This is a genomic window from Pannonibacter sp. SL95, assembly GCF_026672425.1.
Taxonomy (GTDB): Bacteria; Pseudomonadota; Alphaproteobacteria; order Rhizobiales; family Stappiaceae; genus Pannonibacter.
In genome coordinates, this window is the sequence record NZ_JAPPRC010000006.1 from 1,368,088 (window position 1) to 1,424,535 (window position 56,448).

A 56,448-nucleotide genomic window follows, 5' to 3' on the forward strand; every position below is an offset into this window, starting at 1 on the left:
GGCAAAGTCGATCGGCGTCGCCCCGCGCGGCAGCGCGATCAGCCGGCCCTTTGGCGTGAAGCAGAACACCTGATCGTGGAACAGTTCGAGCTTGGTGTTTTCCAGGAACTCTTCCGGCGTGTCGCCCTGCGACAGCATGTCGATGGTGCGCCTGAGCCAGTCATAGGCGCGGCTTTCCTCGGTGTGCCGGGCGATGTTGCGTCCACCCGTCTCGCCGTCCTTGTAGAGCGCATGGGCGGCAATGCCGTATTCGGCAACGCGGTCCATGATCTGGGTGCGGATCTGCAGCTCCACGCGCTGGCGGCGGGGGCCGACGATGGTGGTGTGGATCGAGCGGTAGTCGTTCTGCTTCGGCGTCGAGATGTAGTCCTTGAACCGCCCGGGCACGGTGGACCAGGTGGTGTGGATGACGCCCAGCACCCGGTAACAGGCCTCGGTGGTGCCGACGATGACGCGGAAGCCGTAGATGTCGGAGAGCTGCTCGAAGCCGAGCGACTTCTGCTGCATCTTGCGGAAGATCGAGTAGGGGCGCTTCTCGCGGCCCTTGACCTGCGCCGCGATGCCGCGTTCGGCGATGCGGGCCGTCAGCATTTCCTCGATGTCGGAAATCAGCCCGTCGTTTCGCTCGCGCAGGTTCGTCAGCCGTTCGGCCAGCGTTGCATAGGCATCCGGGTTGAGGGTGCGGAAGGCAAGGTCTTCCAGCTCCTCGCGCATGTCCTGCATGCCCATGCGCCCGGCGAGCGGGGCATAGATTTCCATCGTCTCTTCGGCAATGCGCGCCCGCTTGTGCTCGGGCATGTGCTCGAGGGTGCGCATGTTGTGGAGACGGTCCGCCAGCTTGACCAGCAGAACGCGCACGTCATCGACGATGGCGAGCAGCAGCTTGCGGAAATTCTCCGCCTGCTTGGCCTTCTGCGTCTGCAGGTCGAGCCGCTTGATCTTGGTGAGGCCCTCGACAAGCTTGCCGATCTCCTCGCCGAAGATCGTGTCGATCTCGGCCCGGGTGGCGTCGGTGTCCTCGATGGTGTCGTGCAGCAGGGCAACGGCGATGGTCGCATCGTCGAGGCGCAGATCGGTAAGGATCGCGGCGACTTCGAGGGGATGCGAGAAATAGGGATCGCCCGAGGCACGGGTCTGCGACCCGTGCTTGCGCATGGCGTAGACATAGGCCTTGTTGAGCAAGGCCTCGTCCGCATTGGGGTTGTAACGGGTGACCCGCTCGACAAGTTCGTATTGGCGCATCATGGCCGGAGTTGCATCATGCCGACAAAACACAAGGCGGCATGGCGCACCCGTCTAACGGCTTTCGCCTGCCACCAACCTCAAATGTCGTCCGAACGCTCCGGCGGGACAAGCCCTTCCAGACCGCGCAGCAGATCTTCTTCCGACATGCGGTCGAATTCGACGCTGGAATCGTCCACGGCGTTGATCTGGGTGCCGCCGGACTGGCTGGAGGGAACCATCGGCACGGCTTCCGGCTCCGGCTCGTCCACTTCCACGTACTTCTGCAGCGAGTGGATCAGGTCTTCCTTGAGATCTTCCGGGCTGACCATCTCGTCAGCGATCTCGCGCAGGGCGACGACCGGGTTCTTGTCGTTGTCGCGGTCGACGGTCAGCGGCGAGCCACTGGAAATCATCCGGGCGCGATGGGCTGCCAGCAGCACGAGCTCGAACCGGTTATCGACCTTGTCGATGCAATCCTCGACGGTCACGCGCGCCATAGGATGTCTCCATGTTGATTGGAACTTGAGTCACCAGCGTATACGGCCAACCGCAACGTCGTGCAAGCCTTCGCGGCGCAACATGGTTCATCCACTGAATAATCAGTGAAGAAAACGATTTCAGGCGCGGGCCCAGTCAATCTTTACGATTGCGGCAACTGCATTCGATGTAGTACCTCAAGCAGTGCAGGCGTGGAAATTGGGGCATTTTCATGGCTGGTCTGGCTGAAACCGCAAATCAGGCATATCAAAAAGCGGCAACCAACAGTAGAGTGTACACGGCATGACGTGGTTGCCGACCCGGCGAGCCAGATTGTTGCGAGCACCGCTGCTAAACAACAACGCCGAACGCAAGGGCAGGGTTTCATATGTTCGATTCACGCGAAAAAATTGCTTTGTTTATTGATGGAGCTAATCTGTATTCGACTGCCAAGGCAATCGGCTTCGACATTGACTACAAGATGCTCCTCAAGGAATTCCAGGGCAAAGGTTACTTGCTCCGCGCCTATTACTATACGGCAATCATCGAGGATCAGGAATATTCCTCGATTCGTCCGCTGATCGATTGGCTTGACTACAACGGCTACAAGGTGGTTACGAAGCCCGTGAAGGAATTCGTCGACAGCACCGGCCGTCGCAAGGTCAAGGGCAACATGGACATCGAGCTGGCGATCGACGCCATGCAGCTCGTCGACCATGTCGACCACATCGTCCTGTTCTCCGGCGACGGGGATTTCCGCTCGCTGGTCGAGGCGCTGCAGCGCAAGGGCCGCAAGGTTTCCGTCGTCTCGACGCTGCAGACCCAGCCGCCGATGATCGCCGACGATCTGCGCCGCCAGGCTGACCACTTCATCGACCTGGCCCATCTGGCCTCGCGCGTTGGCCGCGAACCGGTGGAACGCCCGGCCCGCATGACCGACCGTGACCGGGACCGCGAGCGCGAGATCGACGAGGACGACGACTACTGATGGCATCGGCAGGCTGCATGCCGCTGGATCCGGGCAGGGACTGCCCGGACTGCCCGCGTCTGGTTGCTTTCCGCCTGGAGCACCGGGCGCGGTTTCCCGACTGGTTCAACGCCCCGGTCCCCACCTTCAACAGTGAAAACCCACAACTGATGGTGGTCGGACTTGCGCCCGGACTGCGCGGGGCCAATCGAACCGGCCGGCCTTTTACTGGTGATTATGCCGGTGATTTACTTTACGAGACCCTGATCGACTATGGTTTCGCGCGGGGAACCTATCAGGCCCGCCCCGACGACGGGCTGCAGCTAACCGGTGCGATGATCACCAATGCGGTCCGCTGCGTGCCACCGGAGAACAAGCCGACCGGTCCGGAAATCAACACCTGCCGCCCTTACCTGGTCGCGACGCTTGAGGCTACGACAAGCGTGCGCGCCGTTCTGGCGCTTGGCCGCATCGCCCATGACACGTTCCTGTCGACGCTGGGCCTGCCCCGCAGCCGCCATGCCTTTGCCCATGGCGCGAGGCATGACCTGACCTACAACGGCCGCGCCCTGATGCTGTTCGACAGCTACCACTGCTCCCGTTACAACACCAACACGGGCCGCCTGACACGCGAGATGTTCCGCGATGTCTTCACCTCCATGCAGGCCGCGCTGGGGTAGGGAATAGGCAGGCCGACCGGCTGTTCCCCTTTCCTTTTTCGTCATGCCATGGCTCGACCATGGCATCCATGCCGTTGCCTTTCCGTGTGGGGACAGCTTTTCGATGGCGTATGTCTGTGAGGCTGGCCGGGTGGTTAGGTCACGGCGTGGATGCCATGATCAAGTCATGGCATGACGAAGGAGAGGGGAGGCGCGGCACTTCGCTTTGGGCCTCGCCAGTCCCTTCAGCAGCAGCCAACACACGCGTTTCCCTTCCATCGTCGTCATGCCATGGCTCGACAATGGCATCCATGCCGATGCCTGTCCGAGTGGGGACAGCCTTTCGAGGGTGTGTGTCTGTGAGGCTGGTCGGGTGGTGAGGGCACGGCGTGGATGCCATGGTCAAGTCATGGCATGACGAAGACCGTGAGCGTTCAGGGTGTGGCAACCGGCTCTGCCAGGGACCAGCCGTCCGGACCCAGGTGTTCCTGCGGCTGGAAGCGGGCCTTGTAGGCCATCTTGTCGGAGCCATCGACCCAGTAGCCGAGATAGACATAGGGCAAGCCCAGCTTGCGGGCGCGTTCGATGTGATCCAGGATCATGAAAGTGCCGATGCTGAGGTCCTGCCGGTCCGGATCGTAGAACGAATAGACCATCGAAAGTCCGTCGGCGAGGCGGTCACTGAGGGCGACCGCGACGAGCGGGCCAGTGCCGCGGCGGGTCAGGAAGCTGTCCGGCCCCCGGCGGCGATACTCCACCACCATCGTGTCGACATGGGTGTCCTCGATCATCATGGCATAGTCGAGCACGGTCATCTCGGACATGCCGCCATTCTCGTGCCGGGCCTGAAGATAGGTGCGGAACAGATCGTATTGTTCGGATGACGGGGAGGGCGGCATCTCGGCGCCGATCAGGTCGCTGCCCGTCTTCCAGGTGCGCCGGAACGAGCGGGTCCAGGTAAAATCGGCAACACGCACGCGAACGGATACGCAGGCGCGGCACATTTCGCAGGCCGGCCGGTAGGCGATGTTCTGGCTGCGGCGGAAACCGCCCTGGGTAAGGACATCGTTGAGCGAGGACGCTTGATGACCGACGAGGTGGGTGAATACCTTCCTCTCCTGGCGCCCGGGCAGATATGGGCAAGGCGCGGGGGCGGTCAGATAGAACTGCGGATGGTCAATCGGGTGACGGGTCACGACCGCTATTCAGCTCCTGCTGCGTCCTTTCGTCCCTCTAATACGAGGCCGTCGCTGCAAGGACGTCAACAAAAGAATGCGGCATCCATGCCAGTGAGCTGGCAAAGCTGGGGAGCAATTGTAACCGAGTGGCGTCAGATGCCCGGCGCAGGCGCGCCGGGTCAAGGATCGGAGCTGGTGTCGTGAGGTGTTGAGCCGGGCGTCCGCGTCAGACGCGGTGGAGGGCCGAGCTGTTCATGACGACGGTGCCGAGAACAATGTCGTGCAACAGACGCTTGCGGTCACTGAAGAGGCTGATCAGCACCACGAGGGGCGTCAGCAGGGTAAAGGACAGCCAGAACAAGAGAACGTGCATGGCTGCGAGCAGCGCATAGGGCTTGGCGCCGTACCACAGCCGCATCTCGATCCCCATGGCGCGCATGCCGGGCGTTGCCGCGTTGGGACCGCCAAGGGTTACGGCTGTGTAGATGAGTGCCACCGCCTGCCACAGGAAGGCGTAGAAGAACCACGCCAGACCCAACGTGAAGATGCCGAGAAAGAACACCAGAACCCCGGCAACGAACGTGAAGAACGCGACCAGCAGAACGTCGATCAGAAACGCGAACACCCGCTTGCTGCGAATGCCGTCAAACAGCGCGGGGTTGGCCATCGGATCGAACAGATCACGCTTTGGCTGGTCATAACTGGCATCGTAGGTCATCGGCGTCTCCTTGCGAGACTGATGTGGGAGACTTGCGCCGCGAATGCAAGCGCACGCGCCCTTGAGACAATCGGTAAGGCTGCGCAAGTGCAGTGTCTTGATCCCCGCACTGGTCGGGGAGGGCTGGTTGAAGACTGCCATTGGCGGACGTTCAGGCGAGGATGGCGCCGTCGGAGCCGAGCCAGATGCCGTTGGAAATGGCTGCGCCAACCAGTGCCTTGTTCTCCGCGCTTTCCGAAAAGCCGATCAGCACCGTCGACCGGTCCCAGGACCCGTCCGACAGGCGCTGCTGCCAGCCGGCAAGACCGGCCGCATCGGCGCCCCGGCCGAGCACGTTGAGATAGAGCGCGTTGATGTAAGTCGTATCGGAGACATTGCTGCCATAGCGCTGGCGGAACTCCTGCGAGGCGATGAAGGCACTCGACATGGTGGTGAGCCCCATCCCGCCGTCGACCAGACCGACATTATGCGCAAGCCCCAAGGTGTCCGGCGTACGGGCAAAGGCGGCCTGATAGAGGCGGTAGACCTGTCCGGCATTGCCATCCAGATCGAGCGCGAGCACGCCGTCGGTAAAGGCTAGGCGTTCGATCTGCTGCATCTGCCAGGTCTCGAACGTGGTGCGCACGGTGCTGCCGGTCACCGCGAAGGCGCCGCGGGGGGCAAACATCGCCAGCGTGTCGAGACCGGCGCCGCCGTTGAGCGTGCCCCCTTCGGCCGGACGCACAAGCTGATCATTGAGCGTGGTCGGCACGCCGATGTCGGACAGGACCGCGAAATCGACGGCGCTGATCGTCAGCACCTGGCCGTTCGGGGCGGCCGGCGCCATCAGGTCTTCGGAGTTCTGGTTGATGTGCGGACCGGATTCCAGCTTGAGCACGCCGCCATTGGCCGCGACAGTGTTCTTGCCGGTGAACACGCCCTGACCATTCTGCTTGGCGATGAAACGGTCAAAGGTCGAGATCGCGGTGAGCCCGGTAAAGTCGTAGTTCTGCGCGGCCCAGCCGTTGAAACCGAGGCCGTGGCCAATCTCGTGCAGGGCGACGGAGATGTAGTCGACCTTGTCGCGGGGCACGACCGTGGCGGTGCCGTTCGACGGATCGAAATGGAACACATTGGCGCGGATGTCGTCGAGATCAACGCTGACGATGATGTCCGCAGCCCCGCCATTGGGATCAACACCGGTGAGCATTTCCGCCGCCGTGCCGTCGAGGAACAGGTTGCGGCCGTTGATCTCCGTGATGAAGACACTGGTGCCGCTGCCAGCGGTGGCCAGCGCTGTGCCCATGCCGGTCTTCAGCGTGATCTCGATCTCGATGTTGGCATTGCCCGTCAGCTTCGTTGCCCACTTGCCGAAGGCAGCCTGTGTGTTGGCAATGATCTGCGCGGCAAGCGAGGCAGAAACCGTCGCCGGATTCGTGATGGTGGTGGTCGATGTGACAGCCATGCAGGCCCCCCGGAATGCATGAAGATGCCGCAGCGTATCACGAGACTTCGCGCTGTTTGCTGATTCTCTTTGCGATCACCCGGGCGAAAATCCGGCCGACTTTCAAACGCATGCCACTGAGAACGCGAACGCGGGAAGGCCAGGTTTTCGAGGCCCTCAACACCTCACGCCATCACTTCAGCCACATTCATCGGCCGCACGGGGAAGCCGCGCGCTTCCAGGGCCGAGATGATCTTCTGGCCATGGGCTGCATCGAAAGTCTCGAAGGTGACGTCCAGCGTCGCGCCCTTAGCCGGCACATTGAGGAACAGCCGGTGGTGCGACACGTCCACCACATTGCCCTGCATCTTGCCAATCAGGGTGGTGATTTCGCCGAGCACGCCCGGCCGGTCGGGCGTGTCGATGCGGATGGCGAGAAGCTTGCCGTCGCGGGCGAGCTCGCGCACCACGATGGAGGAGACAAGCCGAGGGTCGATGTTGCCGCCGCACAGGACAAGCCCGACTTTCTTGGCCGAGAAACGGGCAGGGTCGGTGAGAAGGGCCGCAAGGCCTGCGGCCCCGGCGCCTTCGGCCAGCGTCTTCTGCTGCGTCAGGAAAAGGTTGATCGCCCGCTCGATGGCGCTTTCCTCGGCAAGGATGATGTCATCGACAAGCTCGGCCACGACGGCTCGGGTGAGATCACCGACATCGCGCACGGCAATGCCTTCGGCGATGGTCGGGCCGCCGCAAGTGACCGGCTCGTTGTTCAGCGCGCCCCACATGGCCGGATAAAGCCGGGTCTCGACGCCGATGACGGAGATTGACGGCTTCAGCCCCTTGGCCGCCACCGCCATGCCGGAGATCAGCCCGCCGCCGCCCACCGGCACGACAAGGCAGTCGAGGTCCGGGTCCTCGGCCAGCATTTCCAGCGCGATGGTACCCTGGCCGCGCATGACGTGCGGATCGTCAAACGGGTGCACCCAGACGAAGCCATGCTCTTCCGACAGGCGCTGCGCCTCGGCCTTGGCCTCGACCAGCGTGTCGCCGGACAGGACCACGGTGGCACCATAGCCGCGCGTCGCTGTGATCTTCACGAAAGGCGTCGGCTCCGGCATGACGATGGTCGCCGGGATGCCGAGACGCCCGGCATGATAGGCGACGGCCTGGGCATGGTTGCCGGCCGACATGGCAATGACGCCGCGGGCCCGTTCCTCCGCCGTCAGCGACAGGAGCTTCACCAGGGCGCCGCGCTCCTTGAAGGCGCCGGTGACCTGGAGGTTGTCATACTTGATGCTAACAATGGCGCCGGTCAGCGCCGACAGTTTCGGCGCCGGCAGGAAGGGGGTGCGCAGCACCGACCCGTCAATGAGACGGGCCGCATCCTGAACATCGGCAAGCGTGATCGGCAGGGGCATCAAGACCTCGGGGTCAGACTGGACGGATCTGGCCGGACCTGGCCAGTTGGCGCAGCTCAGCGGGCGCGCTTGAGGATCTCGGCGACCTTCGGGGCGAAATAGGTGAGGATGCCGTCGGCACCGGCGCGGCGGAACGCCATCAGGCTCTCCATCATGGCGCGTTCGCCGTCGATCCAGCCGTTGTGGGAGGCAGCTACGATCATCGCGTATTCGCCGGACACCTGATAGGCGTAGGTCGGCACGCGGAAGCTCTCCTTCACCCGCTGGATGATGTCGAGATAGGGCATGCCCGGCTTGACCATCACCATGTCCGCCCCTTCTGCAAGGTCCATCTCGACCTCGCGCAGGGCTTCGTCGGTGTTGGCGGGATCCATCTGGTAGGTGCGCTTGTCACCAATGAGCGTCTTGGAGGTGCCGACTGCGTCGCGGAACGGGCCATAGAAGGCCGAGGCGTATTTCGCAGAATAGGCCATGATCTGGGTGTCGCGGTGACCGGCTTCGTCCAGCGCGCGGCGGATCGCGCCGATACGGCCGTCCATCATGTCGGACGGGGCAATGACGTCAGCGCCGGCTTCCACCTGGACGAGGGCCTGACGGCAGAGCTGGTCGACGGTCTCGTCGTTGAGAATGCGCTCGCCCAGCAGCAGGCCGTCGTGGCCATGGCTGGTGTAGGGGTCGAGCGCCACGTCGGTGATGAGGCCGATGTCGAGCCCGGCCTGCTTGATGGCCCGGCAGGCGCGGCAGATGAGGTTTTCCGAATTGAGCGCTTCCGTGCCGGCCTCATCGCGCAAGGCCGGGTCGGTGTAGGGGAACAGCGCCAGCGCCGGGATGCCGAGGCTTGCAGCATATTCCGCTTCGCGCACGGCCTCATCCACCGACAGGCGCTCGACACCGGGCATGGAGGCGACCGGCTGGCGCACGCCGTGGCCGTCGACCAGGAAGATCGGCCAGATCAGGTCATTGATGGAGAGCGTCGTTTCCTGCACCAGCCGCCGGGCCCAGTCGGCGCGGCGATTGCGCCGCATGCGGCGTCCGCCGAGAATGTCGTCGATATGCTCGGACGTGATGCGGGGCGAATGGGAAGACATGGGCGTTTCCTGACCTTGGCCCTGAGGGCCGGCATTTTTGATGGCCGGACTTTAGCAACAGGGGGAGTGCTTCGCCAGTCATCCATGGGCGAGGGGCCTGCGGCGGTTTGGCGGAGGAGGGCGACTGTCCACAACACACTCAGCCGAATAGCCGATCGGCGCGCAAATTGACGTTAACGTCAAAAATAGCTACGAAAAACCAAGGCCGACGCTGCGGCGGCGCTCGCAGACAGCCACGGGCGGACCATTGGGAGGTGGCCATGGATTTTAGCCTGACTGAGGACCAGCTGGCGTTTCAGGATCTGGCCGCAGGCTTTGCCCGCGACGAGATGGAGCCGCATGCCCGGGAGTGGGATGAAAAGTCCATCTTTCCGGTCGAGACCTTGCGCAAGGCGGCCGCGCTCGGCTTTGCCGGCATCTATGTGCGCGAGGAGGTCGGCGGTTCCGGCCTGACGCGGCTGGATGCGGCGCTGATCTTCGAGGAGCTGGCCAAGGGCTGCACCTCGACGGCGGCCTATATCTCGATCCACAACATGGTCGGCTGGATGATCGACCGTTTCGGCTCGGACGAACTGCGCCAGCGCTATGTGCCCGATCTTTGCACCATGGCGCGCTTTGGCAGCTACTGCCTGACCGAACCGGGCTCGGGGTCGGATGCCGCCAGCCTCAGGACGCGGGCGGTGCGCGAGGGCGATCACTATGTCCTCAATGGCTCCAAGGCCTTCATCTCCGGCGGCGGCGCGGCGGACATCTATATCGTCATGGCGCGCACGGGCGGGGAGGGGGCCGGCGGAGTTTCCTGCTTCGTCGTCGAAAAGGGCACGCCCGGCCTCAGCTTCGGCGCGCAGGAGATCAAGCTTGGCTGGAAGAGCCAGCCGACGGCGCAGGTCAACTTCACTGACTGCCGCATTCCGGCTGGCAACCGTATCGGCGAGGAGGGCGAAGGCTTCAAGTTCGCCATGGCCGGTCTCGACGGCGGCCGCCTCAACATCGGTGCGTGTTCGCTGGGAGCGGCGCAGACCTGCCTCGACAGGGCCATTGCGTACATGAAGGAGCGCCGCCAGTTCCGCAAGGCGCTGACCGAGTTCCAGGCGCTGCAGTTCCGCCTGGCCGACATGGCAACGGAGCTGGAGGCCGCGCGGCTCTTGCTGCACAAGGCGGCGATTGCGGTGAACGACAAGGCTCCGGGTGCGACGCGGCTGGCGGCGATGGCCAAGCGGCTCGCCACCGACACGGGCTTTGCCGTCGTCAACGAGGCGCTGCAGCTGCACGGCGGCTATGGCTACTTGCGCGACTATCCGATCGAGCGCTACCTGCGCGACGTGCGGGTGCACCAGATCCTGGAAGGCACCAACGAAATCATGCGGGTGATCATCGCCCGCGACCTGCTGGGTCGCTGAGGGAGCGCTGGCCATGACCGATGACGTGCTGTTCGAGACAAGGGGCAAGGCCGGGATCATCACGCTGAACCGGCCGCAGGCACTGAACGCCCTGACGCATGACATGGTGCGGGCGATCTCTGTGCAGCTGGACGACTGGGAGCATAATCCCGCCGTTGAGCGCATCCTGTTGCGCGGGGCGGGCGAGAAGGCCTTCTGCGCCGGTGGCGACATCCGCCAGGTCTATGAGAGCGGCGAGGCGCTGGGCCGCACCGGCAACCCGGAGCAGACCCGGTTCTTTGGCGATGAATACATCCTCAACGCCCGCATCCATGCCTTCGCCAAGCCGTGGATCTCTCTGATCGACGGCATCGTCATGGGCGGTGGCGTTGGCCTGTCGGTGCATGGCAGTCACCGGGTGGGAACGGAAAAGACCCTGTTCGCCATGCCGGAGACCGGCATCGGCTTCTTCCCCGATGTCGGCGGCTCCTATTTCCTGCCCCGCCTCACGTCCGGCATCGGGCTCTACTGCGCGCTGTCGGCTGCAAGGCTGAAACAGGCCGATGCGCTTTATGCCGGGGTGCTGACCCACACGGTGCCCTCAGCGGCGATTGCAGCCCTGACCGACGCGCTCGCGGCTGCGGAGGATGTCGAGGCCGTGCTGGCAGCCCATGCGGTGGATCCCGGCCCGGCACCGCTGGCCGCCCATAAGAGCGAGGTCGAGCACATCTTCACGCAGCCGACGCTCGCCGCAGTGATGGCGGCGCTTGAGGCGGCGACCGGAGACTTTGCCGAAGGCGCGCGCAAGGCCATTGCAACGAAGTCACCGACCAGCGTCGCCCTGTCCTTCGAGCAGCTGAAGCGCGGGGCGAGCCTGGCGTTCAACGCCTGCATGCGCATGGAGTACCGGATCGTCAGCGAGATCCTGAAGCACCATGACTTCTATGAAGGCGTCCGCGCGGTGCTGATCGACAAGGATAACGCGCCGCGCTGGACGCCGGACCGGCTGGAGCTGGTGGACAGTGCCGCGCTTGGCGCGTATTTCGAGGAGCCGGCCGGCGGTGACCTGCCGCTGGCCTGAACCCCTTCCGAAGTACCGCCAGGGTCTGAGCAAGGCCGGCCAACCGGGGCACCGCCATGATCGTCGCGTTCCAGGATCTCATGAAGAACCGTCCGGCCTGGGCGATCGTGCTGATGTGGTATCTGCGGGCCATGGCGCTGCTGCTGATCGCTGGCGGCATCATCCACTGGGCCCGCATCATCGGCTTCACACCCTGGCGCGGCGTCTGGTTCTGGGACATGCCGGTGGAATGGCAGACGGCGACCGTGTTCTTCGCTGTGCTGGATCTCGTGGCCGCCATCGGCCTGTGGCTGACCGTGTCCTGGGGCACGGTGATGTGGCTGTTCCGGGCGCTCAGCCAGATCGTCATGCACACGGCTTTTTCCGATATCTTCGGCCGTCGGCCGTATGAAATATCTTTCTACATGCTTACCATCGCTGTCTATCTTTTTCTGCTTTACTTAATGGAGCAGGAACAGAGGAAGAAGTAGAAAGAGACGCCGGACAACGGCAAGTTACTTTGGGAGAATGCAACATGAAGACAGTCGGGTTTATCGGCCTTGGCAACATGGGCGGGCCGATGGCGGCAAACCTCGTGAAGGCCGGCTACCGCGTATTCGGCTTCGACCTGCACTGGGAGGCCCAGGAGCGGCTGACCGAAGCCGGCGGCGTGGTGGCTGCGACCGTAGCCGGGGCTGTCAGCGATGCCGATGTTGTCGTCTCCATGTTGCCCGCCGGCAAGCATGTCCGCTCGGTCTACACCGGCCCTGATGGTGTCATCGCCAACGCGCCGAAGGGCGCGCTGCTGATCGACAGCTCGACCATTGACGTCGACAGCGCGCGTGCCGTCGCAGAGGCTGCCAAGGCAGCCGGAATGCTGATGGTCGATGCGCCGGTGTCCGGCGGCGTTGGTGGCGCGGCGGCCGGCACCCTGACCTTCATGGTCGGCGGTGAAGCCGAGGCGTTCGAGCGCGCCAAGCCGATCCTGTCCGCCATGGGCAAGAACATCATCCACGCCGGTGGCGCGGGTACGGGCCAGGCGGCCAAGATCTGCAACAACATGATCCTCGGCATCTCGATGGTCGCCGTCAGCGAGGCCTTTGTCCTCGCCGAACGTCTCGGCCTCGATGCGCAGAAGCTCTTTGACATTTCCTCGACATCGTCGGGCCAGTGCTGGTCGCTGACCAGCTATTGCCCGGTGCCGGGGCCGGTGGCGACCTCGCCGGCCAACCGTGACTACCAGCCGGGCTTTGCCGCGCAGATGATGCTGAAGGACCTGAAGCTTGCCCAGGAAGCGGCGCAGTCGTCGGGCGCTGCCACGCCGCTTGGCGCCCAGGCTGCCGCGCTCTACGCCATGTTCTGCAACTCCGGCCACGCCGACATGGACTTCTCCGGCATCGTCAAGTACCTGCGCGGCGACGCCTGAGGGCTGACGGCTGAGGGCTGACGCCTGTCATCACATCCCGGATCGGGCCGTTCTGTCACAGGCAGAGCGGCCCGTTTTGCTTTGTCCAGACCAACAGCTTTCGTCATGCCATGGCTCGACCATGGCATCTACACCGTTCCCTAGCAGCTTGGGGAGCGCATCGACGAGGATTGTCATGGAGGCACAGCGTTGGCCGGGACGTCTCGGCATGGATGCCATGGTCAAGCCATGGCATGACGAAGAAGAGGGTGTGAGATCAGTGGGGCAACGTCAGCCGGGGTCCGCGCTTCGGGATTGGTTTGTGTTTCCCCTGACCATCAACTTTCGTCATGCCATGGCTCGACCATGGCATCTACGCCGTTCCCTAGCAGCTTGGGGAGCGTATCGACGAGGATTGTCATGGAGGCACAGCGTTGGCCGGGACGTCTCGGCATGGATGCCATGGTCAAGCCATGGCATGACGACGGAGAGGGTGTGAGATCAGTGGGGCAACTTCAGCCGGGGCCCGCTCTTCGGGATTGGTTTGTGTTTCCTCTGAACAACGGCATTCGTCATGCCATGGCTTGACCATGGCATCCACGCCGTTCCCTCGCAGCTTGGGGTGCGTGTCGACGAGGATTGTCATGGACGCACAGCGTTGGCCGAGACGTCTCGGCATGGATGCCATGGTCAAGCCATGGCATGACGAAGGAGAGGGTGTGAGATCCGTGGGGCAACACCACCCGGGGCCCGCGCTTCGGGAATGGTTTGTGTTTCCCCTGACAACCAACTTTCGTCATGCCATGGCTTGACCATGGCATCCACGCCGTTCCCTTGCGGCTCGGGGGAGCGTGTCGACGAGGATTGTCATGGACGCACAGCCAGAGCCGAGACGTCTCGGCATGGATGCCATGGTCGAGCCATGGCATGACGAAGGAGAGGGTGTGAGATGAGTGGGGCCCGGCAGGCTTTACCGGCCTTCTCCCTTTTGCAGAAACATTTCAGAAAAAATGCGGGCGCCCCAAACGGGGGCTGTGGGCGAAATGTGGACGGGCCCGCGAGGCAGCCGGCAAAGCTCAAGCATTCCTGCGGCTTATCGCAAAACCCAGCGAAATCGCCATTAAAAGTCTCGGAAACTTCTTAACTGACGATTCAGTGTGTCTTTTAAGCGGATTTTAGAAACGCGCCTGTATGTTGAACTCAAGGTGGGAAAAATATCCGCCGGAAGACAGGTAGAAATAGAGGCGCAAACAAATGATCTCAGCAACCAGGGCTGTGGACGCCGCTGTGCAGGCTGAAAAGGACGTGGACATCAAGCCACTGTACCTTGAAGCTCTGACACTCGTCGAAAGACTTCACCGGCGTCTGCTTGACGTCATCAAGGATGAGTTTGACCGCATGGGCCGGTCGGACGTCAACAGCGTTCAGGCGCTGCTGCTGTTCAACATCGGCGACAGCGAGCTGACCGCAGGCGAGCTGCGCACCCGCGGCTATTACCTCGGCTCAAACGTCTCCTACAATCTGAAGAAGCTGGTCGAGACCGGCTACATTCACCACCAGCGCTCGCGCATGGACCGCCGTTCGGTCCGCGTCAGCCTGACGCCGAAGGGCGCCGAAGTGGCCAAGATCGTCAACGACCTCTACGAGCGGCACATCCTGTCGGTCGCGCAGGTTGGCGAAATCGGCCCGGACGAGTTCACGCAGCTGAACAAGTCGCTGCGCCGTCTGGAACGCTTCTGGACCGACCAGATCCTGTACCGGCTCTGATCCCGCATCTGACCGCAGCTCAGCCCCCCGCGAGCCATGCGTCTGTCGCAACGCCGCCCTTCCGAGGGCGGCGTTCGCTTTTGCGCCGCGGCATGACATGTTTCAGCCACAAAATCCTGACTATGTGACCTTGACGTCATGTGGGCAGAGCGTCCTGCCGCCCATCCGGTGATGCGGTCAGTGTGACCCTCGTTAAGCGGCTCGTTAGATCTGACGGGTTAGGGTTTGCGAGTGCGGTCCGTGCGCAGCATCGCCTTCAGTCCTGGATTTCAGTCCGGACGGGGTCAGGCAGGATGTGGTCGTCGGGTGCCAAGGGGCAAAAGGAGCGGTGCGGGTGAGTGTGCGTCAGGACATGAGACAGGTTCGCCTGTCGGTGAAGGCAGCCGTTCTTGCGGCCATCGCGGGTCTGGGTCTGGGTGGCAGCCATGCTTATGCGCAGTCCCCTGCCGAGGCGCTTGCACAGTACAACCAGCGCGCCGAGTGGGAAGACAAGTTCGACGCCACGCTGGAAAGCCTGGACGCGATCAAGACGTCCACGCCGATCCTCTCCGCCAGCACGGCCGAGTTCATGGCCGGTGCGATCAACCAGTACTCGATGATTGTCCAGCGCGGCGGCTGGGGCCAGGTGCCCCCGTCGAACCGTCCTCTGCGCATCGGGGCGCAGGACAGCTCCGTGACCGAGCTGCGCCGCCGCCTGATGGCGTCCGGCGATCTGGAGCAGACCGCTGGCCTTTCCGATACCTTTGATTCCTATGTCGACGCAGCTGTGCGCCGGTTCCAGGTCCGTCATGGCCTGATCCCGGATGGGTCCGTCGGCCAGACCACGCTGGTGGCGCTGAACGTTCCGGCGGAAGTGCGCCTGCGCCAGCTGGAAACCAACATGATCCGGCTGCGGGCCATGTCCGGCTTCCTGGGTGACCGCTATGTGATGGTCAACATCCCGGCCGCCGAGATCGAGGCTGTCGAGAACGGCCGCGTGCGGTCGCGCCACACCGCCGTGGTGGGCAAGATCGACCGCCAGACGCCGATCCTCAATTCCAAGATCTACGAGGTCAACTTCAACCCGTACTGGACCGTGCCGGTGTCGATCATCCGCAAGGATCTGATCCCGAAAATGAAGCAGGATCCCCAGTACCTGGCCAAGAACAAGATCCGCATCTTCGACTGGAAGAACAACGAACTGGCCTGGCAGCAGATCGATTGGAACACCGAAGAGGCGACCCAGTACCAGTTCCGCCAGGAACCGGGCGAGATCAACTCCATGGGCTCCATGAAGCTGAACTTCCACAACACGCATCAGGTCTATCTGCACGACACGCCGTCCAAGTCGTTGTTCGGCACCGACAACCGCTTCCATTCCTCGGGCTGCGTGCGCGTCCAGAACGTGCGCGATCTGGTCAGCTGGATGCTGGAATCGACCACGCCGGACTGGAGCCGCTCGCGCGTTGACGAGACCATCCGCTCGGGCCTGCGCGAGGACGTGAAGCTGAAGACCCAGGTGCCGCTGTACCTGACCTACATCACCGCCTGGGCGAACGAGGACGGTATCGTCCACTTCCGAGAGGACATCTACAACCGCGACGGCCTCTACGGCGGCGACGTCGCCGGGTTGCAGTAAGCGAGATGAACCTAACAGGGCCGGATTTTCCGGCCCTTTTGCTTCTGGGGCTTCGCTCCGTGTCACCCCGGCCAAGCGCAGCGCGAGCCGGGACCTACTCGCTCGCAGAGCAGCGATGCGGGTGCCGCAGCGCTGCAACAGGCATCACGCGCCCTCGCTGCAGCCTGTGGTGCTGTCGAGCCACGTACCGCTTCTCTGCGAGCGAGTAGGCCCCGGGTCTCCGCTTCGCTCCGCCCGGGGTTGTTTGTTGTCCGAGGTGCTAGGGTAAAGGGGAAGCTGCGACCCTTAACCCGCAGCTTCAGCGTCAGGCGACCGTCCCGGGGTCGGGTTTTCACCCGCTGTCATCATGGCTCCCTGACGCTTCCCTTTTCCCGCTTGGAGAGTTGATTGGGCCTCTGGTTGACACCCACGCCCGCAAACAATCCGAAGCACGTCAAGGATAGCACGGCCATGCCCGCCCTGCAGCAGCCTCCCGCCCATGTCTGCGGCTTCGATGTCGCCAAGGACAGCATCACCGCCTTCGACACCGCCACCGGCCGTGTCACGACCTTCCCCAACCGCTCCGCCAGCATCCGCAAGGCGCTGACAGGCCTGTCGGCCGACTGCCTGTGCGTGTTGGAGCCGACCGGCGGCCACGAGCGCCTGCTGGTGGGCGAACTGACGGCAGCAGGCCTTGCCTGCCACCGGGCCGATACCGTTAAGGTCAAGGCATTCAGCCGGTCCTTCGGCCGTCTTGCCAAGACAGACGCCATCGATGCCCAGGCTCTGGCCCGCTATGGCGAGGAGCGCTGGAAGACACTCGCCCTGTTCACGCCGGCCGATGAGACCCAGAGCACACTCGCCAGCCTCAATGCCCGCCGTCAGGAGCTTCTCGCCCTCAAGGTGGCCGAGCAGAACCGCTCAAAGATCCCCGGAGAGGGACCTGGCATCGCGATCATCCGCCGCTCCTGCCAGGTCATCCTGCGGGCGATCCTGCACGAGATCGAGGCCATCGACGCCGCCATCGAGGCGCTCGTCGACGCCTCGCCGCAGCTCGCCCGCCGGATCGAGGTCTGCTGCTCCCTGCCGGGCGTGGGCAAGCGCACCGCCATCACCCTCGCCGCAACCATGCCGGAACTGGGAACGATGGACCGGCGCCAGGCCGCAAGCCTCGCCGGGGTCGCCCCTCATCCCAAGGACAGCGGAACCCTCAAGGGATATCGCCGGATGCACGGCGGACGCTCCACCGTCAAGCCGGCCCTCTTCATGGCCGCCTTGTCCGCAAGCCGCGCAAACGGGCCATTAAAGGAGGTCTATCAAAGGCTTATCAACAACGGGAAGAAGCCAATCCTCGCAATCGCCGCCCTCATGCGAAAGATCATCGTCATCCTGAACGCAAGGATCAGGCAAAACGCACAACAACAGAGTTGATGACACGGAGAGTGAGGGTCATTGACGCCCCCATCCGCGCTGTCCCAGCCTTGAGCCGCGACCTGTGTCCGGAGGGCGAGCCATGCAGCCATTGGTACAGCCGGAGTGGATGCCCTCGCAGCTGGTGTTGCCCTTTGCTAGGATGGGGAACGTCCGGAATCAGGAGCAGCACGCCATGACGGGGCAAAGCGGGGAAGTCTATTTCGAGTTCGTACCCATTGGCCGTCAGGTGAAGGTCATTGCCATTGATGCGGCCTCCGGGGTCGAGGTCAGCATCATCGGACCAAGTGCGGCCTCGCAGCGTGACCTTGAAAGCGTTGCCTTGCGCAAACTGCAGAAGCGCATGGCGGATCTCGCCGGCGAGGGCTGATCGGTCACGCCTCGAAAGCCGCCATGCGTGCGGCCTTTTCCCGCGCATGTCGGATCATGGCAGAGCTGTGACGGTTGGCCACTTGGTTCGGGGGGAGGGCTATGCTAATTGCTTGGCTCCCAAACGGGCTGTGCGACTGGTGAGCGAGCCGCCGCGCAGATGCAAGGCCAGTAAGGCCTGCCGGCCCCCGGATCCCGATGCCCTGGGCTCGCTGAAAAGGACCACGCCATGTCGATGACGGATACCTCGGCAAGCCAGCCGATCTATTCCGGGTTCTTCACCCGCAACCTCGCCGAGGCAGACGCAGATGTGTTCGCCGCGATCCAGAAGGAAGCCGGTCGTCAGCAGCATGAGATCGAGCTGATCGCCTCGGAGAACATCGTCTCCAAGGCCGTGCTGGAAGCGCAAGGGTCGGTCCTGACCAACAAGTATGCCGAAGGCTACCCGGGCAAGCGCTACTATGGCGGCTGCCAGTATGTCGACATCGTCGAGAACCTGGCCATCGAACGCGCCAAGCAGCTGTTCGGCGCCAAGTTCGCCAACGTGCAGCCGAACTCGGGCAGCCAGATGAACCAGGCCGTGTTCCTGGCCCTGCTGCAGCCGGGCGACACCTTCATGGGTCTTGACCTGAATTCGGGCGGTCACCTGACTCACGGCTCGCCGGTCAACATGTCTGGCAAGTGGTTCAACGTCGTCTCCTATGGCGTGCGCAAGGACGATCACCTCCTGGACATGGCCGAGGTCGAGCGCCTCGCCCATGAACACAAGCCGAAACTGATCGTCGCCGGTGGCACCGCCTATTCGCGCACCTGGGACTGGAAGAAGTTCCGCGAGATCGCTGACGCGGTTGGCGCCTACCTGATGGTCGACATGGCGCATATCGCCGGTCTCGTCGCCGGTGGCGTGCATCCCTCGCCGGTGCCCCACGCCCATGTCTGCACCTCGACCACGCACAAGTCGCTGCGTGGCCCGCGCGGCGGCCTGATCCTCACCAACGACGAGGACATCGCCAAGAAGGTGAACTCGGCCGTGTTCCCGGGTCTGCAGGGCGGTCCGCTGATGCATGTCATCGCCGCCAAGGCCGTTGCCTTCGGTGAGGCGCTCAATCCGGACTTCAAGTCCTACGCGGCAGCGGTGGTTGCCAACGCCAAGATGCTGGCCCAGACCCTGCAGGAGCAGGGCCTCGACATCGTCTCCGGCGGCACCGACAACCACCTGATGCTGGTTGACCTGCGTCCGAAGAACGCCACCGGCAAGAAGGCCGAAGGCGCGCTTGGCCGGGCCAACATCACCTGCAACAAGAACGGCATTCCGTTCGACCCGGAGAAGCCCTTCGTCACCTCCGGTATCCGTCTCGGCACCCCGGCCGGCACGACGCGCGGCTTCGGCCTGGCCGAGTTCCGCGAGATCGGCCTCCTGATCACCGAAGTGCTCGACGGCCTGAAGGCTGCCAACAGCGAAGAGGGCAATGCCGCCGTGGAAGCTGCGGTGAAGCAGAAGGTCATCGCCCTGACCGAACGCTTCCCGATCTACCCGGCCTGAGGGTTCTGATCGCGCGAGGCCAGCTCTGGCCTCGCCGCTTCGAATCTGGTCCTATCGGCCTCAACAAAGGTCCGCGCCGCAGGGCGCGGGCTTTTTGCGTTTGAAACGCGGCTGACCTGTCCTATCAAGGGCCGAGCCCCGAGGCGGGCCTCGGCTTTCGTGGACACGACAAACGGGAGTTTCCCCATGCGCTGCCCCTTCTGTGGCGGAGACGAGACACAGGTCAAGGACTCACGTCCGACCGAGGACAACACCGCCATCCGCCGGCGCCGCGTGTGTTCGACCTGCGGTGGCCGATTCACCACCTTCGAGCGGGTGCAGCTGCGCGAGCTGATGGTGGTCAAGCGCTCCGGCCGCCGGGTGCCCTTCGACCGGGAGAAGCTGATGCGCTCCGTCGAGACGGCCGTGCGCAAGCGTCCCGTGGATCCGGAGCGGATCGAGCGGATGGTCAGCGGCATCGTGCGCCAGCTGGAAAGCACGGGCGAGGGCGAGGTGACCAGCGAGGTCATCGGCACCCATGTCATGGAGGGGCTGAAGAACATCGACAGCGTCGCCTATGTGCGCTTTGCCTCGGTCTACAAGAATTTCCGCGAGGCCAAGGACTTTGAGGCCCTGATTGGCGAGCTGAACAACCCGGCCGCAGGTCCGCTGGAGGACGAGTGAGCAGCGCGGTGTCAGGAGGGGCGGGGCAGGTCTCGACCTTCGACGCCAGGGCGATGCGGGCCGCGATCGCGCTGGCCGCGCGCGGACTGGGTCGTGTCTGGCCCAACCCCTCGGTCGGCGCGCTGATCGTCGCGGGCGAGGGTGCCGAGCGGCGGATCGTCGGGCGCGGCGTCACCGCGCGCCCGGGCGGGCCGCATGCGGAAGTGAGCGCCCTGCGCAGTGCTGGCGAGGCCGCGCGCGGGGCAACCGCCTATGTCACGCTGGAGCCCTGTTCGCACTACGGCCGCACGCCGCCCTGTTCGCTGGCGCTGGTCGAGGCGGGCGTGCGCCGGGTGGTCGTTGGCTGTCTTGATCCCAACCCGCGCGTCTCCGGCCGCGGCATCGCGATCCTGCGCGAGGCCGGTGTGGATGTGGTGGCGGCCGTTGAGGAAGAGGCCGCGCGCTGGCTGCATGCAGGCCACAATCTGCGCGTGACTGCCATGCGTCCACTTGTGATGCTGAAGCTCGCTGTCTCTGCCGACGGCGGCATCGGCCGGCACGGCGAGGGGCAGGTGGCGATCACTGGGCCCGAGGCGCGGGCGATGGTGCACGGCCTCCGGGCCAGATATGACGCCATTCTGGTCGGCATCGGCACCGTGCTTGCCGATGATCCGGAGCTGACCTGCCGTCTGCCCGGCATGGGCAACCGCTCACCGGTGCGCGTGGTGCTCGACCGGCAGGCGCGCCTGCCGTTGACGAGCCGTCTGGTGCGCAGTGCTGCCGATGTGCCGGTGTGGGTGATCGCCGGCAATGACGCGGATCCGGTGAGGGTCGAGGCGCTGACGTCGGCCGGCGTGCTGGTGATCCGCGTTCCCCCCTGTGACGCTGGCATCGACCCGCTTGTCGCCGTAACGGCGCTGGCCAATCGCGGCATCACCCGGCTGATGGTGGAGGGCGGGGCGCAGGTGGCGGCCAGTTTCCTCGACGCCGGACTGATCGACGAGGCCTTCATCTTCACCGGACGGCCGAGCCTTGGGCCAGGTGCAATCCTGCCCTTCGCCGGACGCCCCTTGGCGGCGCTGACCGAATGCCCCACTTACCGGCTGGCCGGAACCGCCGTGTATGGCCCGGACCGGTTGACGCGCCTGGCGCGCAAGGAGATCTGACATGTTCACTGGTATCGTCACCGACGTCGGCGTGATCCGCTCCGTCATCGACATCCCCGCCGGCAAGCGCACGCGCATTTCCACCGTCTATGACCCCGACGGCATCGATCTCGGCGCCTCCATCGCCTGCGGCGGTCCGTGCCATACGGTGACCGCCAAGGGGCGCGACGGCGAGGGCAACTGGTTCGAGGTGGAAAGTGGCGCGGAGACCTTGCGCCTGACGACCGCGAAGGACTGGCGCGCGGGCATGCGCCTCAACCTCGAGCGCTCGCTGTCGCTGGGCACGGAACTGGGCGGCCATCTGGTGCTCGGCCATGTTGACGGGCTGGCGCGCATCGTCACGCGCCGCGATCACCCGGACAGCGTCTACTTCCGCTTTGACACGACGCCCGACTTCGCCCGCTTCATCGCCCGCAAGGGCTCGGTCGCCCTCGACGGCACGTCGCTGACGGTCAACGAGGTCGAGGGAACCGAGTTTTCCGTGTTCCTCATTCCCCATACCCTCAGCGCCACCACATGGGGGGAACGGCAGGAAGGCGACCACGTTAATCTTGAAGTGGACATGATGGCACGCTATGCCGCGCGCCTTGCCGAATTCGACCGATAGGCAGCCCTTCAAGCCGAGGGCTGGACAAACGGGGTCAGGCATGGTTCCTGACCGTTACAATCTCAAGAGAAAGCGACCGACCCGATGAGCTCCGCCCCGCACGTCCTGATTATCGAAGCCCGATTCTACGAAGACATCGCTGACGCCCTTTACGAAGGCGCGGCCAAGGCGCTCGAGACGGCCGGGGCGACCCATGACCGCATCCAGGTGCCTGGCGTGCTCGAGATCCCCGCTGCCCTGTCGATGGTCCTGACCTCGATGGAAAACGAAGGCACGTTCTATGACGGTTTCGTGCTGCTCGGCTGCGTCATTCGCGGCGAGACCACCCATTATGACATCGTCGCCAATGAATCGGCTCGCGTCATCATGGACCTCATCGTCGACGCGGACCTTGCCGTCGGCAATGGCATCCTGACCGTCGAAAACGACGATCAGGCCTGGGCTCGCGCCCGCATGACCGACAAGGACAAGGGTGGTGCAGCCTCCCGCGCGGCGCTCGACATGATCGCCCTGCGTGAGAAGCTCGGGGTCTGAGACGCGATGACTGACGGGGCAGACAACGCAGCCGGCCGGGGTGTCAAACCGGCCAACAAGCGCGGCACCGCCCGCCTCGGCGCGGTGCAGGCACTCTACCAGATGGATATCGGCGGCTCGTCGCTGACCGATGTCATCAATGAGTTCACCGCATTCCGCCTTGGCAAGGAAGTCGACGGCGCCCAGTACCTGGACGCCGACGAACATTACTTCAAGTCGGTGGTGAAGGGCGTCGTGGAAGACCAGCGGGTGATCGACCCGTTCATCCACACCGCGCTGGCCGAAGACTGGCCGCTGAAGCGGATCGACAGCCTGCTGCGCGCCATCCTGCGCGCTGGCAGCTTCGAGCTGCTGCGCCGCCGCGACGTGCCGCCCAAGGTGATCATTTCCGAGTACATCGACATCGCCAAGGCGTTCTATTCCGACGACGAGCCGCCGCTCGTCAACGGCGTGCTCGACCGTCTGGCGCATGAGCTGCGCAGTGCGGAACTGCCGCCGCGCGCCCAGGCCGATGACGATGAGGATGCCGGCGGACCGGCAGACAAGACGGACTGAAGGCAAGTTTGATGGCTGGCGACAGGCCGCACGAGTTCGCGCTGATCAAGCGCTACTTCGCTCCTCTTGCCAGCGATCCCGGTGCCCTCGGCCTGACCGATGACGCAGCAACCCTGACGCCATCGCCGGGCTGCGAGCTGGTCCTGACCAAGGACCTCCTTGCGGCCGATGTGCATTTCTTTGCCAAGGATCCGGCGGACGCGATTGCCGCCAAGGCGCTGCGGGTGAACCTGTCGGATCTTGCCGCCAAGGGCGCCCGCCCGCGCGGCTATCTGCTGGGGCTAGCCCTGCCGCAGGACTGGACGGCGGAGTGGCTGGAGGCGTTCTGCGCCGGCCTTGCGCGCGATCAGGCCAGCTTTGGCATCACGCTGCTGGGCGGCGATACCATCGCCTCCGGCGGCAAGCTCCTCCTGTCTGTGACCGCCATTGGCGAAGTGCCGGCGGGCCTTGCGGTTCGGCGCAATGGCGCAAGGGCAGGGGATCTCATCTATGTCACCGGCACGCTGGGCGATTCCGCCCTGGGTGTCCGGCTGCGCTATGATCCGGATCTAGCAGCCCGCCTGGGGCTGGGTGTGGTGACCACCGAATATCTGCTGGATCGCTATCTGCTGCCACAGCCGCGCTGCGGACTGGCGGACGCAGTGCTGGCACATGCCAGCGCGGCCATGGACATCTCTGATGGTCTGACCGGCGATGGCGGACATATGGCGGCAGCCTCCGGCGTGGACCTTCACATCGACATCGACGCCATCCCGTTCTCGCCCGCTGCACGGGCGGTGCTTGCCCGCGATCCGGCCCGGCTGGCGACTTGCCTTGGCGGCGGTGACGACTATGAACTGCTGCTGGCCGTCCCCGCGGATCGTGCCGGTCTGCTGGAGGCGGACGCGCGAGCGGCGGGCGTTGCACTTGCCTGTATCGGCAAGGCGGTGAGCGCTGAGGCAAGCACCGGAACACTCCAGTATTTTCGCAAGGGCGCAAGTTTTCCGCTTGCAGGGGACGGCGGCTTCCGACACTTTTGATGGTGAGCCGGGTGAAAGCCCCGGTGCCCCGCCCTTACTGTCTCCCTCGCCCGCAGGACATGACTGCATCTGGCCGAGGCGGAGTTTCCAGCATGAGCCATCCGTCTTCCGCAGCTGACGCCGCTGCTGGTGTCGACGACCGTATTGCCCGTCGCAATGTCGCCTTGCTCGCCTTTGCCCAGGCCCTGGGCGGCGCATCGGCCTCCATCGTTATTGCCACCGGGCCACTGATCGGCTCGGCCCTCCTCGGGTCCGACAAGTCGCTCGCGACGTTGCCTGTCTCTTTCATGGTGCTGGGCACTGCGCTTGGCATGTTGCCGGCGGGCATGATCATGCGCCGCTTCGGCCGCCGCCGCAGCTTCCTCGGATCCTCGATCGGCGGCACCGTTACGTCATTGCTGGCGGCCTGGGCGGTGCTTGGCGCCAGCTTCTGGCTGTTCACCCTCGCTTGCGCTGCGATGGGCTTTGTCACGGCCTTCGTGCAGCAGTTCCGCTTTGCTGCCGCGGACGCGGCGAGCCCGGCGTTCCGGCCGCGAGCGATTTCCTGGGTGATGGCAGGCGGCATTCTGGCAGGCGTGATCGGTCCGCAGACCGTGATCCTGACCCGTGACCTGTTCGCGCCGATCCTGTTTGCCGGCACCTATATCGCGCTGGCCGGACTGTCGTTCCTTGCCTTTCTGGTGCTTTGGTTCCTGAAGTCGCCGCCGCCGATGGCCAAAGCACAGGCCGGTGATGCCCGCCCGCTCAGCGAGATCATGCGCCAGCCCGGCTTCATCGTCGCCGTCACCTGCGGCATCGTCTCCTATGCCCTGATGAGCCTTGTCATGACGGCGACGCCGCTGGCGATGATCGGCTGCGGCCTGACAACGACGGACGCGGCGCTGGCGATCCAGTGGCATGTGCTGGCGATGTTCGGCCCGAGCTTCTTCACCGGCTCGCTGATTGCCCGCTTTGGCGTGCGCACCATCGTGCTGGTCGGCCTGGCGCTGCTGTGTGGCTGTGCGGTGATTGCCTTGAGCGGTGAGGAGGTCGGCCATTTCTGGGTGGCGCTGATCCTGCTGGGTGTTGGCTGGAACTTCGGCTTCATCGGTGCGACGACCATGCTGACCGCGTGCTACCGCCCGTCGGAACGCAACATGGTCCAGTCCGCCAATGACTTCCTGGTGTTCGGCTTTGTCGCCTTCGCCTCGTTCTCGTCCGGCTCGCTGCTCTACAATTTCGGCTGGGGCACGGTGAACATGCTGGTGTTCCCGGTCACTGCAATCTGTGTCGTCCTGATGGTGGTGCTGCGCCGCAGTTCAACCAGCGATGCGCTGGCTTAAGTAAAAAGCCGATTGCAAACAGGGGGCTATCGCGCCGCGGAAAATGATGCACTGCGGCTGCCGCAGTGCAAGGACGGAAGTGCTGATGTTCTCGTCAGTTTCTTCAGGTAGAGCTTGACCAACCCCACTTGTTACCTGTTACCGTGGCATCGTTGTCCCGTGCCGGGGAATTGATCGGGTACTTGCCAAAACCAGAAGGCACACGCACGGGGCCGGTCTGCAGCTCCTTGCCGCATAACAGAAATCCGAAACAGCATGGCGAGGGCTGCGCGTCACTTGGGGAGGACTCATGACCGAGCTTGTCGTTGTCATAGCATGCGGATTCCTGGCGATTGGCTACGGGATCTGGGCCATTCAGTCCGTCATGGCAGCCGATGCCGGAAATGCACGGATGCGGGAGATCGCCGGCGCGATCCAGGAGGGCGCTCAGGCCTATCTGACCCGCCAGTATTCGACCATCGCCGTTGCCGGTGTCGTGATCTTCATTCTCGGGGCCTGGCTCCTGGGCATGCTGGTCGCCATCGGCTTTGCCGCAGGCGCGATCCTGTCGGCGCTGGCTGGCTTCATCGGCATGCATGTGTCCGTGCGGGCCAATGTGCGCACTGCGCAGGCGTCCACCAAGAGCCTTGCCGCCGGTCTCGAGATCGCCTTCAAGTCCGGTGCCGTCACCGGCATGCTGGTGGCCGGTCTCGCGCTTCTCGGCGTTGCCGTCTACTTCGCGGTGCTGACCGGTGGCCTCGGCTATGCGGCCACCGACCGCGTCGTCATCGACGCCCTTGTGGCTCTCGGCTTCGGCGCGTCGCTGATCTCGATCTTCGCCCGTCTTGGCGGTGGCATCTTCACCAAGGGTGCGGATGTCGGCGGCGATCTGGTCGGCAAGGTCGAAGCCGGCATTCCGGAAGATGATCCGCGCAACCCGGCAACCATCGCCGACAACGTGGGCGACAACGTCGGTGACTGCGCCGGCATGGCGGCGGACCTGTTCGAGACCTACGCGGTGACGCTGGTGGCCACCATGGTACTGGCGGCGATCTATTTCGCCGGAACGCCTTCGACCTCCGCGGCGATGCTCTATCCGCTGACCATCGGCGGGGCCTGCATCATCACCTCGATCATCGGCACCTTCTTCGTGAAGCTCGGTGCCAACAACTCGATCATGGGCGCGCTGTACAAGGGCTTCATTGCCACGTCGGTGCTGTCGCTGATCATCCTTTATCCGGTCACCTCCTGGGTGTTCGGCGGCATGGACGGGGTGCTGACCACCTCGCGCGGCCTCAGCTTCACGCCGATGGACCTCTATCTGTGCGGCATCGCGGGTCTGGCCGTCACCGGCCTGATCATCTGGGTGACGGAGTACTACACCGGCACCGGCTTCCGCCCCGTGCGCTCCATCGCCCAGGCCTCGGTCACCGGCCATGGCACCAACGTGATCCAGGGCCTTGCCATCTCGATGGAAGCAACCGCCTTGCCGGCGATCATCATCATCGCCGGCATTATCGTCACCCATTCGCTGGCCGGCCTGTTCGGCATTGCCATCGCGGTGACGACCATGCTGGCGCTGGCTGGCATGGTGGTGGCACTCGATGCCTTCGGTCCGGTCACCGACAACGCCGGCGGCATTGCCGAAATGGCGGATCTGCCGGCCTCGGTCCGTGTCACCACCGATGCGCTCGATGCGGTCGGCAACACGACCAAGGCCGTGACCAAGGGCTACGCCATCGGGTCTGCCGGTCTCGGCGCCCTGGTGCTGTTTGCCGCCTACACCGAGGATCTGCGCTTCTTCATCGCCAACTCGGACAAGTACCCCTACTTCCAGGGCCTGACCAACGAGACGCTCGATTTCTCGCTGTCCAATCCTTACGTGGTCGTGGGTCTCTTCTTCGGCGGCCTGCTGCCCTATCTCTTCGGCGGCATCGCCATGACCGCCGTCGGCCGCGCCGCCTCGGCGGTGGTGGAGGAAGTGCGGCGTCAGTTCCGCGAAAAGCCGGGCATCATGGCGGGCACCGAGCGGCCGGACTATGGCCGGGCGGTCGACATGCTGACCAAGGCGGCGATCCGCGAAATGATCGTGCCGTCGATGCTGCCGGTGCTGTCGCCGATTGCCGGCTTCTTCATCATCAACATGATCGCAGGCAAGGCCAACGCCTTTGCCGCGCTCGGCGCCATGTTGCTCGGCATCATCATCACCGGCCTGTTCGTGGCCCTGTCGATGACTGCCGGCGGTGGTGCCTGGGACAATGCGAAGAAGTACATCGAGGATGGCCATCACGGCGGCAAGGGCTCGGACGCCCACAAGGCCGCGGTGACCGGCGACACGGTGGGTGACCCCTACAAGGACACCGCCGGTCCGGCCGTCAACCCGATGATCAAGATCGCCAACATCGTCGCCCTGCTCCTGCTCGCCGTGCTGGCGCATTGAGGGCAGGGGCATCGCGGCCCTGGAAAGAGAAAAGGCCCCGGAGCGATCCGGGGCCTTTTGTTCTTTGGGGAGCCTGCGGCGTCCGGACGGGTTGCGGCGCAGGGCCAGAGCGCCGTGGGGCACCCTGTGTGCCACGGGCGGCCGACCTACCACTCCGGTCATCCCCGCCCCCGTGCGGGGATCCAGCCCCGTCAAAGCTTGTTACGTCCGTTCGAGCCGGTAGGCAGTGTGGATCCCCGCACGGGGGCGGGGATGACGCCGGAGAAGGAGAGAGGGACAGGGGCGACGGGCGAGTAGGCAACGGCGTGGCAAGCAGGGGACCGGGATGGGCCAGCGGACAGAAATCAGCGCAGGCGCCGGAATGCAAAAAGCCCCGGAGTGATCCGGGGCCCTTGTCATGATCCGATACCGTGGCCGGTGCCTTACAGGCCCAGCGACGGGGTGGTGGCGCCGCGCAGGATCTGGGTGATGAAGCCGTAGTCGGCACCGCCCGTGCGCGTGGTGCGGGTGATGAAGTCGAACACCTTGCCATCCTGCATGCCGTAGTTGGCAATGTCCTTCACGAAGCCATCCTCGTCGAAATAGACGGCGACAACGCGCTGTTCGACGATCTTGTTGCCCATGAAGGCCGTGGTCTCGGACACCTGCGAGATGTAATAATAGGTCAGGCCGCTGATGTCGGAGGTGGTGGACGGCGAGCCGAGCACCAGCTCGACGTTTTCCTTGCTCGAGCCGACCTGAACCTGCTGCAGCATGTCCGGGGAAATGGAATGGCCGTGATTGAAGGTCTGGGTGAAGCAGCCTCCAACGGTCAGGCCGAGGAGAATCGGAAGCATCACCACATGCGACTTGATCTTCATTCCTGCGTTCCCGTTCCCGTTGAACCGAAGCCGGAGCCCGGTGCGTATCTGAATTCGTTCCTTGGCAAAGCGAGTAACCTGCGTTAGGGCACAAGGCAACACCCACAGTCACCGCATTGCGAGAGGCTTCATATGGTTTTTGGCCTGTTTCGCCGCCGGACACAACCATCCGAATACGCCCTTTATGGCGCCATCGTGGCCCAGTCCCGTCAGGCCGCGTTTTACGCCAATCTTGGCGCGCCGGATACGGTCGACGGGCGCTTCGACATGATCATCCTGCACGCCATGCTGCTGTTTCGCCGGCTGCAGGGCGAGGGCAAGGAGGCTGTCGCCGTGTCGCAGTCGGTGTTCGACATCTTCTTCGCCGACATGGACGGTTCCCTGCGCGAGATGGGCATCTCCGACAATGCGGTGCCGAAGAAGGTCAAGCGCATGGCCGAGGCGTTCTTCGGCCGGGCCGCCGCCTATGGCGCAGCCATCGATGCCGGCGATCTCAACGCTCTGGCGGCGGCCGTTGACCGCAACTTTTTCCCCGAGAACTCAACCCCTGCCGCCGCCATGGCGCTGGCCCGCTATGCCATGGCGGCCGGTCCTGCGCTGGCGGCCACTCCGGTGAGCGACATTCTTGCCGCCAGGCTGCCCTGGCCGGATCCGCTCGCCGTGATCGAAGGATCGAATCATGTCTGACGTCGCCTTTCCCTTTACCCAGCGCTTCGATGTCGCCCGGCTTGGCAACAAGCCGCAGGTGATCAAGGTTGCGCCGGATGCGGCAGCGCTGGCGCGTATTGCCGAGACCTATGGCCTTGTCGAGCTGGCATCGCTGACGGCGGAGCTGGAAGTGCGGCCGTGGCGCAAGGCCGGCGTCTTCATCACCGGATCGCTCGCCGCCTCCGGTGCTCAGCGCTGTGTCGTCACGCTGGAGCCGGTGCCGATGACGGTGAGCGACCGGTTCGAGCGCGCCTATGAACCGGCTGCGACCGAAAGCCGCCGCGCACCGGATCTGGCGGATGACGGCGAGATCGAGATCGATCTGGAGGCGCCCGAGCCGCCGGATGAAATCATCGATGGCAGCATCGATCTTGGTGCGCTGGTGCTGGAACAGTTCGTCCTTGCGCTGGACCCGTTCCCGCGCGCTCCGGGGGCAGAACTGGCCTTCGATGCGCCGCCGGAAGAGGAAGATGTCGCCGACGAACGTCCCAACCCTTTTGCCGTGTTGCAAAAGCTGAAGGACAAGGAGCCGGAATGAAAGTGCGCGCCGGAGCCTGAAAGGGATCCGGATTTCTTGGCAAAAGCGCCGGACAGGTCCGTTTTATGCCCGCTTGCCACCCGGAAAACGGTTGTCTCGTGGCCCGAAACCGGTATGTTCGCAGCGCTGCGGCCCGAAAGGGCCCGGACGCGAACGGCTGTGCGTGGGGCAGTAAAGTCCGTCGCGGAGACTGACACGTTCGTGGCGCGTCGTCCGCCGCTCTGAAGGACAACAAGAACCTGCCAATGGCGAAACCCATTCATATTGCTCTCGATGTCATGGGCGGTGACGCCGGCGCGGAAATGGTGCTTCCGGGCGCCGAGATCGCGCTGCTGCGGCATCCCGACATCCGCTTCCTTCTTTATGGCAACGAGCGCGTCGTGCTGCCCTTGCTGGAGAAGTACCCGCGCCTGCGCGATGCCTCGACTTTCTTCCATTGCGACGTGGCCGTTGCCATGGATGCAAAGCCCAGCCAGGCGCTGCGCCAGGGGCGCTGGCGCTCGTCCATGTGGCGGGCCATTGAAGCGGTGAAGACGGGCGATGCCGATGTCGCCGTCTCGGCCGGCAACACCGGCGCACTGATGGCCATGTCCAAGTTCTGCCTGCGCACCATGGCCAACATCGAACGCCCGGCGATTGCGGCGATCTGGCCGACAGCGCGGGGCGAATCCGTCGTGCTGGATGTCGGCGCGACCATTGGTGCCGACGCGCAGCAGCTGATCGATTTCGCCATTCTCGGCGGTGCCATGGCGCGCGCGCTGTTTGGCGTGCAGAAGCCGACCGTGGGCCTCCTGAACATCGGCGTCGAGGAAGTGAAGGGCCTGGAAGAGGTCCGCACCGCTGGCCGGATCATGAAGGAAGTTCCGTTCCGGTCCTTCTCCTATGCCGGCTTCGTCGAAGGCGACGACCTCGGCAAGGGCACGGTCGACGTGGTGGTGACGGAAGGTTTTGCCGGCAACATCGCACTGAAGACCGCCGAAGGCACCGCCAAGCAGATCGGTGGCTACCTGAAAGCTGCGATGCAGCGCACCTGGATGGCCAAGCTTGGCTACCTGCTGGCCAAGGGCGCATTCGACCGGCTGCGCGAAAAGATGGACCCGCGCAAGGTCAATGGCGGCGTGTTCCTCGGCCTCAATGGCGTCGTGATCAAGAGCCATGGCGGCACCGATGCCGAAGGCTTTGCCAGCGCCATCGCCCTTGCGCATGGCATGGTGCGCAACGAACTTATTCACAAGATCGCACAGGACCTGGTTCACTATCATCGTGGCCGGTATGTCGTGCCCTCTGACAACTCCGAAGGTGACGAGTGAGCCTCATCCGTTCGACCGTTCTCGGCTGTGGCAGCTATCTGCCCGAGAAGTCCCTGACCAATGAAGAGCTGGCGACCATGGTCGACACCAGCGATGACTGGATTGTCCAGCGTACGGGCATCCGCAAGCGTCACATTGCCTCGCCTGGCGAATTCACGTCGCATCTGGCGGTCAAGGCGGCTCGCCGCGCGCTGGACAGCGCAGGGCTTGAGCCGAAGGACATCGACATGATTGTCCTGGCCACCGCGACCCCGGACAACACCTTCCCGGCGACTGCTGTGACCGTCCAGAACGAGCTGGGAATTCACCACGGCTTTGCCTTTGACGTCCATGCCGTCTGCTCCGGCTTCGTCTTTGCCATGGCCACGGCAGACAATTTCCTGCGTGCCGGCCAGGCGCGCCGCGCCCTGGTGATCGGCGCGGAGACCTTCTCGCGCATTCTCGACTGGGAAGACCGCACCACCTGCGTTCTCTTCGGCGATGGCGCCGGCGCGGTCGTGCTGGAAGCGCGCGAGGCTGAGGGCTCGCTGGCCGATCGCGGCGTGCTGACGACGCACCTGCGCTCCGATGGCAGCCACAAGTCGAAGCTCTATGTCGACGGCGGCCCGTCCTCGACGCAGACCGTCGGCCACCTGCGCATGGAAGGCAAGGAAGTCTTCAAGCACGCAGTCGGCATGATCACCGACGTGATCGAGGATGCCTACAAGGCGACCGGTTTCGGGTCCGACGATCTCGACTGGTTTGTGCCGCATCAGGCCAACAAGCGCATCATCGACGCCAGCGCCAAGAAGCTCGGCATCGTGCCGGAAAAAGTCGTGACCACTGTCGATCAGCACGGCAACACCTCGGCGGCATCGATTCCGCTGGCGCTGGACACGGCAGTGCGCGATGGCCGGATCAAGCAGGGCGATCTCGTCATGCTGGAGGCCATGGGCGGCGGGTTTACGTGGGGCTCTGTGCTGCTGCGCTGGTAATGAAAGGCGCTTTGCGCCTTTCTGGCAGAAGACCGGGTTGACCGGTCGCAGCGGACACAATACCGTATTGGCGAACATTACTTTTGCAGCAAAATCAGCCGGATCGCTGATGTGCGGCAAGGAGGGGGCATGGCCAGCAGGACAGTCACGCGCGCCGATCTTTGCGAAGCCGTCTATCAGAAGGTGGGGCTTTCGAGAACCGAGTCGGCCGAACTGGTCGAGCGCGTTCTGGCCGAAATATCCGATTGCCTGGTGACTGGCGAATCCGTGAAACTGTCCTCCTTCGGATCCTTCGTGGTCCGGTCCAAGGGCGAGCGGATCGGCCGCAACCCAAAGACGGGCGAGGAAGTGCCGATTTCGCCGCGCCGCGTCATGGTCTTCAAGCCGAGCAACATCCTCAAGCAGAAGATTAACGAGACGCTGACCGGCGACGGCCACGGCGACTGATCTGCCTAACAGGCTGACCAGCCTTGTGCTGACTGCCCGCCTGTTGCTGACTGCTAGCCTTTTGTTGACTGTCTCGCCAGGCAGCCAGCTGCTTGGCTGTTGTCTGTGCGATGCGTTGCCCGCCACCGCCGCGTGGACCTGTTGCGCCTGAAACCGGCCCGTCCGGGGAGAGACCTGCATCATGTCGCTTGAAAAGAGCCCTGACGCGTTTCGCACGATCAGCGAGGTGGCCGAAGATCTCGACCTGCCGCAGCATGTGCTGCGCTTCTGGGAAACGCGATTCACGCAGATCAAGCCGCTGAAGCGCGGCGGCGGCCGGCGCTATTATCGCCCGGACGATGTGGAACTGCTGCGCGGCATCCGCCATCTGCTCTACGGGGAAGGCTACACGATCAAGGGCGTGCAGCGGATCCTGAAAGAGCAGGGGCCGCGCTTTGTCATGCAGATCTGGCGCGACGACGCGATCCCGCTGTCGATTGCGCCGCGGATCGACCTGGACGATGAGGACGCCGACGACACGCCGCGGCTGGAAGCCCCGGTTCGCCGTGCGACCGTGATCGAACAGGCGCCATCCCGCAACGAGGCTGGCAACGGCCTGCCGAGCGAGGTCCTGCCGAAGGGGCTTCTGTCTGACGACGACCCGCGCGTCCATGCCGCCCATGCGAGCCGCAGCGGCTTCCGCTTCATGGACCGGTTCCGGGGCGAAAAAGGCGAGACCCTGTCCGGCGGCACCGGCGCCCTTTCGAAGGACGATGTCCGCCGCCTGCAGGCAACCCTGTTCGAACTGCTGGAATGCAAGCGCCTGCTGGACCAGGCGCGCTGATCGGGGGTGTCCTGACCCTTTGCCGGCGTTGCCTGTGGATGGGCGCGCAAGGCAGCTCTTGCGCAAGCCGGTCGAAGCGGTTAGAGAGGGCGCAGTCGGGCAGTAGCGCAGCCTGGTAGCGCACTTGACTGGGGGTCAAGGGGTCGTCGGTTCAAATCCGGCCTGCCCGACCATTTGTTTCAAAAACGCAGGTTCTGATTTATTCAGGCCTGCGTTTTTTGTTTTTCTTACGTCAAGGCCGTCAGCTGCGGCATAGTCAGTGCCGATGGAAAAGATCAGCTGCATTTTGCTGCCGGGGCTGGATGGCTCGGGAAAATTTTTCGATGCCTTCGCTGCTGAGATCGCGCGTTTTGCGGATCCCGTCGTGGTTCGTTACCCCAACGTTCACGGCCTCAGCTATGACGAACTGGCTGACTATGCCGCTGCAACGATTCCCGTCGACCAAGCATTTTTCATTGTCGCGGAATCGTTTTCCGGACCTGTCGCGATTTCAATTGCAGCCAGGCATCCCGGGCAGCTCCAATGCCTGGTGCTGGTCGCGACCTTCGCGCGCAGTCCGTTCCCTCGTGTCGCGTCTCTGCTCGCGACGCTCTTGCCGGTTCTAACGAGATTTCCGTTGCCGCAATGGATCATCCGGCTGGTGTTGCTCAACGGGCGAAGGCCGGAAGTCGCGAGTGAAATTCAAGGCGTCATCCGGACAGTTCCCAAAGACGTTCTTGCGAGCAGGCTTCGGAACGTCCTCACCTGTGATGTGACCGGTTTGCTGAGGAAGATCGATGTTCCCGTAATGGCGATCCGGGCGGATCGAGACCGTTTGCTGCCCGGGAAATGCACCAATGAAATGGTGGAGTTTCAGAGCGGGATCCGGATTGTCGGCATTGATGCGCCGCATTTCGTCTTGCAGATCGAACCCGAGGTCACAGCTGCCAAGCTTGTCGAACCGTTTCTGCGCGAGTGCATACAGGGATCCTGACTGCAGAAATCGGCAGCTGAACGCCGTGTCGGTGTCACCTGCAGGCCAGCCTAAAACTGGGACTGAAAACGGATGGCAACCATCTCTCGGTCACACCTCCACCGCATGAGCGGCTTTGACAGAAAACAGTTTTCCTGACAATTCAAGATTCTGCCGTGACGCGTTCACGCGCGGTCTTCATGACATTCGGTTGGGCGCTACGCTTGCGTGGAAGCGTGCTGCGGCGGTCTTGCTGTCTGGCGCGGACGCCGGTCATACAGCTTGTCGGCCGCGATCAGGCCCCAGGCGAGGCCGATCAGCATGAAGAGGTGGCGCCAGCGGTCGATGTCGATGACGACGCCGACGAAGACATGCACCAGCAGCACGGCGAAGAGGCACTGGGCGAAGGGCGTCCAGGGGCGGTGCCGGAACATCTGGCGTCCCAACGCCACAAGCGTCCACAGCATCAGCATCGGCCAGACGATACCGCCGAGCCAGCCATAGGCGGTGAAGGCCTTCATGTAGACGTTGTGCTCGTCTTCGGGGAAGTACTTGTTGAACTCAAGCGGCCCAAGGCCCAGCGGGCGTTCCATCGCCATTTCGAAGCCGAGGCTGTAGCGGGCAAAGCGGCCGAGACGGGCGCTGTCATATGGCTGCACCAGCTTGGCCCGCTGCTCGAACATGTCCGCGACCTGATCGATCGACAAGGCCGCCACAAGCAGGACCACAACACCAAGGACGCCGGCGCCTGCCAGTAGCACGAGGCGCAACCGCCGTGCCGGCCGTTGCTCGTTGACAAGGAGCAGCGCGTAGAGAACGACGCCCGCGACAGCCAGCATGCCCCAGGCCCCGCGCGAGAAGGACAGGAAGACACCCAGCACCAGCACCGGCAGCACGACCAGCGCAAGACCCCAGGCCGAGGGGGGGCTCGTCATCAGACGGCGCAGCAGCAGCAGTGTTGGCAGCAGGAGGAACGGACCGAAGACGTTCGGGTCCTGGAACGTGCCCTTGGCGCGGTCATTGAGGGTGAAGAGCTCGCCGCCGGGAATGAGATTGAAAAAGCCGACTATGCCAAGTAAAGCGCAAAAGAAGGCGCTTGCGATGTATGCCCGCTCGATAATCTCGATCCGGACCGGCCGCTCGCTGACCAGGGCAGCGTAGAACATGGCCGTGGCGCCAAGAAAAGCTGAAATTGCCATGTGCATGGCACCAGCCGGCAGGTCGCGGGCGAAGGGCACTGCCATGATGCCACCGGCCATGAATAGCAGCAGCAACACCATCATCGGCCCGATCTCGCGGCGGAATTTCAGTCCGGCCAGCAGCCAGATGACCATCAGCAGCGCCACCAGCAGCTCATAGGGCGCAGGTTCGGCGATAACAAAGCCGCCAAGGAATACCGCCAGCCACAGGGCCGCATCGCCGAGCCGGCGGAGGGGCAGGCCCCGACCGCTCAGGAGCCCGGCAGGCGCGGCCGCTGTGAGGGCGTCGCTCAATACGCGTTCTCCGTGTTGAGCAGGCGCGCCGGCGTCAGGGCAAGGATCTTGATGTCGAACAGGATCGACCAGTTCTCGATGTAGTAGAGGTCGAACTCAACACGCTTCTGGATCTTTTCCTGCGTGTCGACTTCGCCGCGCCAGCCGTTGATCTGGGCCCAGCCCGTGACACCCGGCTTCACCTTGTGACGGGCGAAGTAGCCGTAGACGACCTCATCCCAGGTCTGGTCATTGGTGTGGGCGTTGACAGCATGGGGGCGCGGGCCGACCAGCGACAGCGTGCCGGCAATGACGTTGAAGAGCTGCGGCAGTTCATCGATGGACGTGCGGCGGATGAAACGGCCGACCTTGGTCACGCGCGGATCGCCCTTGGTCACGACCTTCTTGGCCGCCGGATCGGCCATGTCGTTGTACATCGAGCGGAACTTCAGCACGTCGATGATCTCGTTGTTGAAGCCGTAGCGCTTCTGACGGAACAGCACCGGCCCCTTGCTGTCGAGCTTGATGGCAATGGCCGTGGCCAGCATCACCGGCGACAGGGCAACGATGGCAAGGCTGGCAACCACCACATCGAACACGCGCTTGGCGACCATGTCCCAGTCGGTGATCGGCTTTTCGACCACGTCGACGAAGGGAACCGTGCCGATGAAGGACGAGCCACGGGTGCGGAAGCGCATCTTGTCGGTGTGGGCGGACAGGCGGATGTCGATGGGCAGGACCCAGAGCTTGCGCAGCAGCTCGAGGACGCGCTGTTCGGCCCGCAGCGGGATGCAGACGATCAGCATGTCGATGCGGGCGCGGCGGGCAAATTCCACCAGCGCATCAATGTTGCCGAGCTTCGGGTAGCCGGCGACAACGGCCGGCGAGCGGTCATTGGCGCGATCATCGAAGATGCCGCAGATGCGGATGTCGTTGTCTTTCTGCGATTCCAGCTCGTGAATGAGATCGGCCGCCGCCGTGCCGCCGCCAACGATCACCGCGCGGCGTTCCAGCCGGCCGTTGGCCATCCAGCGCCGCACCAGGCGCGACAGGATGAAGCGCCCGCTCAGCAATGCGCCAAGCCCGGCCGCATACCAGGCACCGAATGCGGCAGCGGGAATGGATGCGGTCAGGGGCGTGGTGGCGATGGCGATGGCGAACATCGCGAAGACAAGCGTCCAGCCACCGGCCACGCGGCCAGCCTGAGCCAGTCCGGCCCGCATCACGGGCACCTGATAGCAGTCAAAGGCATGGAAGAAGGCAAGGGCGGAGACCAGCGCCACGCCGAGGAGCAGCAGCATCAGCCCGGGAGACGCAAGTCCTGACCCGACGAGGGCAAGCACTGCAAGCCCGGTTCCGACGACCAGACCACCATCGATCAGGCGGACGACGCCTTCCAGCACCGGTTGCGACAGCCCGTCAGAGCGCAGGCTGTCAGCGATGCGCAGCGCATCGGCCGACATCGACGGCTGCGACTGGGCCGGGCGAATGACCGCGTCACCGGAGGTGCTGCGGCGCAACTCGTCAGCGAGCCGCTGGCGCAGGGCCTCGGCGTCCTCGACAGTCGCAGCTTCGGCGGTGTCGGTCGGTGCCGGATTGGTGGAAGCGGGCAAAGACTGGTCGGCGGGCATGGCAATCATGGCTTGCTCGGTCTGGCTAAAACGGATTTGGGCTGGGAATGCTTGGCAAGGGCAGGAACCGGTGCGACCGCCTCGAACGGATGCGGGTCCTGTCCTCGCAGCGCAAGGTAGAGATCGGTGATGCTGCCGGCCATTGTTGTGGCCGAGAATCGGTCCGCCATGGCGTGGCGGAGGTCACGGGCGAGGGCCCGGGCCAAGTCGGGTGCGTCCAGCATCTCGTCCATGGCTGTGGCCAGGCGGTGGCTGTCGCCTGGCTCGACCAGGCGACCGGCATGGCGGCCAAACACCTCCGGAATGCCACCGACGCGCGTAGCGATCAGCGGAACTTCCGCCGCCATCGCCTCCAGAACGATATAGGGCATGGCCTCGGCCCGGGACGGGACGACCAGGGCGCGACCCATTTCGAAGGCCGTGCGTGCGGGCAGGGCACCGAGAAATGCGATGCACTCGCCAAGACCAAGCTCCGCGATCATCCGTTCGTAGCGCGGACGGTCCGGCCCTTCGCCGACAATATAGGCTGTCACCGGCTCGGCCCGGCGCAGGCCGAGATTGTAGATCGCCTCGATGAACAGGTCCGGGCCCTTCAGGTCGCGCAGCATGCCGACATAGATGAAGTCGCGCGCGTCTTCACGCGGCCGGACCGGCTCGAACTCGCTTTCATTGAGGCCGTTGTAAATCACGCGGACCGGGGCATGCGGACGCATGACCTTGGTTTCATAGGCGGCGCGCTCATACTCGGACACGAAGACCAGTCCGTCCGTCAGGCGGGACTGGATCCGTTCGAGCAGATGATAGACGCGGCCTTCAAAGCGGTGCGGGTCATAATGCAGGCTGCCGCCGTGGGCGCAGTAGATGCGCTGGACGTCGCGGCCCTGCAGGCGCAGCAGGCTGCCGATGATGCGGACATAGGCGCCGCCCTTGGCGCCATGACCATGCAGGACATCGGGTTCCAGAGCCTTCACGCTGCGATAGAGCGCCAGAGCGCCCGACAGATCCTTGACTGTCAGATGGCGCTCGATGGCAAACCGCGTGATGCCTAGCGTGAGATGGGGTCGGATACGTTCCAGGATGGCAACGTCGAAATCGGAGCCGGTCGTGGAATCACAGACGACACCGACAGAGTGGCCAGCTTTCGCCTGGGCAATCGCCAGATCGTGGATATGACGGATCGTTCCTCCCACGGGCGAGCGCACGCAGTGGATGATCCGCAAAGGGTGCGGACTCATGACAAAACTCCCTGTCAGTCGCCCGGGCTTCTTTTTTGAGCCTGTGGCGCCAACAGGGAGAACCCTAGCAGGACAGGATGAGTCCCCGGTTAATCCGGGTCCGCAATCAGAACAGACGTTCGCGGATGTAGATGGTGTCGCCCGGGCGGACAGGGTCCGTAATCGGGACGCGTCCGTTCAGAATTTCACCGTTGATCTGGCGAGTGATGTCGGCACCGGCCTGTTCGGCACGCGGCGAGAAGCCACCAGCCGTTGCAATGGCGTTCTGTACAGTCATGCCAGCGACATAGGGATATTGCCCCGAAGCCTGGACCTCACCCATGACGAAGATCGGACGGTATTGCTCCACCTCGACGGAGACGTCCGGATCGCGCAGGAAGCCCTTGCGCAGAGACGCAGCAATGGCGCCGGCAAGTTCCTGTTGCGTCTTGCCGCGCGCGGCCACATTGCCGACCAGTGGCATTGAAATATATCCTGCCTGGTCAACAACATAGGTATTGCTGAGATCGGGTTGCCCGAACACGATCACGCGCAGGCGGTCGCTTGAATCAAGCCGGTAGGGCTGCGTCAGGATCTCATGGAAGGCAGAAGGCGGACGCTTGTATCCGCTGCATCCGGCGAGCGCGAGCGCGATGGCAAGAAAGACAAGCGGGCGGGCAAGCATCATCTACTCCTGAACTGGCTAGCCCCAAGTTCGCAAATCATGGTTAATACGGGGTGAATGGGTTCTTGGTGTATTTTTCCGGGTTAATTTAACATTAATAAAGATTAATTTCCGAAATCCCGCTTCTGTGTGGGGTTTAAGGTTTCCCTTACCATGTTTCAGCATAGTCAGGGCGAAGCCTCTCGGAGTTTGTGTGATGAGTTCTAGGCACGACATCTATGAGCCGCAGGACATGGCCCTGGACCTCGCCGCCCTCATGCGCGCGCTCGGACGGGCACAGCGTTGGCTGTTGCCTCTTGTTCTGGTGGTTGCGGCCAGCGTCTTCTTCGGTCTGCAGTTTGTGCCAGAGAAATTCACCGGCGAAGCCAAGGTGCTGATCGAAAGCAGTGATGCCCTTGATCCCGGCGTCTCGCGCGGCCCGGAAAACATCCGCGCGCTGCTGGACGGGGAGGGGATTACCAGCCAGGTCCAGCTGCTCAGCTCGGTTGATCTCGCGCGCCGCGTGGCGCAGCGTCTTGATCTTGTCTCCGTGCCCGAATTCAAGGCGTCCGGCTCGGCCGGGGTGCTGCAACAGGCGCTGGCGCTCCTCGGTCTTGCCTCGGACCCGTCCCGTGTGTCCCCGGAAGAGCGCGTCCTCAAGCACTACTTCCGCAACCTTGATGTCTACCGGCTCGAAGGGTCCCGCGTCATTGCCGTCGAGTATGTGTCGCAAAACCCGGAGCTGGCCGCGCAGGTCGCCAACACTGTCGTCGACGAATACATCCAGATGCAGTCGCTGGCCAAGCGCCAGAGCCAGGAAGTCGCTGCCGGCGCCCTGCAGCCGCAGATCGCCCGCCTGAGCCAGGAAGTCCAGGTCGCCCGCAAGGCGGTGGAAGACTTCCGCGCCCGCGCCGACCTGCTGACGGGCACCGACAATCGCACCCTCAACCAGATGCAATTGTCGGAAATCAGCACCGAACAGTCGGCGGCCCAGGCCGCTGCTGCCGAAGCTGATGCCAAGGCACGTCAGCTGCGTCAGTTGCTGGCCTCCGGCGGCTCGCTGGAAAGTGCCAGCGAGGTGCTCAATTCGGGCCTGATCCAGCGCCTGCGAGAACGGCAGGTCGAACTCCAGTCGCGCATTGCCGAGCTGTCGACCACGTTGCTGCCCGGCCACCCGCAGCTGAAGGCGTTGTCTTCACAGCTCGCCGACTATGACCAGCAGCTGCGCGGCGAGGCGCGCAAGATCCTTGCCGGGCTGGAGAATGACGCGCTTGTTGCCAAGCAGCAGGCGGCCGCGCTGGCCTTGCGCGTTGATGAACTGAAGGAAGCGGCCGCGCGGTCCAATTCCGACCAGGTTCGCCTGCGGGAACTGGAGCGCGAGGCTGACGCCAAGGCGGCACAGCTCGACGGGCTGATCGCCAGCTATCGCAACACGGACACCAGCCTCAATGCGGAATCGCTTCCAGCTGACGCCCGTGTGATTTCACGCGCGGGCGTGCCGATTGAGCCCTCATCCCCGAAGGTGCTGGTGTTCACCATCGCGGCCACGCTTGCGACCTTCGTGCTTGGCTGCGCGATTGTCGTGATGCGCGAGTTCCTGAGCGGTGAGGCATTGCGCCCGATCCAGCCGGTTGAAACCTATGCTGCGCCGGTGGAAGTTGCCCGTCCGACGGTTCTCGATGAAGACCGCGATGTGTCAGCGCGGCTTGCACCAGTTGCCTCCTCGCTTGTCGACGATAGCGACGATGAGGACGAGGCTGACGAGACACTTGACGAGGCACCGCGAAACTCTGCTGCAGTGATCGACGCGCCTGCCCGCCCAGCTCCGTCTGCAAGCCGTGACGCTGTGCGCGAGGCACGCCATTCCGCGCACGCACCTGACATCGAGGACATCGAGCCGGCACCGTCGCTGCGCGAGGAACGCAGCATCCGCCGTGCGCTGGATCAGGCAGCCCGCCGGATCGAACGGCTCAGCGAAAGCGTTGCCATGCCCGATCTGCTGCGCGCTGCAACCGAACCGAAGCCTGAGCCTGCCGCAATGTCAGCCGCCGCCAAGGCCGCCGGGGCTGAAGACAAGCGCGGCGCCAGGACCTCCGTCCGCGAGCCCGCGCGCCCGGCGACAGCCCCGCGCCGTACGGTGATTGTCAGTGCGGCCGAGCCGGATCTGTCGCATCAGCTCGCCTTCGATATGGCACGCCAGTCGGCTGACGACGGCGAGATGTCCCTGTTGATGGAAGTGTTCCCGGACAGTGATGATCCGGCGGCAGCTGCCGGCTTCTCGGATCTTGTCGCGGCGGATGCCTCGTTCTCGTCGGTCATCTACCGCGATGCCGGCTCGCGGGCGCACATCATCGAGGCCGGTCGTCTGCCGCTGGCCAATGCCGATGTCGATCCGCGCCGCTTCGCGCTGGTGCTGGATGCGATCGACGCGACCTATGACCGGATCGTCATTGACCTCGGCCGTTACCGCGCTTCGGCAGCCGCTGCCGAGGTGCTGGCCTATGCGGATGAGGTGATTGTTGCCAGCCGCAATGGCGTGGCGGCGGTGCGGCTTGCCGAGGTCCTCGACCTGATTTCCGACCAGACCGAGGGCGATGTCATCGTCCGCCGCGTTGGTGGAACCTCGAAGGCGGCCTGACGCGATCTGAAGACGATTGCTGGAGTGCCTGATGGCCTCGCCGGTTCCCCGGCGGGGCCTTTTGCATTCCTCAGTCTTCGCTGCGGGCAGCCCATTTGCGCAGGCGCCGGTACAGCGGCCAGAGGTGCCGTGATGCCCGCACGCGCCGCTTGAGCGCTGCCAGAAGTGTTGCCGACTGCAGCGCCAGATGTCCGCGGGCTGATCTGGCAAAGCCGATATCAATGAGCAGCTCCGGATCGGTCCAGGCGTGCTTGTAGCGTTCGTCGCCGAGGCCAAGATCAAGCAGCGTCAGGTCCGGATCCTCGGCGGCGCTGCGGATCAGCATGGTCAACAACTGGACGCCGGGGCTGAAGGGGAGGCTGTCATCCTGCGCAATGCTGTTGGCATAGCCGCAGAGCCGGTTGCCAGACCGGCCGGTGATGTAGGTCGCCCGGATCACGCCCGCGACCTCCAGACCCACGATCTGCAGAACCGGGGGACGCGCTCCGGTCCCACAGAGCGCGGCAAAGAGAGCGGTATTCAGTCCCGCATCGGCAAAGACATTCGGAATGCCGCTCGTTCGGGCGCGCGCGTCGCGCTGCGCGGTGAAGACATCCAGAAGCGCCCGGATTTCGTCTGGCGAGACTGGCTCCACCAGCGACACGGAGCCTAGGCGCGCGAGGCCCTTGGCCTTCTTGTCCAGTTTGCGCCGGGCATCGCGATCATGGCGGCTGCGCAGCAATGCCTCGTAGGGCTGATCCAGCGGCCCAACATGCACAGCGCTGACACTTGGGCGATGAGGCAGTCCGGCAAGCGGATGCGGCACGCCGTCCAGCATCGCTGGCACATTCACCAGCCGCACCTGATCGGCCCCGGCGGTTCTTGCCACCTCGTTCAGTGCGCTGGCTACGGCTTGCGCGGGCAAGGCATTCAGGGAATCACGGCACCACAGTCCTGGCATCTGGTTGCCATTTGCCGCCCCAAGCCATTCCAGCGTCATGCCAAGCGGGCCGTCGATCCGCGCCAGTGGCCACAGGAAGACGGGGGTCGTTGCCCGCATCCCGATCACGATCAGCGGCCGGTGTCCGAGCCGGTTGCCGACATGCGTAGACCAGGGAATGAGCCAGTCATGCGCCTGCGACAAGGCGGGCGTCGCTTGTCGCTCAAAGGCAGTCCATAGCGGTGTTGCCTCAGCGAGGGTTTCAAGGACGCGGAGCGTCAGGGGCGCGTCAGATCCGGCTGACGCTCTACCGGGGCCAGTCTGGGGACCGGTCAACTCTACCTGTCCCATCCTTAGCCTTGCCTCCCGATCCCGCAATTGTTGCAATGAAGCATTGCAACAATCTCTAAAAAAAGCGTACCTATGCCGGGTTTCAGGATCTTTGATGAATGTCCATGGGTTGGAAGCGGCGGTTCTTTTCGGCAGGGTTCTGGGTGCTTCGGCACACCTGGCTCAGCCGCGCGCTCGCTCCATTGACCCAGGGTTGCGGCGTCATCTTTACGCTGCACAACGTCTGTCCGCAGCCATCGACACCCTTCCAGCCCAACGGACATCTTGCGATCACGCCGGAGTTTCTTGGCCAGGTTGTGGACCTCCTGCGTCGGCGCGGCTACCGGATTGTCTCGCTGACCGAAGCGGTGGATCGCCTGTCACTGGGCTATGGCAACGAACGCTTCGCTGTCCTGACATTCGATGACGGCTACCGCGACAATCTCGAGCATGCCTACCCGGTGCTGAAGGCACTGGATGCGCCCTTCACGGTGTTTGTCACCTCGGGGCTGATCGATCGCACGTCGGAACTGTGGTGGGTGGCGCTGGAGCATCTGATCCGCGACCGCGACCGGCTGACGGCCTCGGTGGCGTGTGGGCAAACCGAACTGCCTTGCGGCACGGCGGAGGAGAAGGCCGCCTGTTTTGCCACCTTGCGTGAGGTTCTGATCCGCGAGACGGACGAGCGGGCGCAGCGCAAGCTGATCCGCCAGCTGGCGCTCGGCAATGGCCTCGATCTTCGTGCCATCGCTGACGAGATGATGCTGTCCTGGGCTGACCTGCGCCGGCTGGCCGCGGACCCGCTGGTGTCCATCGGCGCCCACACCCATGATCATTTTGCCTTGGCGCGCCTGAGTGAGGCTGAGGCGCGGCGCGATGTCCTCTTGGGTCTGGAGCGGATCGAGGCGGAACTGGGCCAGCGGCCGCGGGTCTTTGCCTATCCCTACGGGGACCTCGCCTCGGCTGGCGCGCGGGAAGGGCGCATGATCGCCGATCTCGGCTTCCAGGCCGCCGTCACGACCCAGCCGGGCGTGCTGTCCTCGGCCCACGCCCGCGACCTGATGCATCTGCCGCGCGTGTCGCTCAACGGCCATTTCCAGAGCCCGGCCTATGTGGAGGAATATCTGACCGGCGCGCCCTTCGCCCTGTTCCGGGCGGCCGCCAGCGTCAGCCGCGCGGCTTCCCGCCGCGTTCCATCCACCAGATGATCGCCCCGGCCGGAATGACCCACACGAGTCCCGCCACGGCGAAATAGGCAAGGCGCGTCAGCGTCGAGGATTGTTGCAGCGTCATGTCGCCGATCACCATGGCGGTGAGCGCATAGACGACCACGAACACGACCAGACCCACCATTCCGATGAACTTGCGCAGCGAAGGCACTCGTGAAACTCCCTGTCTGTGACCCGCGCCATAAGCCGGCATGGCCAGCCATCTGACCAGTGGCAAGGCGGCGGGGCGGCGCAATGTCGCAATCTCCAGGGCGGAATGTTCCGGCCTGGCTGTGGCTGCGCCACTTGCCCCGCTGACTGGGGACCTATATCCCAAGCAGCCATACGTCAAATCCCGGACGCCAAGAAAATGACGCTGCTGACCGCTGCCGCCCCAGTTTCCGCCCTTTCGCCGCAGGCTGCCCGCAACCGTACCCAGATCCGCCTCTGGCTCTACGGCATCTGCCTGCTGATCCTGGCGATGGTGGTGGTGGGCGGTGCGACGCGGTTGACCGAGTCGGGCCTCTCCATCACCGAATGGAAGCCGATCCACGGCACCATCCCGCCGCTCAGCGTGGCAGAGTGGCTGGAGGAATTCGACAAGTACCGCCAGATCCCGCAGTACCAGCTCATCAACAAGGGCATGAGTCTCGACGAGTTCAAGTTCATCTTCTGGTGGGAATGGGCACACCGGCAGCTGGGGCGCTTCATCGGCATCGCCTACGCCCTGCCGCTGGTCTTTTTCTGGGCGACGGGACGGATCGAGCGCGGGCTGAAGCTGCCACTGCTGTTCGGCCTGTTCCTGGGCGGGCTGCAGGGGGCGGTCGGCTGGTGGATGGTCGCCTCCGGCCTCGTCGAGCGCACGGATGTCAGCCAGTACCGGCTGGCGACGCACCTGACGCTCGCCTGCGTGATCTTCGCTTACGTCTTCTGGATCGCGCGCCGGCTCGCTCCCCATACGGAGGCAACCCCACGCGATGCGGATCTGCTGCGCCGGGCCGGTTGGCTCGTGCTCGGGCTCGTCTTCTTGCAGATTTTCCTGGGCGGTCTGGTCGCTGGCTTGAACGCTGGCCTCACCTTCAACACCTGGCCGCTGATGGACGGGCAGTGGGTTCCGAAGGGGCTTCTGGTCATGGAGCCGGCGTGGAAGAATTTCTTCGAGAATGTCATGACCGTGCAGTTTCAGCACCGGCTCGGCGCCTATGTGCTGATGATCGCTGCCGTGGCGCTGCTCGTCCTGACGTTGAAGCGGGCGGTTCATCGGGGCTTGCGGGCGACCGTGATGCTGCTGACTGCTGTGATCTTCGCCCAGGCGGCCCTCGGCATCACCACCTTGCTGCTGCACGTCCAGCTCGACGTTGCCCTTGCCCATCAGGCAATGGCGGTCATCGTGCTCGGCATGGCGGTGGAATATCTCGTCCGGCTGAAGGGCGAGGCACCGGTGCCGGCTTGAATCAGTTTGTTAGAATCAGGATGTGAAGCAACTGACCCGGTTTCTTCGCTTTGACGGCGAAGTGATTCCGACCAAACGGGAAAACGGAAAGTCGCCTGAGGCGCGTGACCGCCTCCCGGCACAGAATTCCCTCTCCGCCACGCCGTCCCGGCCCTGTGCCGGGACCCGTCATGAGGGCAAGGCCTCACCTTGTGTTCGGTGCGACGGGAACAGGTCCGGGCACAAGGCCGGGACGGCGCGGGGTGTGGATCGGATCGGTCAGTGCGCGAGAAAGAAAAACCCCGCCGGATCGTTCCGGCGGGGTTTTCCTGTGTCGGATCGACTTGGCGACGATCAGTCCGGCAGCTTGGCGAGCGCCTGGTCGAGGTCGGCGATGATGTCGGCGACATCCTCGAGGCCGATCGACAGGCGCACCACGTCCGGACCGGCACCGGCGCGCGTCTTCTGCTCGTCGGAGAGCTGGCGATGCGTGGTCGAGGCCGGATGGATGATCAGCGAGCGGGTGTCGCCGATGTTGGCCAGATGCGAGAACAGGCTGACGCCCGAGACGAGGGCAACGCCCGCGTCATAGCCGCCCTTGACGCCAAAGGTGAACACCGCGCCGACCCCCTTCGGGCAGTACTTCTTGAACAGGTCATGGCCCTTGTCGCCCGGCAGGGCGGCGTAGGACACCCATGAGACCTTCGGGTGCTTGGCCAGATGCTGGGCCACCGCGAAGGCGTTGTCGCAGTGGCGCTGCATGCGCAGCGGCAGGGTCTCGATGCCGGTCAGGATCATGAAGGCGTTGAACGGCGAGATGGCGGGGCCAAGGTCACGCAGGCCAAGCACGCGGCAGGCAATGGCGAAGGAGAAGTTGCCGAAGGTCTCGTGCAGCACCATGCCCTGGTATTCCGGGCGCGGCGAGGACAAGAGCGGATAGCGGCCGCTGGCCGACCAGTTGAACGTGCCGGCATCGACGATGACGCCGCCCATGGAGTTGCCATGGCCGCCCATGAACTTGGTCAGCGAATGCAGGACAATGTCCGCGCCATGCTCGATCGGGCGGATCAGGTACGGCGTTGCCAGCGTGTTGTCGACGACGAGCGGCACGCCCTTCTTCTTGGCAATGGCCGAGATGCCGGCGATGTCGGTGACGATGCCGCCCGGGTTGGCCAGGCTCTCGATGAAGATCGCCTTGGTGGTCTCGTCAACGGCGGCCTCGAAGGCGGCAAGGTCCGACGGATCGGCCCAGATGACGTTCCAGCCGAAGCTCTTGAACGAGTGATTGAGCTGGTTGATCGAGCCGCCATAGAGCTTGGTCGAGGCAACGATGCTGTCGCCCGGGGTCATCAGCGTGTGGAAGGTCAGGAGCTGCGCAGAGTGGCCCGACGCAACGGCCAGCGCGGCGGTGCCACCTTCCAGCGCCGCAACGCGCTCTTCCAGAACGGCGGTCGTCGGGTTGGTGATGCGGGTGTAGATGTTGCCGAAGGCCTGAAGCCCGAACAGCGAGGCCGCGTGGTCGACGTCATCGAACACGAAAGACGCGGTCTGGTAGATCGGCGTCACGCGCGCGCCGGTGGACGGGTCCGGCTGGGCGCCTGCATGGATCGCCAGCGTGGAAAAGCCCGGGGTTGCATCAGTCATTCCATCCTCCCGAAGAGATACAAGGGTTCTTGTCGGATCGGGAGTTTGGACGAGGGGCAGGCGAAGGTCAAAGACAGCTTTTGCGGGAAGTGCATTTGCGCAAACATGTTTTGCTAACGCCAGCCACCACACGCAACGTCAGCCTTGCGCGCGCCGTTGGCCGCATCGCATTTGGGATCGGCTGTTCGCCCGGATGCAGATCAGGTGCTGTCCTTCAGCCCACGATGCTGGAACCCGTCGGTCAGCACCGGGCGCTTGGAGGAGAGGCTGCGCGAGTTGACGCCCATCCAGCCGATCTCGCCGGAGAGCCGGCCATATTCGATCTTCGGGCAGCGGTTCATGATCACGGTGAGGCCGGCGGCTTCGGCTTGGGCGGCGGCTTCCGCATGCTCGACGCCGAGCTGCATCCAGATGACCTTGGGACGCGAGGGCAGGCCAAGAGCCTCCTCGACGATGCCCGGCACCGCATCCGACGCGCGGAAAATGTCGACCATGTCGATGGCGGCGGGGATATCAGACAGGCGCCCATGCACCGGCCGGCCGAGCAGCTCCTTGCCGGCAAGGCCCGGATTGACCGGCCAGACCTCGAAGCCCTTGGCGATGAGGTACTTCGTGACAAAGAACGACGGCCGCACCTCGTTGGCGCTTGCCCCGATGATGGCAATGGCGCGGGCCTCGGACAGGACGCGCCGGATCAGGTCGTCGGAATGATCGGGCATCGGCTCATTCTCCCCGCCACTCGGGCGCGCGCTTCTGCAGGAAGGCGTTGATGCCTTCCTCGGCATCGCGGGCGAGCATGTTCTCCACCATCACCGAGGCGGCATAGTCATAGGCCTCGCCAAGCGGCATCTCGAGCTGGCGGTAGAAGGCCTCCTTGCCGATCTTCAGCGTCAGCGGTGACTTCGACGCGATCACCTCGGCGTATTTCTGCACCACCTGTTCCAGATAGTCGGCCGGAATGATGCGGTTGATCAGGCCGAAGGACTTGGCGGTCGAGGCGTCGATGGATTCGCCTGTCAGCAGCATTTCCATCGCCTGCTTCGGAGAAGCGTTGCGGCTGACAGCAACCATGGGCGTCGAGCAGAACAGGCCGATGTTGACGCCCGGCGTGCAGAAGGTGGCGGTGTCGGTGGCCAGCGCCAGGTCGCAGGAGGCAACGAGCTGGCAGCCGGCGGCGGTGGCGACACCCGTCACCACGGCAATCACCGGCTTCGGCAGGCGGACGATCTGCTGCATCAGATCCGAGCACTGGCGCATGATCGCCTCATAGGTCGCGCGGCCCCGGTCGGCTTCGGCGCGCGCGGCCGTCAGTTCCTTGAGATCATGCCCGGCGCAGAACACCTTGCCCTCGGCGCCAAGCAGGATCACCCGCACCGCCGGGTCCAGTTCGGCCAGGGTCAGCTCGGCAGCAAGCGCGCTCATCATCTCCCGCGACAGCGCGTTCATCTTCTCCGGCCGCTGCAGCACCAGGCGCAGCACGCCATTGTGCAGCAGCTTGCCGATGAGCGGGCGGGCGGAGGGTGTCTCGGGCGCAGTCATGGAGGGTCTCTGGATCAGGAAAGGAGGGCGCACGGCGAAGCGCCGCACGGGGGCTGACACAAAGGATAGCTGGCCGAAGGGCGGAGGAACAGGGGCTTGCGGCAAGGGGCGGTGGTCACCTAACGTTCGCGTCATGAGGCCAGCGGGCCGGCCGGGGGAGACAGCAATGCAGCCAGTCATGAGCGTCGCGGAGGTGGAGGCCTTTCTCGCCCGCGAGTTTCCGCAGATCCATCTGGATGGCCCGGTCTACCGGGTGGAGAGCCTTGAGCCCGGCGTCGCCGTGATGCGCTTTACCGCCAGCGAGCGGCACCTGCGGCCCGGCGGCACGGTGTCCGGCCCCGCGATGATGGCGCTGGCCGACCTTGCCGCCTATGTGGTGATCCTTGGCCACATCGGCCCGGTGGCGCTGGCGGTGACGACGAACCTCACCATCAACTTCCTCAGAAAGCCCGCGCCGGGCGATCTCATCGCCACCTGCCGCCTGCTGAAACTCGGCAAGCGGCTTGCCGTCATCGACTGCGCCATTGCCGGGGAGGGGGAGGCGGAGCTGGCCGCCCACGCAACCGCGACCTATTCCGTGCCGCCGGACCGCGGCTGAAAATGCGGTATTCTGTTACCGTTTTTGTAAGTTATTGAAATATAACGTTTTTTAAACTGACGTTGCAAATGTTTGATCTTGACGTTTTGCCGGTGAGCGCGTATCACCCCGCTCGAACACACGGTGATACGAGATCGGGGGATTCCCCGGCGCGTTGTCACCGGTCTGGTTTCACCGATCAATCATGGATCATCACAAATGAAGACCTTCTCTGCCAAGCCGGCTGAGGTCGAAAAGAAGTGGATCTTGATCGACGCGGAAGGCATGGTTGTGGGCCGTCTGGCTGCCTACATCGCCAGCCATCTGCGCGGCAAGCATCTGCCGACCTTCACGCCCCACGTCGATTGCGGCGACAACATCATCGTTGTCAACGCTGACAAGGTGGTGCTGACCGGCCGCAAGTACGAAAACAAGAAGTACTACTGGCACACCGGCCACCCGGGCGGCATCAAGGAGCGCACCGCGCGCACCATTCTCGAAGGCCGCTTCCCGGAGCGCGTTCTCGAGAAGGCCGTCGAGCGCATGATGCCGGGCGGCCCGCTGTCCCGCCGCCAGCTGAAGAACCTCAAGGTTTACGCTGGCCCGACCCATCCGCATGAAGCCCAGACGCCGGCCACCGTCGACGTCAAGAGCCTCAACGACAAGAACGCGAAGAGGGCTTGAGCATGGTCGAGCTGAACTCCCTGGACCAGCTGAAGGGCGCCGTTGCAACGGCCGCCGTTGACGCCCCGGTTCACGTCCAGAAGCTGGACGCTCATGGTCGCGCCTATGCCACCGGCAAGCGCAAGAACGCGATTGCCCGCGTCTGGGTCAAGCCGGGCACCGGCAAGATCACCATCAACGGCACCGAATATCAGGCGTATTTCGCCCGTCCGGTGCTGCAGATGATCCTGCGTCAGCCGGTCATGCTGACCAACCGCGATGGCCAGTACGACATCGTTGCCACCGTCACCGGTGGTGGACTGTCCGGTCAGGCCGGCGCCCTGCGTCACGGCATCTCCAAGGCCCTGACCTATTACGAGCCGGAACTGCGCGCCATCCTGAAGAAGGAAGGCTTCCTCACCCGCGACAGCCGCGTGGTCGAGCGCAAGAAGTACGGCCGTGCCAAGGCACGCCGCTCGTTCCAGTTCTCCAAGCGCTGATCCCTCAGCTGCTTGTCAGACAAACGAAAACCCGCCGGTGCGAGCCGGCGGGTTTTTTGGTTTTGGTTTTGGTTTCGCATAGCAATATGATGCCGGCCAGGGAACGAACCGGAGAGTGGTCAATGTCGCACGTCATAATCTACGACTGCGAGTTTCTTACCAACGCGACCGCAAATCGGCGTTGCTGGTTTGGCTGTATGGATCCTGACCCGCTTGTTGTGCAGATAGGCGCTGTAAAGCTAATGCTCGACGATGATTACCGGATAGAGCAACGTTTCATGCGTTTGGTCCGTCCTATCGACAGGTTTGGCGAACCGATGTTGCTTGATCCGTTCTTCACGCAGTTTACGAGTATCGAACAAACAGCAGTCGATTGCGATGGCGTTTCGCTTTCGACCGCACTGACTGAACTGGATAGTTTCGCAGACGGTGCCGACTTCTGGGCCTGGGGGAAGGACGAACTGAACATGATCGCAATCAGCTGTTATGTCGCGGGTCTTCCTGTTCCAATTGATGCTTGCCGGTTTGGCAATGCAAGCGCACTGCTGGTCCGGGCTGGAATGCCCGTTGCGGACGTCATGACCACCCGCAGTTCCAGCCTTTCTGTTTATCATGGAATAGAGCGCAAGGGCGCAAAGGCACATGATGCGCTCGATGATGCTCTTTCCGTTGCTCTGACACTGCAACACCTTATGCGGCAGGGGCTCCTGACCTCGCGTGATTTTTCAGTCAGGGAAATGGCCCGTCTGGGACAGACTATTTCGGTCGGATAGCCCCCCCTTCATCCCCACCCCCGCCACATAGGTCTCCACCACCGCCCGGTCATCGCCCAGTGTCTGCAGGATGAAGAGCTCGTCGGCCAGGGAGCGGGCGGTCTCGTGGCGCAGGGCCATTTCCGGGGTGGCGGCGGGGTTGAGGACGATGATGTCGGCCTCGGTGCCCGCGTCGAGGGTGCCGATCTTGTCTTCCAACGACAGGCTCTCGGCGTTGCCGCGCGTGGCCCAGTAGAAGGTCTCAAAGGGGTGCAGGCGCTGGCGCTGCAGCTGCAGCACCTTGTAGCCCTCGTCCAGCGTGCGCAGCAGCGAATAGGACGTGCCGCCGCCGATGTCGGTGGCAATGGCGGTGCGCACGCCGTGCCCCTCCAGCCGCGCCTTGTCGAACAGCCCGCTGCCGAGGAAGAGGTTGGACGTCGGGCAGAACACGGCGACGGAGCCGGTCTCGCGCATGACGCCAAGCTCCCGGTCATTCATGTGGATGCAGTGGCCGAGCAGGGTCTTGCGGCCGAGAAGGCCGTAGCGCTCGTAGATGGCCAGATAGTCGGCATGGCCGGGATAGAGATCCAGCGTGTAGGTGATCTCGTTGTGGTTCTCGTTGATGTGGGTCTGCAGGTGGCAATCGGGGTGCTCGGAAAGCAGCGCGCCGGCCACCTCCAGCTGCGCCGGTGTCGAGGTGATGGCAAAGCGCGGCGTGATGACATAGAGCGCGCGGCCGCGGCCATGCCACTCGGCCATCAGCGCCTTGCTGTCGTCATAGGCCGACTGCGCGGTGTCGCAAAGGGCAGGGGGCGCGTTGCGGTCCATCATCGTCTTGCCGCCCAGCATGCGCATGCCGCGCGCCTCCGCCTCGCCGAAATAGGCGCGCACGGAATTGGGGTGGCTGGAGCAATAGGCCACCGCCGTCGTCGTGCCATGGGCAATCAGCGCGTCATAGAAGGCGGTGGCGATGCGCTGGCCATGGGCGAGATCGGCGAATTTCTGCTCGGCCGGAAAGGTATGGTCGTTGAGCCAGTCGAGAAGCTGGTCGGCCCAGGAGGCAATCACCTGCGCCTGCGGGAAATGCAGGTGCGGGTCAATGAAGCCGGCCATCAGGAGATGCGGCCGGTGGTCGGTCACCGGCGTGGCCGCAGGGGCTGCCGCCTCGACCTCCGCGAAGGGGCCCATGGCGGTGATGAGGCCGTTCTCGATCAGGAGACCGCCATCGGCGTGATGCACCAGCGCGCCGTCATCATCCGCCCCGTGCGGGCGGCGGAGAAAGGAGACGATGCGGCCGCGCAGCAGCCGGGCAGGGGAAGTAGCCAAGACCGGAACCCTCATGGTTGTCCTCACGCCCCGCGCGCCGGCCGCCGCGAGTGAGGCGGCGGCCGGCGGGTGAGGCAAACCTTGAAGTTCTAGTCGGCAGGGCCGGACGGCACAAGTGTGCCGTAGGGCAAACGCGCAGAGGTGGCTCAGATCGTCAGGAGATGGGCGCTGCCGCCGCTGAGCGTCGCGGTGCTGAGGTCGACAAGACCGGTCAGCTTGACCAGCTGGTCGGCTTCCGGGTTGAAGCCGATCGTGTGCCGGCTGAGGTCCTGCACGATGTAGGTGTTGCCCTCGAACTGGAACCAGGTCACGCGGCCGACGTCGCCAGCGGCGGCCGTGTCCAGGAGCTTCTGGAACGTCGTCCCTGCCGGCGCCGTCACCTTGGCCGCCACGAAGCTGGCCACCCGTGTGTCGTCAGCGAGGTCGATCCGGTCGCCCTTGCCCATGCCGGCAATCGTGACGAAGGACGTGACCCGGCCGCTGTTCATCGACAGCACCACCGTGTCCAGCCCGCTGCCGACATCGACCATGTCCGCGCCGGTGCCGGTGATGATCACATCATTGCCCGCCCCGCCCGACAGGGTGTCGGTCGCCGCGCCTCCGGTCAGCGTGTCATTGCCATCGCCCCCGGTCAGCGCGTTGGCCCAGGTGGCGGAGCCGGTGAGCACATCGTCGCCGGTCCCGCCGTCCATGGTCACGTTGGCGGCGGCCGTCGCGGCGGAGATGGTGTCATTGCCCTTGCCGCCGAGGACGGTCACAGGCCCGGTCAGCACGTCCTTTGTCGTGAGGCCGACACCGCCGGTAAAGCTGGCCGCGTCGAGGACCCTCAGCGCAGTCCCCGTATAGTCGCCCAGCCAGAGCGTGGCCCCGTTGCCCGTCACCGTGATGGTCTGGACGGCAGCGCCGGAAAAATTGCCGCCGCCGCCCCGTGGTGGCGTGGTGTCAACGCGGAAATTCACCGTCTCGACATCGGCAACCTTGATCCCGAAGTCGCCTACCGACGCCTCTTCTCCTTTGAATTCAAAGGTAAAACTGTCATTGGCCCGGGTCGCTGCGCCGTCCACGACGACGGTGACTCCGTCCGTGAAATAGCCCGACAGCTGCAGGGTGCCGCCGGAGGCAAGGCCCTTCACCGTCAGCGGCTGGCTGACGATGCGCCCGGTCAGGGCAACCGTGGTGATCGCATTCTGCCCGGTGGCATTGAAGGGGGTGACATCAATCGTCTGGGGCGCGGTGAGACCACTCGATGCCACTTCCAGCACCTCGAAGCCGCTGAAGCGCGAGGCCGCCGCGGGCAGCGCGCCGTTGGTGATGCTTGCGATCTGGGTGACCAGCCTGTCGATGCCAGCCCCGCCGTTCACGCTGCCGTAGTCCGTCCCACGGATCGCCAGCCAGTCGTCGCCCGCCCCCAGATCGATCCGCGTGCTGGAGCTGGTCGAGGCCGAGGTGTAGCGGTCGCTGCCTGCGCCGCTCGCAATCGAGGTGTTCAGCATCTCCCGCGTCACCGTCACATTGCCGCTGCTGCCGGTGGCGTCCAGCGTGGTGAGGGCCGTCGGCCCGTCGAGGAACAGCACCATGCTGTCACCGGTGATGGTCAGGCTCCGCGCGGCCGCCCAGTTGACCGTCTCGAAGGAGATGATCTCGTCCGCGTCCACGGAAACGCTGGTCGCCCGGGGCGAAAAGCTGGAAATGCTCGACAGGCCGCCAAAGACGCGGATCTGCAGCGAGGTGGCGGTCTCGTCAATGACGTGGATCGCCCGGGTCGTGGAAACGAGGTCCAGGTTCAGCGGCCGCGCCGCGGCCTCGACCTTGAAGACCTCCGGTCTGCTGTGGTCGTTGTTGCGGGAACTGATCAGCTTCAGGTCCGTCAGGGCGTCCGAGCGGATCGTTGCCTGGCGGGCGGAAAAGAGCGTCACCGAGGCGAGCCTGTCGCCGCCGGCACCCGCCGTGTCCTCAATGATCGCGGCGCTCCAGCCCGAGGAGGTCACCTCCCGCACGTTGCCGTGGGTCAGCATCGTCCAGGAGCCGGAAGTATCGGCGCTTACGCTCTCCAGCCCGGTCCACGACCGCAGGTCGATCCTTTGGCTGTCGGCACGGCCATAATCCAGATTGTCCAGATGCAGCGCCTCGACATTGCTGACGCTGGCAACCGGCAGGGCGGTGTCGCCGAACCGCATGTCATTGATCAGACGCAGGGTGTCGTATCCGGCCCCGCCATCGATCTGGTCACCGCTCTGGAACGTGCCGCCCGCGCCGGTCGAGACCGTGCCGATGATCGTGCTGCTCGCATCCAGGGCCTTGATCACGTCGTCCCCGGCCGTGAGGATCAGCGCCCCGTCACGGTTCGACATGTCGAGCGGGCTCTTGCCATTGTAGACCTTGGCAAGATCTGCGGCCGCGACGGCGCCGGCTGCCGTCTTCAGCGCCAGAACCGCGGCGGCGGACTTGGCCTGAAACTCGGCCGAATTGGAGAAGCCGATCAGGATCTGGGTCATCGGCTGACCCGTGGCCTTCCAGGCGGCGATCTCGGCGGCGGAGCCCGCACGGCCCAGCACGTTCTGGTACAGCGCGCCGAGCGAGACATCGCTGACGCTGTTGTCGCCGTAGCGGTTCTTCCACTCCTGCGAATTGACAAAGCCGGCCGCAACCTTCGACAGGGCGGTGGCATCCGCGCGCAGGTCCTTCACCCAGCCGCTGATGCCGGTCACGTCCGGCACGCGTCCGAAGGCCGCCTGATAGATGCGGATCACCTGGTCCACATAGGTGACGGCTTCCGCACTGCCGGCCAGTTCGTCCCGGAAACTGTCGAAGCTCCGCACGCCCTTGTCGACGAGATACGCGTAGGTCGTTGAATAGTAAAGTTCCGGCGTGCGCTGCAGGACGTTCTGGAACAGCTGGACAATCCGGTCTGCAGTGGTCATCGCCAAGGCACGCGCCCCCCGTGTTGCGTCAATGGCGTGCGGACCGGGAGCCTTCGGCTGGAGCCGACTTACCCCTCGCGCCGCACGGCTCAGGAATTGCGCAGCGATACAATGGCGGGTCTGGGTTGTGAAGGCGGGAGATCGTCAAAATTTGCGATTATCGCCAGACACGAGCGGACTGTGGGCGAACCCCGGTCACGCCCTGCTCACGCCCTGGGCCTGCGCTGTCGACGCCTGGAACTGAGCCAGGCGGGACAGGGCAGGGACGGGGGATCGCTGTTCCAGCCCGTTACAGGGTCAGGACGACATTGGCATCGTTGCTGAATGTCGAGCCGCTCAGGTCAATGAGGCCGACGAGTTTCACGAACTGGTCGGCGCCGTTGGAAAAGCCGGCGAAGCTGGTGCGGTCGTGCACGGCATAGGTGTTGCCCTCGAACTGGAA

General features: G+C 64.2%; 53 protein-coding genes and 1 tRNA gene (2 of these 54 cut by a window edge). 34 read left to right on the forward strand and 20 right to left on the reverse strand.

What is annotated here, in order from left to right:
• Window positions 1-1,245: the 5' portion of a RelA/SpoT family protein gene (locus OVA12_RS23170; RefSeq protein ID WP_268141196.1), read on the reverse strand. Its footprint begins 963 nt before the window's first position; 1,245 of the gene's 2,208 nt are visible here — the first part of the coding sequence; its start codon is at window positions 1,243-1,245; its stop codon lies off the left edge, out of view.
• 77 nt (window positions 1,246-1,322) lie between these two features.
• Window positions 1,323-1,721 carry a DNA-directed RNA polymerase subunit omega gene (gene rpoZ, locus OVA12_RS23175; protein WP_268141198.1) on the reverse strand — a complete coding sequence of 133 codons (399 nt, stop codon included), beginning with the start codon at window positions 1,719-1,721 and terminating at the stop codon, window positions 1,323-1,325.
• A gap of 368 nt (window positions 1,722-2,089) precedes the next feature.
• Here rpoZ and OVA12_RS23180 point away from each other — a divergent pair, with 368 nt between their 5' ends.
• Together OVA12_RS23180 and OVA12_RS23185 are read left to right on the forward strand one after the other, a co-directional pair.
• Window positions 2,090-2,689, forward strand: a complete 600-nt coding sequence (locus OVA12_RS23180) for a LabA-like NYN domain-containing protein (RefSeq protein WP_268141200.1) — start codon at window positions 2,090-2,092, stop codon at window positions 2,687-2,689.
• On the forward strand, window positions 2,689-3,348 hold the full coding sequence (locus OVA12_RS23185) for a uracil-DNA glycosylase (RefSeq protein ID WP_268141202.1): 660 nt from the start codon (window positions 2,689-2,691) through the stop codon (window positions 3,346-3,348). The genes OVA12_RS23180 and OVA12_RS23185 overlap by 1 nt, the downstream gene beginning before the upstream one ends.
• A gap of 413 nt (window positions 3,349-3,761) precedes the next feature.
• On the opposite strand, the gene OVA12_RS23190 is transcribed toward OVA12_RS23185, so the two are convergent.
• The 5 genes from OVA12_RS23190 to hemB all read right to left on the reverse strand — a co-directional run bounded on the left by OVA12_RS23190 (window position 3,762) and on the right by hemB (window position 9,149).
• On the reverse strand, window positions 3,762-4,523 hold the full coding sequence (locus tag OVA12_RS23190; RefSeq protein ID WP_268141204.1) for an arginyltransferase: 762 nt from the start codon (window positions 4,521-4,523) through the stop codon (window positions 3,762-3,764).
• Window positions 4,524-4,731: 208 nt separating this feature from the next.
• Window positions 4,732-5,223 (reverse strand): RDD family protein, encoded by a 492-nt coding sequence (locus OVA12_RS23195; protein ID WP_268141206.1) that lies wholly within the window; start codon window positions 5,221-5,223, stop codon window positions 4,732-4,734.
• 151 nt (window positions 5,224-5,374) lie between these two features.
• Window positions 5,375-6,667: a DUF4214 domain-containing protein gene (locus OVA12_RS23200; RefSeq protein ID WP_268141208.1), complete on the reverse strand. Its 1,293-nt coding sequence runs from the start codon at window positions 6,665-6,667 to the stop codon at window positions 5,375-5,377.
• Window positions 6,668-6,831: 164 nt separating this feature from the next.
• On the reverse strand, window positions 6,832-8,061 hold the full coding sequence (locus OVA12_RS23205; protein WP_268141210.1) for a threonine ammonia-lyase: 1,230 nt from the start codon (window positions 8,059-8,061) through the stop codon (window positions 6,832-6,834).
• A 56-nt stretch (window positions 8,062-8,117) separates the two neighbouring features.
• Complete coding sequence (gene hemB / locus OVA12_RS23210) at window positions 8,118-9,149, reverse strand: porphobilinogen synthase (RefSeq protein WP_268141213.1); 1,032 nt, start codon at window positions 9,147-9,149, stop codon at window positions 8,118-8,120.
• 260 nt (window positions 9,150-9,409) lie between these two features.
• Between hemB and OVA12_RS23215 the strand changes: the two genes are divergently transcribed.
• From OVA12_RS23215 to OVA12_RS23295, 17 genes are all read left to right on the forward strand, one after another.
• The gene (locus OVA12_RS23215; protein WP_268141215.1) at window positions 9,410-10,549 is read left to right on the forward strand and encodes an isobutyryl-CoA dehydrogenase; all 1,140 of its coding nucleotides are present in this window, start codon (window positions 9,410-9,412) and stop codon (window positions 10,547-10,549) included.
• 13 nt (window positions 10,550-10,562) lie between these two features.
• Window positions 10,563-11,609 (forward strand): enoyl-CoA hydratase/isomerase family protein, encoded by a 1,047-nt coding sequence (locus tag OVA12_RS23220; RefSeq protein ID WP_268141217.1) that lies wholly within the window; start codon window positions 10,563-10,565, stop codon window positions 11,607-11,609.
• Window positions 11,610-11,665: 56 nt separating this feature from the next.
• Window positions 11,666-12,079: a DUF6163 family protein gene (locus tag OVA12_RS23225; RefSeq protein ID WP_268141220.1), complete on the forward strand. Its 414-nt coding sequence runs from the start codon at window positions 11,666-11,668 to the stop codon at window positions 12,077-12,079.
• 44 nt (window positions 12,080-12,123) lie between these two features.
• Entirely contained in the window at window positions 12,124-13,014 is an 891-nt protein-coding gene (gene mmsB, locus OVA12_RS23230; protein WP_442793916.1) for a 3-hydroxyisobutyrate dehydrogenase, read from the forward strand.
• 1,233 nt (window positions 13,015-14,247) lie between these two features.
• Entirely contained in the window at window positions 14,248-14,760 is a 513-nt protein-coding gene (ldtR, locus tag OVA12_RS23235; RefSeq protein ID WP_268141222.1) for a transcriptional regulator LdtR, read from the forward strand.
• A 352-nt stretch (window positions 14,761-15,112) separates the two neighbouring features.
• Window positions 15,113-16,378, forward strand: a complete 1,266-nt coding sequence (locus OVA12_RS23240) for a L,D-transpeptidase family protein (protein ID WP_268141503.1) — start codon at window positions 15,113-15,115, stop codon at window positions 16,376-16,378.
• A 450-nt stretch (window positions 16,379-16,828) separates the two neighbouring features.
• Window positions 16,829-17,788, forward strand: coding sequence for an IS110 family transposase (locus OVA12_RS23245; RefSeq protein WP_268134326.1), 960 nt, complete (start codon window positions 16,829-16,831; stop codon window positions 17,786-17,788).
• A gap of 175 nt (window positions 17,789-17,963) precedes the next feature.
• Entirely contained in the window at window positions 17,964-18,158 is a 195-nt protein-coding gene (locus tag OVA12_RS23250; RefSeq protein ID WP_268141224.1) for a DUF6898 family protein, read from the forward strand.
• 228 nt (window positions 18,159-18,386) lie between these two features.
• A complete protein-coding gene (gene glyA / locus OVA12_RS23255; RefSeq protein WP_442793917.1) occupies window positions 18,387-19,700 on the forward strand; it encodes a serine hydroxymethyltransferase in 1,314 nt (437 codons plus the stop codon).
• Between the two features lie 186 nt (window positions 19,701-19,886).
• Window positions 19,887-20,363, forward strand: a complete 477-nt coding sequence (nrdR, locus tag OVA12_RS23260; protein ID WP_106752242.1) for a transcriptional regulator NrdR — start codon at window positions 19,887-19,889, stop codon at window positions 20,361-20,363.
• Window positions 20,360-21,508, forward strand: coding sequence for a bifunctional diaminohydroxyphosphoribosylaminopyrimidine deaminase/5-amino-6-(5-phosphoribosylamino)uracil reductase RibD (gene ribD / locus OVA12_RS23265; RefSeq protein WP_268141226.1), 1,149 nt, complete (start codon window positions 20,360-20,362; stop codon window positions 21,506-21,508). Before nrdR ends, ribD begins: the two co-directional genes overlap by 4 nt.
• A 1-nt stretch (window position 21,509) precedes the next feature.
• The gene (locus tag OVA12_RS23270) at window positions 21,510-22,115 is read left to right on the forward strand and encodes a riboflavin synthase (RefSeq protein WP_268141228.1); all 606 of its coding nucleotides are present in this window, start codon (window positions 21,510-21,512) and stop codon (window positions 22,113-22,115) included.
• 84 nt (window positions 22,116-22,199) lie between these two features.
• Complete coding sequence (gene ribH, locus OVA12_RS23275; protein WP_106752245.1) at window positions 22,200-22,649, forward strand: 6,7-dimethyl-8-ribityllumazine synthase; 450 nt, start codon at window positions 22,200-22,202, stop codon at window positions 22,647-22,649.
• A gap of 6 nt (window positions 22,650-22,655) precedes the next feature.
• Window positions 22,656-23,204 carry a transcription antitermination factor NusB gene (gene nusB / locus OVA12_RS23280; RefSeq protein ID WP_268141230.1) on the forward strand — a complete coding sequence of 183 codons (549 nt, stop codon included), beginning with the start codon at window positions 22,656-22,658 and terminating at the stop codon, window positions 23,202-23,204.
• A gap of 11 nt (window positions 23,205-23,215) precedes the next feature.
• Window positions 23,216-24,223, forward strand: a complete 1,008-nt coding sequence (thiL, locus tag OVA12_RS23285) for a thiamine-phosphate kinase (protein WP_268141232.1) — start codon at window positions 23,216-23,218, stop codon at window positions 24,221-24,223.
• A 92-nt stretch (window positions 24,224-24,315) separates the two neighbouring features.
• Complete coding sequence (locus tag OVA12_RS23290) at window positions 24,316-25,545, forward strand: MFS transporter (RefSeq protein WP_268141234.1); 1,230 nt, start codon at window positions 24,316-24,318, stop codon at window positions 25,543-25,545.
• A gap of 289 nt (window positions 25,546-25,834) precedes the next feature.
• A complete protein-coding gene (locus OVA12_RS23295; RefSeq protein WP_268141236.1) occupies window positions 25,835-27,964 on the forward strand; it encodes a sodium-translocating pyrophosphatase in 2,130 nt (709 codons plus the stop codon).
• Window positions 27,965-28,386: 422 nt separating this feature from the next.
• Here OVA12_RS23295 and OVA12_RS23300 read toward each other — a convergent pair whose 3' ends face one another.
• Window positions 28,387-28,824 (reverse strand): outer membrane protein assembly factor BamE, encoded by a 438-nt coding sequence (locus OVA12_RS23300; RefSeq protein ID WP_106752250.1) that lies wholly within the window; start codon window positions 28,822-28,824, stop codon window positions 28,387-28,389.
• A 132-nt stretch (window positions 28,825-28,956) separates the two neighbouring features.
• Between OVA12_RS23300 and OVA12_RS23305 the strand changes: the two genes are divergently transcribed.
• The 8 genes from OVA12_RS23305 to OVA12_RS23340 all read left to right on the forward strand — a co-directional run bounded on the left by OVA12_RS23305 (window position 28,957) and on the right by OVA12_RS23340 (window position 34,597).
• Window positions 28,957-29,511: a ubiquinol-cytochrome C chaperone family protein gene (locus OVA12_RS23305; RefSeq protein ID WP_268141238.1), complete on the forward strand. Its 555-nt coding sequence runs from the start codon at window positions 28,957-28,959 to the stop codon at window positions 29,509-29,511.
• Entirely contained in the window at window positions 29,504-30,070 is a 567-nt protein-coding gene (locus tag OVA12_RS23310; protein WP_268141240.1) for a YceD family protein, read from the forward strand. Before OVA12_RS23305 ends, OVA12_RS23310 begins: the two co-directional genes overlap by 8 nt.
• Before the next feature lie 245 nt (window positions 30,071-30,315).
• On the forward strand, window positions 30,316-31,380 hold the full coding sequence (gene plsX / locus OVA12_RS23315) for a phosphate acyltransferase PlsX (protein WP_268141242.1): 1,065 nt from the start codon (window positions 30,316-30,318) through the stop codon (window positions 31,378-31,380).
• Window positions 31,377-32,354: a beta-ketoacyl-ACP synthase III gene (locus OVA12_RS23320; protein ID WP_268141244.1), complete on the forward strand. Its 978-nt coding sequence runs from the start codon at window positions 31,377-31,379 to the stop codon at window positions 32,352-32,354. The genes plsX and OVA12_RS23320 overlap by 4 nt, the downstream gene beginning before the upstream one ends.
• A gap of 129 nt (window positions 32,355-32,483) precedes the next feature.
• Window positions 32,484-32,801 carry an integration host factor subunit alpha gene (locus OVA12_RS23325; RefSeq protein ID WP_268141247.1) on the forward strand — a complete coding sequence of 106 codons (318 nt, stop codon included), beginning with the start codon at window positions 32,484-32,486 and terminating at the stop codon, window positions 32,799-32,801.
• 181 nt (window positions 32,802-32,982) lie between these two features.
• Window positions 32,983-33,624: a MerR family transcriptional regulator gene (locus tag OVA12_RS23330; RefSeq protein WP_268141249.1), complete on the forward strand. Its 642-nt coding sequence runs from the start codon at window positions 32,983-32,985 to the stop codon at window positions 33,622-33,624.
• Between the two features lie 96 nt (window positions 33,625-33,720).
• Window positions 33,721-33,797 (forward strand) — tRNA-Pro (locus tag OVA12_RS23335).
• Window positions 33,798-33,889: 92 nt separating this feature from the next.
• Window positions 33,890-34,597 carry an alpha/beta fold hydrolase gene (locus OVA12_RS23340; protein ID WP_268141252.1) on the forward strand — a complete coding sequence of 236 codons (708 nt, stop codon included), beginning with the start codon at window positions 33,890-33,892 and terminating at the stop codon, window positions 34,595-34,597.
• A gap of 197 nt (window positions 34,598-34,794) precedes the next feature.
• On the opposite strand, the gene OVA12_RS23345 is transcribed toward OVA12_RS23340, so the two are convergent.
• The 4 genes from OVA12_RS23345 to OVA12_RS23360 form a co-directional block, all read right to left on the reverse strand.
• Window positions 34,795-36,069 carry an O-antigen ligase family protein gene (locus OVA12_RS23345; RefSeq protein ID WP_268141254.1) on the reverse strand — a complete coding sequence of 425 codons (1,275 nt, stop codon included), beginning with the start codon at window positions 36,067-36,069 and terminating at the stop codon, window positions 34,795-34,797.
• The gene (locus OVA12_RS23350; protein ID WP_442793918.1) at window positions 36,066-37,688 is read right to left on the reverse strand and encodes an undecaprenyl-phosphate glucose phosphotransferase; all 1,623 of its coding nucleotides are present in this window, start codon (window positions 37,686-37,688) and stop codon (window positions 36,066-36,068) included. Before OVA12_RS23350 ends, OVA12_RS23345 begins: the two co-directional genes overlap by 4 nt.
• Window positions 37,685-38,914, reverse strand: a complete 1,230-nt coding sequence (locus OVA12_RS23355) for a glycosyltransferase family 4 protein (RefSeq protein ID WP_268141256.1) — start codon at window positions 38,912-38,914, stop codon at window positions 37,685-37,687. Before OVA12_RS23355 ends, OVA12_RS23350 begins: the two co-directional genes overlap by 4 nt.
• Before the next feature lie 106 nt (window positions 38,915-39,020).
• Complete coding sequence (locus OVA12_RS23360; RefSeq protein ID WP_268141258.1) at window positions 39,021-39,578, reverse strand: polysaccharide biosynthesis/export family protein; 558 nt, start codon at window positions 39,576-39,578, stop codon at window positions 39,021-39,023.
• Window positions 39,579-39,774: 196 nt separating this feature from the next.
• On the opposite strand from OVA12_RS23360, the gene OVA12_RS23365 reads away from it, so the two are divergent.
• Window positions 39,775-42,195, forward strand: coding sequence for a GumC family protein (locus OVA12_RS23365; RefSeq protein ID WP_268141261.1), 2,421 nt, complete (start codon window positions 39,775-39,777; stop codon window positions 42,193-42,195).
• Between the two features lie 70 nt (window positions 42,196-42,265).
• Here OVA12_RS23365 and OVA12_RS23370 read toward each other — a convergent pair whose 3' ends face one another.
• A complete protein-coding gene (locus tag OVA12_RS23370; protein ID WP_268141263.1) occupies window positions 42,266-43,318 on the reverse strand; it encodes a GNAT family N-acetyltransferase in 1,053 nt (350 codons plus the stop codon).
• A gap of 245 nt (window positions 43,319-43,563) precedes the next feature.
• Between OVA12_RS23370 and OVA12_RS23375 the strand changes: the two genes are divergently transcribed.
• A complete protein-coding gene (locus tag OVA12_RS23375; protein WP_268141265.1) occupies window positions 43,564-44,652 on the forward strand; it encodes a polysaccharide deacetylase family protein in 1,089 nt (362 codons plus the stop codon).
• Here the strand turns inward: OVA12_RS23375 and OVA12_RS23380 are convergent.
• Entirely contained in the window at window positions 44,612-44,797 is a 186-nt protein-coding gene (locus OVA12_RS23380; RefSeq protein WP_268141509.1) for a DUF2842 domain-containing protein, read from the reverse strand. The two genes, OVA12_RS23375 and OVA12_RS23380, sit on opposite strands and share 41 nt — an antisense overlap.
• 225 nt (window positions 44,798-45,022) lie before the next feature.
• On the opposite strand from OVA12_RS23380, the gene OVA12_RS23385 reads away from it, so the two are divergent.
• Entirely contained in the window at window positions 45,023-46,105 is a 1,083-nt protein-coding gene (locus tag OVA12_RS23385; protein WP_268141267.1) for a COX15/CtaA family protein, read from the forward strand.
• Between the two features lie 333 nt (window positions 46,106-46,438).
• Here the strand turns inward: OVA12_RS23385 and OVA12_RS23390 are convergent, their stop codons facing one another.
• The 3 genes from OVA12_RS23390 to OVA12_RS23400 all read right to left on the reverse strand — a co-directional run bounded on the left by OVA12_RS23390 (window position 46,439) and on the right by OVA12_RS23400 (window position 49,267).
• Window positions 46,439-47,728 (reverse strand): O-acetylhomoserine aminocarboxypropyltransferase, encoded by a 1,290-nt coding sequence (locus tag OVA12_RS23390; RefSeq protein ID WP_268141269.1) that lies wholly within the window; start codon window positions 47,726-47,728, stop codon window positions 46,439-46,441.
• Window positions 47,729-47,928: 200 nt separating this feature from the next.
• Complete coding sequence (locus OVA12_RS23395; RefSeq protein WP_268141272.1) at window positions 47,929-48,447, reverse strand: CoA-binding protein; 519 nt, start codon at window positions 48,445-48,447, stop codon at window positions 47,929-47,931.
• A gap of 4 nt (window positions 48,448-48,451) precedes the next feature.
• Window positions 48,452-49,267, reverse strand: coding sequence for an enoyl-CoA hydratase (locus tag OVA12_RS23400; RefSeq protein WP_268141274.1), 816 nt, complete (start codon window positions 49,265-49,267; stop codon window positions 48,452-48,454).
• A 166-nt stretch (window positions 49,268-49,433) separates the two neighbouring features.
• On the opposite strand from OVA12_RS23400, the gene OVA12_RS23405 reads away from it, so the two are divergent.
• The 4 genes from OVA12_RS23405 (at window position 49,434) to OVA12_RS23420 (ending at window position 51,780) form a co-directional block, all read left to right on the forward strand.
• Window positions 49,434-49,865 carry a PaaI family thioesterase gene (locus OVA12_RS23405; protein ID WP_268141276.1) on the forward strand — a complete coding sequence of 144 codons (432 nt, stop codon included), beginning with the start codon at window positions 49,434-49,436 and terminating at the stop codon, window positions 49,863-49,865.
• 198 nt (window positions 49,866-50,063) lie between these two features.
• Window positions 50,064-50,528, forward strand: a complete 465-nt coding sequence (gene rplM / locus OVA12_RS23410; protein WP_106752269.1) for a 50S ribosomal protein L13 — start codon at window positions 50,064-50,066, stop codon at window positions 50,526-50,528.
• Between the two features lie 2 nt (window positions 50,529-50,530).
• The gene (gene rpsI, locus OVA12_RS23415; RefSeq protein ID WP_268141278.1) at window positions 50,531-51,007 is read left to right on the forward strand and encodes a 30S ribosomal protein S9; all 477 of its coding nucleotides are present in this window, start codon (window positions 50,531-50,533) and stop codon (window positions 51,005-51,007) included.
• 122 nt (window positions 51,008-51,129) lie between these two features.
• Window positions 51,130-51,780 (forward strand): exonuclease, encoded by a 651-nt coding sequence (locus OVA12_RS23420; RefSeq protein WP_268141280.1) that lies wholly within the window; start codon window positions 51,130-51,132, stop codon window positions 51,778-51,780.
• Here OVA12_RS23420 and guaD read toward each other — a convergent pair.
• The 3 genes from guaD to OVA12_RS23435 all read right to left on the reverse strand — a co-directional run.
• Window positions 51,733-53,085 (reverse strand): guanine deaminase, encoded by a 1,353-nt coding sequence (gene guaD, locus OVA12_RS23425; protein WP_268141282.1) that lies wholly within the window; start codon window positions 53,083-53,085, stop codon window positions 51,733-51,735. The genes OVA12_RS23420 and guaD overlap by 48 nt on opposite strands.
• A 146-nt stretch (window positions 53,086-53,231) precedes the next feature.
• Window positions 53,232-56,006, reverse strand: coding sequence for a DUF4214 domain-containing protein (locus tag OVA12_RS23430; RefSeq protein ID WP_268141511.1), 2,775 nt, complete (start codon window positions 56,004-56,006; stop codon window positions 53,232-53,234).
• A gap of 341 nt (window positions 56,007-56,347) precedes the next feature.
• Window positions 56,348-56,448: the final stretch of a DUF4214 domain-containing protein gene (locus OVA12_RS23435; protein ID WP_268141284.1), read on the reverse strand. The gene runs 2,611 nt beyond the window's last position; 101 of the gene's 2,712 nt are visible here — the last part of the coding sequence; the start codon falls outside the window, past its right edge; the stop codon is at window positions 56,348-56,350.

Bases quoted from the DNA above. Each gene is read 5' to 3' on its own strand.
- mmsB (WP_442793916.1), top strand. From the start codon at position 12,124: ATGAAGACAGTCGGGTTTATCGGCCTTGGCAACATGGGCGGGCCGATG.
- ldtR (WP_268141222.1), top strand. From the start codon at position 14,248: ATGATCTCAGCAACCAGGGCTGTGGACGCCGCTGTGCAGGCTGAAAAG.
- OVA12_RS23390 (WP_268141269.1), bottom strand. From the start codon at position 47,728: ATGACTGATGCAACCCCGGGCTTTTCCACGCTGGCGATCCATGCAGGC.
- OVA12_RS23200 (WP_268141208.1), bottom strand. From the start codon at position 6,667: ATGGCTGTCACATCGACCACCACCATCACGAATCCGGCGACGGTTTCT.
- OVA12_RS23310 (WP_268141240.1), top strand. From the start codon at position 29,504: ATGTCTGACGTCGCCTTTCCCTTTACCCAGCGCTTCGATGTCGCCCGG.
- OVA12_RS23375 (WP_268141265.1), top strand. From the start codon at position 43,564: ATGTCCATGGGTTGGAAGCGGCGGTTCTTTTCGGCAGGGTTCTGGGTG.
- OVA12_RS23420 (WP_268141280.1), top strand. From the start codon at position 51,130: ATGTCGCACGTCATAATCTACGACTGCGAGTTTCTTACCAACGCGACC.
- rpoZ (WP_268141198.1), bottom strand. From the start codon at position 1,721: ATGGCGCGCGTGACCGTCGAGGATTGCATCGACAAGGTCGATAACCGG.
- OVA12_RS23290 (WP_268141234.1), top strand. From the start codon at position 24,316: ATGAGCCATCCGTCTTCCGCAGCTGACGCCGCTGCTGGTGTCGACGAC.
- OVA12_RS23215 (WP_268141215.1), top strand. From the start codon at position 9,410: ATGGATTTTAGCCTGACTGAGGACCAGCTGGCGTTTCAGGATCTGGCC.
- rplM (WP_106752269.1), top strand. From the start codon at position 50,064: ATGAAGACCTTCTCTGCCAAGCCGGCTGAGGTCGAAAAGAAGTGGATC.
- OVA12_RS23350 (WP_442793918.1), bottom strand. From the start codon at position 37,688: ATGATTGCCATGCCCGCCGACCAGTCTTTGCCCGCTTCCACCAATCCG.
- rpsI (WP_268141278.1), top strand. From the start codon at position 50,531: ATGGTCGAGCTGAACTCCCTGGACCAGCTGAAGGGCGCCGTTGCAACG.
- OVA12_RS23195 (WP_268141206.1), bottom strand. From the start codon at position 5,223: ATGACCTACGATGCCAGTTATGACCAGCCAAAGCGTGATCTGTTCGAT.
- OVA12_RS23405 (WP_268141276.1), top strand. From the start codon at position 49,434: ATGCAGCCAGTCATGAGCGTCGCGGAGGTGGAGGCCTTTCTCGCCCGC.
- OVA12_RS23385 (WP_268141267.1), top strand. From the start codon at position 45,023: ATGACGCTGCTGACCGCTGCCGCCCCAGTTTCCGCCCTTTCGCCGCAG.
- OVA12_RS23365 (WP_268141261.1), top strand. From the start codon at position 39,775: ATGAGTTCTAGGCACGACATCTATGAGCCGCAGGACATGGCCCTGGAC.
- hemB (WP_268141213.1), bottom strand. From the start codon at position 9,149: ATGTCTTCCCATTCGCCCCGCATCACGTCCGAGCATATCGACGACATT.
- plsX (WP_268141242.1), top strand. From the start codon at position 30,316: ATGGCGAAACCCATTCATATTGCTCTCGATGTCATGGGCGGTGACGCC.
- OVA12_RS23295 (WP_268141236.1), top strand. From the start codon at position 25,835: ATGACCGAGCTTGTCGTTGTCATAGCATGCGGATTCCTGGCGATTGGC.
- OVA12_RS23395 (WP_268141272.1), bottom strand. From the start codon at position 48,447: ATGCCCGATCATTCCGACGACCTGATCCGGCGCGTCCTGTCCGAGGCC.
- thiL (WP_268141232.1), top strand. From the start codon at position 23,216: ATGGCTGGCGACAGGCCGCACGAGTTCGCGCTGATCAAGCGCTACTTC.
- OVA12_RS23300 (WP_106752250.1), bottom strand. From the start codon at position 28,824: ATGAAGATCAAGTCGCATGTGGTGATGCTTCCGATTCTCCTCGGCCTG.
- OVA12_RS23220 (WP_268141217.1), top strand. From the start codon at position 10,563: ATGACCGATGACGTGCTGTTCGAGACAAGGGGCAAGGCCGGGATCATC.
- glyA (WP_442793917.1), top strand. From the start codon at position 18,387: ATGTCGATGACGGATACCTCGGCAAGCCAGCCGATCTATTCCGGGTTC.
- OVA12_RS23305 (WP_268141238.1), top strand. From the start codon at position 28,957: ATGGTTTTTGGCCTGTTTCGCCGCCGGACACAACCATCCGAATACGCC.
- OVA12_RS23400 (WP_268141274.1), bottom strand. From the start codon at position 49,267: ATGACTGCGCCCGAGACACCCTCCGCCCGCCCGCTCATCGGCAAGCTG.
- nusB (WP_268141230.1), top strand. From the start codon at position 22,656: ATGACTGACGGGGCAGACAACGCAGCCGGCCGGGGTGTCAAACCGGCC.
- OVA12_RS23225 (WP_268141220.1), top strand. From the start codon at position 11,666: ATGATCGTCGCGTTCCAGGATCTCATGAAGAACCGTCCGGCCTGGGCG.
- OVA12_RS23250 (WP_268141224.1), top strand. From the start codon at position 17,964: ATGACGGGGCAAAGCGGGGAAGTCTATTTCGAGTTCGTACCCATTGGC.
- OVA12_RS23180 (WP_268141200.1), top strand. From the start codon at position 2,090: ATGTTCGATTCACGCGAAAAAATTGCTTTGTTTATTGATGGAGCTAAT.
- OVA12_RS23185 (WP_268141202.1), top strand. From the start codon at position 2,689: ATGGCATCGGCAGGCTGCATGCCGCTGGATCCGGGCAGGGACTGCCCG.
- OVA12_RS23240 (WP_268141503.1), top strand. From the start codon at position 15,113: ATGAGACAGGTTCGCCTGTCGGTGAAGGCAGCCGTTCTTGCGGCCATC.
- OVA12_RS23430 (WP_268141511.1), bottom strand. From the start codon at position 56,006: ATGACCACTGCAGACCGGATTGTCCAGCTGTTCCAGAACGTCCTGCAG.
- OVA12_RS23245 (WP_268134326.1), top strand. From the start codon at position 16,829: ATGCCCGCCCTGCAGCAGCCTCCCGCCCATGTCTGCGGCTTCGATGTC.
- OVA12_RS23205 (WP_268141210.1), bottom strand. From the start codon at position 8,061: ATGCCCCTGCCGATCACGCTTGCCGATGTTCAGGATGCGGCCCGTCTC.
- OVA12_RS23330 (WP_268141249.1), top strand. From the start codon at position 32,983: ATGTCGCTTGAAAAGAGCCCTGACGCGTTTCGCACGATCAGCGAGGTG.
- OVA12_RS23340 (WP_268141252.1), top strand. From the start codon at position 33,890: ATGGAAAAGATCAGCTGCATTTTGCTGCCGGGGCTGGATGGCTCGGGA.
- OVA12_RS23355 (WP_268141256.1), bottom strand. From the start codon at position 38,914: ATGAGTCCGCACCCTTTGCGGATCATCCACTGCGTGCGCTCGCCCGTG.
- OVA12_RS23380 (WP_268141509.1), bottom strand. From the start codon at position 44,797: ATGGTGGGTCTGGTCGTGTTCGTGGTCGTCTATGCGCTCACCGCCATG.
- OVA12_RS23270 (WP_268141228.1), top strand. From the start codon at position 21,510: ATGTTCACTGGTATCGTCACCGACGTCGGCGTGATCCGCTCCGTCATC.
- OVA12_RS23360 (WP_268141258.1), bottom strand. From the start codon at position 39,578: ATGCTTGCCCGCCCGCTTGTCTTTCTTGCCATCGCGCTCGCGCTCGCC.
- ribH (WP_106752245.1), top strand. From the start codon at position 22,200: ATGAGCTCCGCCCCGCACGTCCTGATTATCGAAGCCCGATTCTACGAA.
- OVA12_RS23325 (WP_268141247.1), top strand. From the start codon at position 32,484: ATGGCCAGCAGGACAGTCACGCGCGCCGATCTTTGCGAAGCCGTCTAT.
- nrdR (WP_106752242.1), top strand. From the start codon at position 19,887: ATGCGCTGCCCCTTCTGTGGCGGAGACGAGACACAGGTCAAGGACTCA.